Origin of the sequence: Bacillus sp. J14TS2 (assembly GCF_018333015.1) — a bacterium.
In the GTDB taxonomy this organism is placed as follows: Bacteria; Bacillota; Bacilli; order Bacillales; family Bacillaceae_C; genus Lederbergia.
Map to the genome: position 1 here is coordinate 1 of NZ_BORE01000006.1, position 57,229 is coordinate 57,229.

The 57,229-nt window shown below is 36.4% G+C and carries 63 protein-coding genes and 7 pseudogenes (1 of these 70 cut by a window edge); 24 read left to right on the forward strand and 46 right to left on the reverse strand.

All coding sequences use genetic code 11. The features are described 5' to 3' along the window. Positions 1-574: 574 nt before the first annotated feature. Positions 575-760, reverse strand: coding sequence for a hypothetical protein (locus KI375_RS10265; protein ID WP_212973428.1), 186 nt, complete (start codon positions 758-760; stop codon positions 575-577). Positions 761-944: 184 nt separating this feature from the next. After that, positions 945-1,583 (reverse strand): type 1 glutamine amidotransferase family protein, encoded by a 639-nt coding sequence (locus KI375_RS10270; RefSeq protein WP_212973429.1) that lies wholly within the window; start codon positions 1,581-1,583, stop codon positions 945-947. A gap of 120 nt (positions 1,584-1,703) precedes the next feature. On the opposite strand from KI375_RS10270, the gene KI375_RS10275 reads away from it, so the two are divergent. From KI375_RS10275 to KI375_RS10290, 4 genes are all read left to right on the forward strand, one after another. Continuing rightward, positions 1,704-2,636: a helix-turn-helix transcriptional regulator gene (locus tag KI375_RS10275; RefSeq protein ID WP_212973430.1), complete on the forward strand. Its 933-nt coding sequence runs from the start codon at positions 1,704-1,706 to the stop codon at positions 2,634-2,636. Between the two features lie 134 nt (positions 2,637-2,770). Beyond that, positions 2,771-3,085: an ArsR/SmtB family transcription factor gene (locus KI375_RS10280; protein ID WP_212973660.1), complete on the forward strand. Its 315-nt coding sequence runs from the start codon at positions 2,771-2,773 to the stop codon at positions 3,083-3,085. Positions 3,086-3,171: 86 nt separating this feature from the next. Then, entirely contained in the window at positions 3,172-3,600 is a 429-nt protein-coding gene (locus KI375_RS10285; protein WP_212973431.1) for a DMT family transporter, read from the forward strand. 11 nt (positions 3,601-3,611) lie between these two features. Next, complete coding sequence (locus KI375_RS10290; RefSeq protein WP_212973432.1) at positions 3,612-4,076, forward strand: DMT family transporter; 465 nt, start codon at positions 3,612-3,614, stop codon at positions 4,074-4,076. A 269-nt stretch (positions 4,077-4,345) separates the two neighbouring features. Here KI375_RS10290 and KI375_RS10295 read toward each other — a convergent pair whose 3' ends face one another. The 3 genes from KI375_RS10295 to KI375_RS10305 form a co-directional block, all read right to left on the reverse strand. Next, a complete protein-coding gene (locus tag KI375_RS10295; protein ID WP_212973433.1) occupies positions 4,346-4,648 on the reverse strand; it encodes a hypothetical protein in 303 nt (100 codons plus the stop codon). Positions 4,649-4,698: 50 nt separating this feature from the next. Beyond that, positions 4,699-5,055: a hypothetical protein gene (locus KI375_RS10300; RefSeq protein ID WP_212973434.1), complete on the reverse strand. Its 357-nt coding sequence runs from the start codon at positions 5,053-5,055 to the stop codon at positions 4,699-4,701. Between the two features lie 130 nt (positions 5,056-5,185). Further along, positions 5,186-5,749 (reverse strand): TetR/AcrR family transcriptional regulator, encoded by a 564-nt coding sequence (locus KI375_RS10305; RefSeq protein WP_212973435.1) that lies wholly within the window; start codon positions 5,747-5,749, stop codon positions 5,186-5,188. Between the two features lie 139 nt (positions 5,750-5,888). On the opposite strand from KI375_RS10305, the gene KI375_RS10310 reads away from it, so the two are divergent. From KI375_RS10310 to KI375_RS10330, 5 genes and pseudogenes are all read left to right on the forward strand, one after another. Continuing rightward, positions 5,889-6,803 (forward strand): ketopantoate reductase family protein, encoded by a 915-nt coding sequence (locus tag KI375_RS10310; RefSeq protein ID WP_212973436.1) that lies wholly within the window; start codon positions 5,889-5,891, stop codon positions 6,801-6,803. 294 nt (positions 6,804-7,097) lie between these two features. Continuing rightward, positions 7,098-7,317 (forward strand): annotated as a pseudogene (locus KI375_RS10315) (ATP-binding protein); the annotation flags it as partial. Between the two features lie 129 nt (positions 7,318-7,446). Next, positions 7,447-7,926, forward strand: a complete 480-nt coding sequence (locus KI375_RS10320) for a DUF4183 domain-containing protein (protein ID WP_212973437.1) — start codon at positions 7,447-7,449, stop codon at positions 7,924-7,926. 146 nt (positions 7,927-8,072) lie between these two features. After that, complete coding sequence (locus tag KI375_RS10325; protein ID WP_212973661.1) at positions 8,073-8,456, forward strand: DUF4183 domain-containing protein; 384 nt, start codon at positions 8,073-8,075, stop codon at positions 8,454-8,456. Positions 8,457-8,818: 362 nt separating this feature from the next. Next, on the forward strand, positions 8,819-9,217 hold the full coding sequence (locus KI375_RS10330; protein WP_212973438.1) for a hypothetical protein: 399 nt from the start codon (positions 8,819-8,821) through the stop codon (positions 9,215-9,217). Here KI375_RS10330 and KI375_RS10335 read toward each other — a convergent pair. From KI375_RS10335 to KI375_RS10345, 3 genes are all read right to left on the reverse strand, one after another. Then, entirely contained in the window at positions 9,207-9,458 is a 252-nt protein-coding gene (locus KI375_RS10335; RefSeq protein WP_212973439.1) for a hypothetical protein, read from the reverse strand. The genes KI375_RS10330 and KI375_RS10335 overlap by 11 nt on opposite strands. Positions 9,459-9,893: 435 nt before the next feature. Next, on the reverse strand, positions 9,894-11,291 hold the full coding sequence (locus KI375_RS10340; protein ID WP_212973440.1) for an MFS transporter: 1,398 nt from the start codon (positions 11,289-11,291) through the stop codon (positions 9,894-9,896). A gap of 154 nt (positions 11,292-11,445) precedes the next feature. Next, a complete protein-coding gene (locus KI375_RS10345; RefSeq protein ID WP_212973441.1) occupies positions 11,446-12,225 on the reverse strand; it encodes a nuclear transport factor 2 family protein in 780 nt (259 codons plus the stop codon). A 287-nt stretch (positions 12,226-12,512) separates the two neighbouring features. On the opposite strand from KI375_RS10345, the gene KI375_RS10350 reads away from it, so the two are divergent. After that, positions 12,513-13,118, forward strand: a complete 606-nt coding sequence (locus tag KI375_RS10350) for a TetR/AcrR family transcriptional regulator (RefSeq protein ID WP_212973442.1) — start codon at positions 12,513-12,515, stop codon at positions 13,116-13,118. A gap of 260 nt (positions 13,119-13,378) precedes the next feature. Here KI375_RS10350 and KI375_RS10355 read toward each other — a convergent pair whose 3' ends face one another. From KI375_RS10355 to KI375_RS10365, 3 genes are all read right to left on the reverse strand, one after another. Further along, positions 13,379-14,353: a GIY-YIG nuclease family protein gene (locus KI375_RS10355; RefSeq protein WP_212973443.1), complete on the reverse strand. Its 975-nt coding sequence runs from the start codon at positions 14,351-14,353 to the stop codon at positions 13,379-13,381. A 473-nt stretch (positions 14,354-14,826) separates the two neighbouring features. Next, entirely contained in the window at positions 14,827-15,339 is a 513-nt protein-coding gene (locus KI375_RS10360) for a GNAT family N-acetyltransferase (RefSeq protein WP_212973444.1), read from the reverse strand. A 454-nt stretch (positions 15,340-15,793) separates the two neighbouring features. Next, positions 15,794-16,102 carry a hypothetical protein gene (locus tag KI375_RS10365; RefSeq protein ID WP_212973445.1) on the reverse strand — a complete coding sequence of 103 codons (309 nt, stop codon included), beginning with the start codon at positions 16,100-16,102 and terminating at the stop codon, positions 15,794-15,796. A 131-nt stretch (positions 16,103-16,233) separates the two neighbouring features. Between KI375_RS10365 and KI375_RS10370 the strand changes: the two genes are divergently transcribed. Next, positions 16,234-16,530 carry a TcpE family conjugal transfer membrane protein gene (locus KI375_RS10370; protein ID WP_212973662.1) on the forward strand — a complete coding sequence of 99 codons (297 nt, stop codon included), beginning with the start codon at positions 16,234-16,236 and terminating at the stop codon, positions 16,528-16,530. Positions 16,531-16,532: 2 nt separating this feature from the next. On the opposite strand, the gene KI375_RS10375 is transcribed toward KI375_RS10370, so the two are convergent. Further along, positions 16,533-17,147 carry a TetR/AcrR family transcriptional regulator gene (locus KI375_RS10375; protein WP_212973446.1) on the reverse strand — a complete coding sequence of 205 codons (615 nt, stop codon included), beginning with the start codon at positions 17,145-17,147 and terminating at the stop codon, positions 16,533-16,535. Positions 17,148-17,291: 144 nt separating this feature from the next. On the opposite strand from KI375_RS10375, the gene KI375_RS10380 reads away from it, so the two are divergent. Further along, positions 17,292-18,656, forward strand: coding sequence for an FAD-dependent oxidoreductase (locus KI375_RS10380; protein ID WP_212973447.1), 1,365 nt, complete (start codon positions 17,292-17,294; stop codon positions 18,654-18,656). A gap of 1,046 nt (positions 18,657-19,702) precedes the next feature. Here the strand turns inward: KI375_RS10380 and KI375_RS10385 are convergent. Beyond that, positions 19,703-20,566 (reverse strand): CPBP family intramembrane glutamic endopeptidase, encoded by an 864-nt coding sequence (locus tag KI375_RS10385; RefSeq protein ID WP_212973448.1) that lies wholly within the window; start codon positions 20,564-20,566, stop codon positions 19,703-19,705. 309 nt (positions 20,567-20,875) lie between these two features. On the opposite strand from KI375_RS10385, the pseudogene istA reads away from it, so the two are divergent. Both istA and KI375_RS10400 read left to right on the forward strand, forming a co-directional pair. Continuing rightward, positions 20,876-21,616: pseudogene (istA, locus tag KI375_RS27360) on the forward strand (IS21 family transposase); the annotation flags it as partial. Between the two features lie 53 nt (positions 21,617-21,669). Further along, a pseudogene (locus KI375_RS10400) lies at positions 21,670-22,065 on the forward strand (ATP-binding protein); the annotation flags it as partial. A 925-nt stretch (positions 22,066-22,990) separates the two neighbouring features. On the opposite strand, the gene KI375_RS10405 reads toward KI375_RS10400, so the two are convergent. The 7 genes from KI375_RS10405 to KI375_RS10435 all read right to left on the reverse strand — a co-directional run bounded on the left by KI375_RS10405 (position 22,991) and on the right by KI375_RS10435 (position 28,109). Next, positions 22,991-23,434, reverse strand: a complete 444-nt coding sequence (locus KI375_RS10405) for a GNAT family N-acetyltransferase (protein ID WP_212973451.1) — start codon at positions 23,432-23,434, stop codon at positions 22,991-22,993. Positions 23,435-23,662: 228 nt separating this feature from the next. Then, entirely contained in the window at positions 23,663-23,881 is a 219-nt protein-coding gene (locus KI375_RS10410) for a tyrosine-type recombinase/integrase (protein ID WP_244852523.1), read from the reverse strand. Positions 23,882-24,644: 763 nt separating this feature from the next. Next, positions 24,645-25,853, reverse strand: coding sequence for a tyrosine-type recombinase/integrase (locus tag KI375_RS10415; protein ID WP_212973452.1), 1,209 nt, complete (start codon positions 25,851-25,853; stop codon positions 24,645-24,647). Continuing rightward, positions 25,846-26,052 carry a DUF3173 domain-containing protein gene (locus KI375_RS10420; RefSeq protein ID WP_212973453.1) on the reverse strand — a complete coding sequence of 69 codons (207 nt, stop codon included), beginning with the start codon at positions 26,050-26,052 and terminating at the stop codon, positions 25,846-25,848. The genes KI375_RS10415 and KI375_RS10420 overlap by 8 nt, the downstream gene beginning before the upstream one ends. A gap of 418 nt (positions 26,053-26,470) precedes the next feature. Continuing rightward, positions 26,471-26,677, reverse strand: coding sequence for a helix-turn-helix domain-containing protein (locus KI375_RS10425; RefSeq protein ID WP_212973454.1), 207 nt, complete (start codon positions 26,675-26,677; stop codon positions 26,471-26,473). A 30-nt stretch (positions 26,678-26,707) separates the two neighbouring features. Then, positions 26,708-27,073, reverse strand: coding sequence for an RNA polymerase sigma factor (locus KI375_RS10430; RefSeq protein ID WP_483861598.1), 366 nt, complete (start codon positions 27,071-27,073; stop codon positions 26,708-26,710). A 460-nt stretch (positions 27,074-27,533) separates the two neighbouring features. Continuing rightward, the gene (locus KI375_RS10435; RefSeq protein WP_212973455.1) at positions 27,534-28,109 is read right to left on the reverse strand and encodes a sensor domain-containing protein; all 576 of its coding nucleotides are present in this window, start codon (positions 28,107-28,109) and stop codon (positions 27,534-27,536) included. A 188-nt stretch (positions 28,110-28,297) separates the two neighbouring features. On the opposite strand from KI375_RS10435, the gene KI375_RS10440 reads away from it, so the two are divergent. Beyond that, complete coding sequence (locus KI375_RS10440; protein WP_212973456.1) at positions 28,298-30,106, forward strand: hybrid sensor histidine kinase/response regulator transcription factor; 1,809 nt, start codon at positions 28,298-28,300, stop codon at positions 30,104-30,106. 71 nt (positions 30,107-30,177) lie between these two features. Here the strand turns inward: KI375_RS10440 and KI375_RS10445 are convergent, their stop codons facing one another. The 16 genes and pseudogenes from KI375_RS10445 to KI375_RS10515 all read right to left on the reverse strand — a co-directional run bounded on the left by KI375_RS10445 (position 30,178) and on the right by KI375_RS10515 (position 41,226). After that, the gene (locus KI375_RS10445) at positions 30,178-30,663 is read right to left on the reverse strand and encodes an anthrone oxygenase family protein (protein WP_212973457.1); all 486 of its coding nucleotides are present in this window, start codon (positions 30,661-30,663) and stop codon (positions 30,178-30,180) included. Then, on the reverse strand, positions 30,660-31,052 hold the full coding sequence (locus KI375_RS10450; protein ID WP_212973458.1) for a hypothetical protein: 393 nt from the start codon (positions 31,050-31,052) through the stop codon (positions 30,660-30,662). Before KI375_RS10450 ends, KI375_RS10445 begins: the two co-directional genes overlap by 4 nt. Positions 31,053-31,121: 69 nt before the next feature. Then, the gene (locus KI375_RS10455) at positions 31,122-31,907 is read right to left on the reverse strand and encodes an ABC transporter permease (protein ID WP_212973459.1); all 786 of its coding nucleotides are present in this window, start codon (positions 31,905-31,907) and stop codon (positions 31,122-31,124) included. Then, a complete protein-coding gene (locus KI375_RS10460) occupies positions 31,904-32,809 on the reverse strand; it encodes an ABC transporter ATP-binding protein (protein ID WP_212973460.1) in 906 nt (301 codons plus the stop codon). Before KI375_RS10460 ends, KI375_RS10455 begins: the two co-directional genes overlap by 4 nt. Further along, positions 32,760-33,032 carry a PLD nuclease N-terminal domain-containing protein gene (locus KI375_RS10465; RefSeq protein ID WP_244707341.1) on the reverse strand — a complete coding sequence of 91 codons (273 nt, stop codon included), beginning with the start codon at positions 33,030-33,032 and terminating at the stop codon, positions 32,760-32,762. Before KI375_RS10465 ends, KI375_RS10460 begins: the two co-directional genes overlap by 50 nt. Positions 33,033-33,044: 12 nt before the next feature. Further along, positions 33,045-33,587, reverse strand: a complete 543-nt coding sequence (locus KI375_RS10470; RefSeq protein WP_212973461.1) for a helix-turn-helix domain-containing protein — start codon at positions 33,585-33,587, stop codon at positions 33,045-33,047. Positions 33,588-33,662: 75 nt separating this feature from the next. Next, a complete protein-coding gene (locus tag KI375_RS10475; protein ID WP_280528639.1) occupies positions 33,663-34,196 on the reverse strand; it encodes a P-loop nucleotide/nucleoside kinase family protein in 534 nt (177 codons plus the stop codon). Positions 34,197-34,357: 161 nt separating this feature from the next. Next, positions 34,358-35,557, reverse strand: a complete 1,200-nt coding sequence (locus KI375_RS10480) for an MFS transporter (protein WP_244852526.1) — start codon at positions 35,555-35,557, stop codon at positions 34,358-34,360. A 127-nt stretch (positions 35,558-35,684) separates the two neighbouring features. Beyond that, positions 35,685-36,188, reverse strand: a complete 504-nt coding sequence (locus KI375_RS10485) for a GNAT family N-acetyltransferase (protein ID WP_095260036.1) — start codon at positions 36,186-36,188, stop codon at positions 35,685-35,687. 429 nt (positions 36,189-36,617) lie between these two features. Beyond that, positions 36,618-36,878, reverse strand: a pseudogene (locus KI375_RS10490) (transposase); the annotation flags it as partial. Between the two features lie 4 nt (positions 36,879-36,882). Beyond that, entirely contained in the window at positions 36,883-38,094 is a 1,212-nt protein-coding gene (locus KI375_RS10495) for an ABC transporter permease (RefSeq protein ID WP_212973463.1), read from the reverse strand. A gap of 1 nt (position 38,095) precedes the next feature. Further along, entirely contained in the window at positions 38,096-38,980 is an 885-nt protein-coding gene (locus KI375_RS10500) for an ABC transporter ATP-binding protein (protein ID WP_212973464.1), read from the reverse strand. 79 nt (positions 38,981-39,059) lie between these two features. Next, positions 39,060-39,272, reverse strand: a pseudogene (locus tag KI375_RS10505) (VOC family protein); the annotation flags it as partial. Continuing rightward, positions 39,173-39,685, reverse strand: coding sequence for an ATP-binding cassette domain-containing protein (locus tag KI375_RS27365; protein ID WP_280528640.1), 513 nt, complete (start codon positions 39,683-39,685; stop codon positions 39,173-39,175). The pseudogene KI375_RS10505 and the gene KI375_RS27365, both read right to left, overlap by 100 nt. Before the next feature lie 181 nt (positions 39,686-39,866). Further along, positions 39,867-40,469, reverse strand: a complete 603-nt coding sequence (locus KI375_RS10510) for a TetR/AcrR family transcriptional regulator (protein ID WP_212973465.1) — start codon at positions 40,467-40,469, stop codon at positions 39,867-39,869. Between the two features lie 7 nt (positions 40,470-40,476). Further along, the gene (locus tag KI375_RS10515) at positions 40,477-41,226 is read right to left on the reverse strand and encodes an alpha/beta fold hydrolase (RefSeq protein ID WP_212973466.1); all 750 of its coding nucleotides are present in this window, start codon (positions 41,224-41,226) and stop codon (positions 40,477-40,479) included. A gap of 360 nt (positions 41,227-41,586) precedes the next feature. Here KI375_RS10515 and KI375_RS10520 point away from each other — a divergent pair, with 360 nt between their 5' ends. The 6 genes and pseudogenes from KI375_RS10520 to KI375_RS10545 form a co-directional block, all read left to right on the forward strand. Further along, positions 41,587-41,814, forward strand: coding sequence for a hypothetical protein (locus KI375_RS10520; RefSeq protein ID WP_212973467.1), 228 nt, complete (start codon positions 41,587-41,589; stop codon positions 41,812-41,814). Positions 41,815-42,430: 616 nt separating this feature from the next. Next, on the forward strand, positions 42,431-43,054 hold the full coding sequence (locus tag KI375_RS10525; protein ID WP_212973468.1) for a TetR/AcrR family transcriptional regulator: 624 nt from the start codon (positions 42,431-42,433) through the stop codon (positions 43,052-43,054). 12 nt (positions 43,055-43,066) lie between these two features. Then, positions 43,067-43,606, forward strand: a complete 540-nt coding sequence (locus KI375_RS10530) for a GNAT family N-acetyltransferase (RefSeq protein WP_212973469.1) — start codon at positions 43,067-43,069, stop codon at positions 43,604-43,606. A 47-nt stretch (positions 43,607-43,653) separates the two neighbouring features. Further along, a pseudogene (locus tag KI375_RS10535) lies at positions 43,654-45,075 on the forward strand (MDR family MFS transporter). A gap of 130 nt (positions 45,076-45,205) precedes the next feature. Continuing rightward, positions 45,206-45,457 (forward strand): transposase family protein, encoded by a 252-nt coding sequence (locus KI375_RS27940; RefSeq protein ID WP_374706839.1) that lies wholly within the window; start codon positions 45,206-45,208, stop codon positions 45,455-45,457. After that, positions 45,418-45,727 (forward strand): annotated as a pseudogene (locus KI375_RS10545) (site-specific integrase); the annotation flags it as partial. The gene KI375_RS27940 and the pseudogene KI375_RS10545, both read left to right, overlap by 40 nt. Before the next feature lie 85 nt (positions 45,728-45,812). On the opposite strand, the gene KI375_RS10550 reads toward KI375_RS10545, so the two are convergent. The 5 genes from KI375_RS10550 to KI375_RS10570 form a co-directional block, all read right to left on the reverse strand. Further along, the gene (locus KI375_RS10550; RefSeq protein WP_212973471.1) at positions 45,813-46,010 is read right to left on the reverse strand and encodes a DUF3173 domain-containing protein; all 198 of its coding nucleotides are present in this window, start codon (positions 46,008-46,010) and stop codon (positions 45,813-45,815) included. Positions 46,011-46,446: 436 nt separating this feature from the next. After that, positions 46,447-46,701 carry a helix-turn-helix domain-containing protein gene (locus KI375_RS10555; protein ID WP_212973472.1) on the reverse strand — a complete coding sequence of 85 codons (255 nt, stop codon included), beginning with the start codon at positions 46,699-46,701 and terminating at the stop codon, positions 46,447-46,449. Then, positions 46,685-47,116 (reverse strand): RNA polymerase sigma factor, encoded by a 432-nt coding sequence (locus tag KI375_RS10560; RefSeq protein WP_212973473.1) that lies wholly within the window; start codon positions 47,114-47,116, stop codon positions 46,685-46,687. Before KI375_RS10560 ends, KI375_RS10555 begins: the two co-directional genes overlap by 17 nt. A 170-nt stretch (positions 47,117-47,286) precedes the next feature. Beyond that, on the reverse strand, positions 47,287-48,477 hold the full coding sequence (locus tag KI375_RS10565) for an MFS transporter (protein ID WP_212973474.1): 1,191 nt from the start codon (positions 48,475-48,477) through the stop codon (positions 47,287-47,289). A gap of 117 nt (positions 48,478-48,594) precedes the next feature. After that, a complete protein-coding gene (locus KI375_RS10570) occupies positions 48,595-49,179 on the reverse strand; it encodes a TetR/AcrR family transcriptional regulator (RefSeq protein ID WP_212973475.1) in 585 nt (194 codons plus the stop codon). Positions 49,180-49,631: 452 nt separating this feature from the next. Here KI375_RS10570 and KI375_RS10575 point away from each other — a divergent pair, with 452 nt between their 5' ends. From KI375_RS10575 to KI375_RS10585, 3 genes are all read left to right on the forward strand, one after another. Further along, entirely contained in the window at positions 49,632-51,041 is a 1,410-nt protein-coding gene (locus tag KI375_RS10575) for an MDR family MFS transporter (protein ID WP_244852528.1), read from the forward strand. A gap of 668 nt (positions 51,042-51,709) precedes the next feature. Continuing rightward, positions 51,710-52,318: a nucleotidyltransferase domain-containing protein gene (locus tag KI375_RS10580; protein ID WP_306419811.1), complete on the forward strand. Its 609-nt coding sequence runs from the start codon at positions 51,710-51,712 to the stop codon at positions 52,316-52,318. A 150-nt stretch (positions 52,319-52,468) separates the two neighbouring features. Beyond that, complete coding sequence (locus KI375_RS10585; protein ID WP_212973477.1) at positions 52,469-53,104, forward strand: LysE family translocator; 636 nt, start codon at positions 52,469-52,471, stop codon at positions 53,102-53,104. Between the two features lie 406 nt (positions 53,105-53,510). Here KI375_RS10585 and KI375_RS10590 read toward each other — a convergent pair whose 3' ends face one another. From KI375_RS10590 to KI375_RS10610, 5 genes are all read right to left on the reverse strand, one after another. Beyond that, a complete protein-coding gene (locus KI375_RS10590) occupies positions 53,511-54,251 on the reverse strand; it encodes an ABC transporter permease (RefSeq protein ID WP_212973478.1) in 741 nt (246 codons plus the stop codon). Continuing rightward, a complete protein-coding gene (locus tag KI375_RS10595; protein ID WP_212973479.1) occupies positions 54,248-55,162 on the reverse strand; it encodes an ABC transporter ATP-binding protein in 915 nt (304 codons plus the stop codon). The genes KI375_RS10590 and KI375_RS10595 overlap by 4 nt, the downstream gene beginning before the upstream one ends. Before the next feature lie 66 nt (positions 55,163-55,228). Next, positions 55,229-55,846 (reverse strand): response regulator transcription factor, encoded by a 618-nt coding sequence (locus tag KI375_RS10600; RefSeq protein WP_212973480.1) that lies wholly within the window; start codon positions 55,844-55,846, stop codon positions 55,229-55,231. Next, positions 55,843-56,946, reverse strand: a complete 1,104-nt coding sequence (locus tag KI375_RS10605; protein WP_212973481.1) for a sensor histidine kinase — start codon at positions 56,944-56,946, stop codon at positions 55,843-55,845. The genes KI375_RS10600 and KI375_RS10605 overlap by 4 nt, the downstream gene beginning before the upstream one ends. Before the next feature lie 57 nt (positions 56,947-57,003). Continuing rightward, a protein-coding gene (locus tag KI375_RS10610) for a hypothetical protein (RefSeq protein WP_212973482.1) crosses the window boundary here: on the reverse strand, positions 57,004-57,229 show its 3' portion. 185 nt of this gene lie beyond the right edge of the window; 226 of the gene's 411 nt are visible here — the last part of the coding sequence; the start codon falls outside the window, past its right edge — the gene reads right to left on this strand; its stop codon occupies positions 57,004-57,006.

Here is a 57,229-nt window from a genome sequence, read left to right on the forward strand (position 1 = left end):
GTGCGCCAAAAAACGAACAATTTCTTTTTATCACCAACAATAAGATAGTGAATCTCAAAAAGAAATATCCTAACATAGAAAAAAGAGCTGTCATCAAATGCATATCATGCATTTTGCGACAGCTCCTGTATTTACCATTAAATCTGGATTAATGCTGAAATTTTAGTCAAAGTTTATAGTAAAGCTGCGCCTCAAGCATTTTATCAGTGCTGTAGAAAATACGTGCTACATTTGTATGCACAGCTAACGCTTTCTAAGATAGGATTAGCTACTAAGATAGAAGGGTTTTACAGCCAGTTAATACGGGATAAAAAGTACTTTGAATTTATTAGCGCCACTTGATGACGGAATAATTTAAAAATATCCCTGCCAAAATTTTTTATTAGCAGGATTTTAGCAGGGAACCAATTCCATCTTAATATTTTGATTTTTCCATTGAAACCCATATAAATTGCCTGAGAAAATTTAAACTTCATATTCCCTGCCATTTTTTCAGCAAGTGGCTATCATTCCTGCTCTAAAAAACAGAAAGAATGGTAATTTTGCAATCACCATCCTTCATTATTAAACCTCACTAAATTATCTTCTTTCGAAGCACCAGAGCCGAAATAGCGAATATAACGAAAGCTGTTAATGAACCAGCAGTAACTATCTTCAATGCATTTCCTATTGGATTGTTGAAGAATAGAGGAACCGAGATGATTAAGACGGCACCAGTTAGCCCCATCCCTGAAATTAAAAACGCTAAAACTTTATTCATTCAATCACCTCCATCGTTAATTCTTTTTAGATACTTATAGATACGATTTAGATTATATAAAGTTTCATTTTTAAAAATGAACAAGTAAGTTTTGTCAACTTTTAAAAAAACATTGATTAAATAAATGTTTAAACTAATACATTAGCATAATTGATTTACTGGACATAAAAATATCTAAAATAGTTTAATTTTTATTGTTAGATGGTAGAGTTTGCATAAGTTCAAAGAAATATTTAGAATCACCAGTATTAAAATAGTTATACCAAGATTCTAATGTGTTTGGCTTAAAAACATCTAAACACTCAATGATTTGTTTCGTCCATAGCAAAGCTTTAGTGGAACCAGCAGTAATAAGGTTATTAGATGCAATAGATGGTTGGTCTATATAAAAATCTTGTCCTTTATAATCGGAACAAACCATTTCAAGGAATCCCGGACCATTGCTAGTATGCGGACGTTTATCTAGTATCCCTAAATTAGCAAGTGCGGCGGTAGCTCCACAGATTGCACATACTGTTGCACCTGCAGAGAGCAACTCGTTTGCTTTTACGAGAATAGCTTCATGCTTTGGATCATTCCATGTATCCGCACCTGGTAATAACAGCACGCTTGTTTCACTTACAATAATGTCATCAATTAAATAGTCAGGAAGTATTGTCATTCCGCCCATTGTACGGATTGATTGTTTGGAGTAGCTGACTGTTTTAATCGCTATTTGATTCGCGTCTTCCTTGAAAAATCTCCTAGAATTCAACTCTGAAGTAACATATCCTAGTTCCCAGTCAGCTAAAGTATCAAGTACGTAAATATAGATTGTTTTCATCATTTTCCTCCATATGATTGTAGTAAATTGATTGTTTGATTATTATTATACTTATCTATTGTTGACAACAATATGGCAACAATCTAGAATGAGGAAATTTTTTTGAAAGGCGGTTAACAGATGAAAGTTAGCAGGCTTGTTAGCATGATTATGATACTACTCGATAAACAACGGATAGGCGCACAGGAGTTAGCAAATATGTTCGAAGTTTCAACTCGCACAATCTACCGTGATATAGATGCCATCAACATGGCAGGTATTCCAATTCATTCAACACCGGGAGTAGGTGGTGGCTTTGAAATCATGAAAAACTATAAAATGGATAGAAAGGTTTTTTCAACTACTGATATTTCTACTATTTTGACAGGACTTTCTAGTCTCTCCAATATGATACAAAGTGACGATCTGGTAAACGCCCTAGCGAAAGTAAAAAGTTTTATCCCAGTAGATAGAGTTGACGAGATCAAATTAAAAACAGATCAAATACATATCGATTTAAGCCAGTGGATAGGTTATAGGAACGTACAACCATATTTAGAAACCATAAAAAAAGCTTTACAAGAAAACAAAATACTTTCGTTTGAATATGCCGACCGTCATGGAAATAAAACGGAACGAGAAGCTGAACCACATCAAATTGTATTGAAGGGTAATCATTGGTATTTTCAAGGATACTGTTATAAAAGAAATGATTTTCGTCTGTTCAAATTAGCTCGAATAACAAATCTAAAATTAGAAAAGATCTTCTTTACGCCACGAGATTATCAAAAACCAGTATTGGATTTTACTGATATTTTGGCAACTATACAAACAAAGATCAAACTTCGTATTCATAAATCTATCATGGATAGAGTACTTGATCATTGTATGTATGAACATTTTTCACCAGACGGTGATGAGCACTACATTGTTACTTTCCCTTTTATAGAAAATGACTATTATTACAATATCCTTTTAAGTTTTGGTGATAAATGTGAATGTTTAGAGCCTTTACATATCCGAAAAGAATTGAAACGGAAAATAGATGATATAGCTAACTTATATGAAAGTTAAATCAAGAATCTACATTTTATTCTAATACTGTTCTATTTAGTTATTGAAGATCTACATTAGTATAAAGTATATTTCTTAACATAATTTAAAACAGTATGATTGACATATCGCAAAATCCCGATATAATGAAACACATGGAACTGATTGATGTATTTAAGGCATTATCAAATGAAACACGACTTAGCATTTTGAAATGGTTGAAGGAACCAGAGAAGCATTTCCCTAAACAAGGCGCTCACTTGCCAAAGGGAGTAAGCGTTAAAGGAGGAGTATGTGTAGGAGATATTCAAGAAAAAGCTAAAGCTTCTCAATCTACGGTTTCCCAATATCTAAATATGATGCAAAATGCGGGTCTCTTAGAATCTGTTCGTTATGGTCAATGGACTTATTATCGGCGAAATGAAGAAACCCTTTCTCGATTAGCTGAATATTTTAAAACGGAAATCTAAGTTGATTATAGGTTTCTGTTTTTTTCGCTTCGTTATATCGGTTATTCTAGATATTCAAATATATTGATTTAGGAGGATATTATTTCATGCGTTACTTAGCATATATTTTAGCAGTTTTAGCTGGAACAGCGCTCAGCTTTGAAAGTGCAATATACGGTCAACTTGGAGAAACCTTAGGAGAGCTGGAAACCAGTTTTTATAACTTCTTTATGGGTACTCTCATACTAGGATTATTAATGTTGTTCTTTGGAAAAGGTAAACTTTCCTATACGTTTGAAGCACCAAAATGGACTCTCCTTGGAGGTGTCTTAGGAGTCATATATTTAACAGCTATTGTTATTAGTGTACCTTTTGTTGGTGTTGGTATAACGATGGTTACAGTAATTATTGGCCAATTAATTATGAGTATGGTTATTGAGCATTTTGGCTGGCTAGGTATTAAACAAACCAAAATTAATAAAGAAAAAGTATTTGCAGTTATTTCAATGGTAATTGCACTTATATTAATTAAGTAGGGGGTCTAAAAATGAGTATATTAATGATTCTATTTACCTTATTAGGTGGTATCACATTAAGCGCACAATCATCCGTCAACGGAACATTTAGTCGCAAAGCCGGATCAATTGAAACAACGTTTTTAACCATGTTGACTGGTTTAGTATTTCTCACAATTATTATTATTTTTTTCGGTCAAGGTGATGTACTTGGGATACTATCAGCACCAAAATGGCAGTTAACCGCCGCATTCTTAGGTACAGCGTTCTTACTTCTCTCTGTTATAGCTGTCCCAAGAATTGGTGTAATAGCAACGAATGTTGCCGTTATTAGCGGACAACTTGCAATTAGTGTGATCATTGATAATTTTGGTTGGTTCGATAGTTTAGTAATACCTTTCGGCTCGAAACGGCTTGTTGCTATGGTATTTATGATTATTGCTATTTATTTCATTTACAAAGGAAATAAACGCTCTAATGAAGAAGCCATTTCTTAAAATTTTAATATAGTTATCCACAAAAAATCTTCCCCTGCCAAAATTTTTTCTTGGTAGGGTTTTTGGTAGGGAACTATCTTATTTTGTCCATTTTAACTTAGGACAAATGCTGTTAAATCAGCATCCCCCTTCAAATTAAGTTGTAGGGGCATTCCTACTCTATAATAATTGATACTCTTATAAAGCTCGGTATAATCGACTTTCAGTAGTACAAACACTATATTGATTGGAAAAATGATGGGCATTCATTTATTATTTAGCACTCACAACTAATGAATATAAGATATTCTTTTCACTATATTTGTTCTTCTGATAGTACAATCTCCAAATATCCCTAGTGGTTCCAACCTAAATATGGCGGGTTTTCCGACTTCTATAGAAAATTCCCCAAGAATTATGAGTTCATGATTATCTTTACGCAGTTTAGCCTCATTATTGTTCATTTCTGGGTATCTAGTCAGCGTTCTTTTATCCTTGCTGACTATTACTTCATAAAAGCTATTCGATTCTGTCATAAAACTATATCTTCCTTCTGTTGCGGAAAGGGAATCTAGTCGATAAATAAACGCCATTTACATCCAATCCTTTCTTCACACACTACTTGATTTTGTTCATTTTCAAATTAGCAACATTCTATGTTATTTTTCAAAAGAATATATTCTGGAAAGGTTAGAGAATCAGCGTAAATTACGCCTTTAATTAAATTAAAATGAAAGAAAACTACAAAACTACCAGTACATTCTATTTCCAAGTCATTTATGATAATACTTTTATGCTGATTAGACGTAGATACTGGTATTGGATCGGGTATTATTAGAATATCTTTGTAATAATAGTAATCAAATCCATTTACGTTATCAATTTGCTCAAATATAATATGGCTTTTATCCATTTTAGGTATCCACGTAAATTCCATAGTCTCAATGGATAAATTAGCAACAGACGGTTTATGTGCGAATCCTATTACAGGTGAATTCATAAATCACTCTCCTTTTCTTCATTACCTTCTTTCATCAAGATAACATAGAATTGGAACTTTTTTACCATCTGTTCCTGTTCAATTATTTATACCAAGAAACCAAAATAACACAATTTAAAATATAAATATTCTAAGGAGCATCATTTTCAAAATAAAGGGATGCTCCAGTTCTATACAACGTATCGACTAATTGAGAAAACTCTTCGGAAGATAAGTCCTTATTTCGTTGAATCCAAAGACGGAACAAAGAAAACGAGGTTGTTATTTGAAATTCAATTAAGTATGGTGTCAGTAAATCATTTTTTGAGTAATCTAATTTTAATCTATCTTGAAAAACCTCTTTTTTTAAACGGTCTAAAAAACGGACACTTCCATAATCCCCTAAAAGAGCTTGAAAACTTAACATATATTTTTCCTCATCTAAACAAGAAAGCGCATTATTAACAGCTTCCTTTGCAGATGATTGTTCGTTTTCTAACCCCTTTTTTATATAACTCAGTAATTCATCTTCAACATATGTTAATAATTCGTAAATATCAGGAAAGTATTGATAAAAAGTGCTGCGGTTATACCCCGCTTTATTCGTTATTTCCTGAATTGATATTTTTTCTATTGGCTTTTCAATGTACAATTCACAAAAATTATCTATAATATTTCTTTTCGTTTTTTTGGTGATTTCTGGTTTCTTATTCATAATTCGCCCCCTTTTTGATAAATATACTATCCAACAATAATTAAAAAATTGATGGTTGATGAATTTAGTTTATAGTCATATACTTCTTATCATACAACACGTTGTTGCATAATCAAAGGGAAATAAATGGAGGAAAAATATGATAGATAAAAGTAGAATTTTAATTTTTGGGGCAGGCGTTATAGGAAGTGCGTATGCAATCAAATTCATAGAGGCTGGATTTGATGTCACTTTATTTGCACGTTCTAATAGATTTATTGCATTGAAGGAAAAAGGAATACAATATAACGAAAAAGGCGAGGCTAAATCTATAAAAGTAAATGTTATTAATACACTTGAAAATGACGATGTGTATGATTTCATTTTTGTTACAGTCCGTTATGAACAATCTGAAGCAGCTTTACTAACTTTAAAGGATAACAAGAGCAAAAATATTGTTACAATGATGAATAACTCCTTTGGATTTTCTTTGTGGCAAGGTATTATAGGCGATAAACTTTTACCTGCTTTTCCTGGAATTGGCGGACAAATCAAAGATGACGTATTGTATGCCCGATTTCCGCCTAAAATTCTGGCAGGAGCTGTATTTGGAGAAGTAAACGGTTTGGTCACAGAACGAATAAGAAGTCTTGCTCAATTATTTAAAGCAGCAAATCTCCCTTACAAAATTAAGAATAATATGAATGATTATTTAATAACACATTCCGTATCAGATATTGCAATGGTTGGTGCTTTACATCTTGATAATAAGATAGTCGATGAAAAAGCAATTAGATCCAGAAAAACTGCGCATGGAATCACAGTCACTTTAAAAAAATATTTAAATGCAATACAAAAAGCTGGTATTACACTTGAACCATCACTCTATAAAATCATACTTAAATGTCCAAGTTTGATTCTCGATTTTTTCTTTATGATTTGGCTGCGCACTAGAATGGTAAAAGATATGTTAGTTCCAGAATTTGCCAATAGTGCAAACAATGAAGTATTAAAATTAAATAAAGATTTATTACATTTTTTAAAACTGAATAATGTTCATACAGATCAATTGTAGAACTGACTCTCTTAGCAGTCCTAATTTACTAATCCACGTTTTATATTAATTAGTTGAATCCGCTTATTATAATATTTCAAAATTATCCACAGAAAATGCTCCCTACCAAAATTTTTATTGGTAGGTTTTTTGGTAGGGAACCAATTCCATTTTAATGTATTGATTTCCATTGAAATCCATATAAGTTTCCTTAAAAAAATGAACCTTCATATTCCCTGCCATTTTTTCAGCAAGTGGCTCATCATTTCTACTCCATAAGTGCGTATAATTGTTTAAAGTTATTTCTGGTAAGATCTCCATAAAGAAGGTGCAAAGTTATTGTTTCAGGTAATCTCTATGTGTTATGAATAAAAGCTTGGTGATTACTACTAACCTTCAATTTGGGCAATGGAATCATGTTTTCGGAGATCCAATATTAACAGAAGCGGTGATTGACCGACTGATTCATCATTCACCTTTACTCCTTTTTAACGGTGAAAGTTTCCGTTATAAGGAATCATTCATACAGCAATAATTCGGGACAGCAAGTGACATACATTTTTTACTTGCCAAATACAGCCAGTTGCACAGTCAAATCACCTTCTTTTTAAATAAGATGTAGAAAAGTACATCAAAATTACATTTAGGAGGGGGTGAAATACCGTTGAATGAAAAACAACATTGCTATTATAGTAGTAGAGAGCTACGTGGTAGGGATCCCTATCCAAATTGCCACTGCCATCATTGCAATAAAGAGCGCAAAAGGATTCATGAGGGAAATGAAAATAGCACATCCAATACAAATACATTTAATCCCACATTTAATCCTATATTTAATCCATCCATTACAATCAATATATCCCCTGGATACACACCAACCCCCATAGGAGTGGAGACTGTCCAATACATTACCCTTGCAGAAGAAGGGAAAAATGTTTACACGAACAAGGATGCATTAAAGCAATATGGAAGTAGTGATATACTTGACCCGGACAATGTTTCAACGCTTAATTTATTTGTCAATGGAGTGTTGCAGCCCCCATCCATTTACAATGTCAAGGAAGGTATTCTTCACTTAGAATCCAGTGACCTTCCTCCAAAGGATGCCCCAATTACTCTTCTGTTCGTCACGGTTAAAAGATAATATTACCTTTCTATTTAGTAAATATGCCTTTTTTAATGGGATATTTTGTTAACTTCCAACACTAACTAGTTAGTCTGACCAAGCATTTCCAACTCCTCTTCATAGAATAAACTGTGGTTGATAGGAAAATGGAGGTGAAAATGAACATGGCACTTCAGTTAATGAAAATCGCTATTAGTGGCACAATTGACACAGATGTTAATCCTGATTCCGCGAAATTCTTTTACATCACAACAGAAGATACTGCAGCAGGAAGTACATTATCTATTGATGCTGCAAGTTTCCTAGGGGATGATGGTGTAGAGGTAACAACACTTCCAGAACTTGCAGAAGATAATAGTTATTTCACTGTGGAAATTAACGGTGTTGAGCAAATGCAAGGCATATCAACATATACACCAGGTGCTACAGGGACTGGTTCCTTAGACATTGCTGTTCCTGCTGGTGGAGGGTCAATTCCAGCAAACCAAACCGTTATCTTGCAAGTCGTTAATTTCGCAGCAACATCCTCAGGGACATTTGACACCTAGTATAAAAGAACTCCCTTTGTGCCCGCTAGATACTGGCAGGGCACAAAGAAATTTATCTATTTTCACCATAAATACCTCATATAAGAAAAAGTCTGTTCATATTACCGCACTTTTTTGGAAGTTTGAATAAAATTATAATGCGTGTTCAAAAAAGAGGATGGAAAGGACCAAGAAGTTCGAGGCAGCGCAGCCTTGAGCAGCGGACTTGCACAGGATGTGCTGACTTCGACGTTCGACACAGGACGTGTCGGTGCTTAGTCGAAGAACATTTATCCCGAAGTGTCATCTATCGGACTTTTTGAACAACCTCTTATACTGTCATACTTTTCATTTCTTTTAAAGAATAACAGAGGAGGATAGTTGTGAGTATTGAATTCTTTACATTGGGTCCGACAGCTATTCAAATATTTAAGGCAGGAGAGCAAAACCCACAAAAAGCAAAACGAATTGTTTATGGACAGGCTACCTCAAATGCAAATGGTATAGCTACACTTTATTTCACAGACAATGGATTAGCAGATGGAAATCCATTATTAGATACGATTGATTATGCGGTGTCAAGCGTATATTCAACAAATTCTACGATAAATGCAAGACCAAGAGTACAAATGCGTGAGAAGAACATTACTGGAAAATATGTTTCGGCCAATGTTACAAATATTAGTGGTGTAACAGTTCTAGGCATAAGTGTATTGGGTTCGGAAAATCCAATGAGTGGGGTTGTTGTGGATTTTATGATTTTGGGTAGTTTTAATAATTAAGATAGACCTTAAGCATCAATAAATGTACTTGTTCGAGTATAATATCATAGGGTGTTTTATTTTGTTCCATTAATTTTGGATAGTATAAAACACAGATAGTGAACAAATTGAAATCATAAAGTAATTCAGTAATGATCCTACCCATAATACGAATTGTGACGGAATTATTGGAAATATAATGCCAGCAAAAACTAGTAATAAAGAGCATAATAATGATTGTCCAAACCACAATATATAACATATTCTCTCCAAACAAAATAGCATATACATGATGATGCGCTTGTATTAATATATTAGTGTTAAGGAAAATAAAGTAAAGAGCCGAAACCCCTTTGATGACAAGGGTTGCGGCTCACCTACAATTATTCCAACTCCAAGATTGCAGGTGACACCAAAACATTGCTATATCAACGTTTATCGCACCTTTAAGTTGTTTTGGCGAGGATTCTGGCGGAACTCATTAATTCTAAAGAGATAACCATTTTACTTGTGGGTTGGTGAGAAAAAATATATTGTATACTCAAAATCCTCGTGATTATTGAGAATTGAATTAACCTACTTGTGGTGCGATACACCTCTCCAGTATCAAAACACAAAACATGATCGAACCACAAAAAGATATTTATCAACATAGTTGAATGGGCCACTCCTACTTTGGAGTGGCTCTTACTTTTGTTTATTCAACTTTCTCTCTTAAGAATTTTTTTGCCTTAGCCTTTTTCCGCCCGAATTGTACATAATAAAATGTGACCACCACAACAACTAGAATGGCTAGTGCTAGAAAAATGTTGCTATATATAAAAGAAGCGCTATTTTGATTTAGCGGATTTAAGCGAATGGTCGATGTGCCAAAATCAAGTACCTTGCCGATCGCAGCTGTTGATACAGCTGCTGAAATAAAAGTGATCATGGTAAACAACCCCATTCCTACTCCCGTATGCTCTTTTGGTAGCGTTTGTGAAACAGTGTTCGACATAGCGATTAGCATGAACGACTGACCTAAGACAGCAAAAATAAGAAAGATTGCAATAAGGACTGGCGACATGCCGACGACTGAAGACAAACAGATAAAACCGATAATAAGAAGTGTTGCTGCAGTATACACAAGAGACGGATTTCTCTTTTCATCAGCCAACTGTCCTCCCCTCCGTCCCAATAATGCGGCCACAAGGGCTGCAGGCGACATAACAATTCCAATGAAAGCCGCTGACAATTGGTTTATAGAAGAGAGTAACTGAGGTGTAATAAATGGAATAGCAAAGCTAACTCCAATCATTACGAAAGCAATGATAAGACTGAATGAAAACGATTTGTTTCGAAATATAGCCGGATCTATAAATGGCGCTGAAGCGTAGAACATGCGTAATAAGAACAAAATAAAGAAAATGGTCCCGGCCGTAACAAACCATATATTCCCATTTGTTAAAGCCAGTAACAGGGTGGCTACTGTACCTGCCAAAAGTGATCCGCCGATAAAATCCATTTTGCCGGCACTCCGCTTTTCATCATTTAAACGTTTACGATACATTGGCAATGTCAGCAACGATAGAAGGGAAATCACAAATAAAACTTTCCAGTTCCACATACTGCTTGTCACCCCGGCCACAATCGGCCCTAAAGCCGAACCTAGTGCGAACCCGATTGCAACGGTGCCCAAAGCACGTCCACGTTTTTGGGCTGAAAAGTAACGAACCGGAACGAGCATTGAAATCGCAGGAATGACAGATGCACCAGCCGCCTGTACAATTCGTCCCACAATAAGCATCCAAAATTCAATAGCCACCAAACCAACAACTGACCCAATTGCAAAAAGTAATAGACCAAAGGTCAACAAATTCTTTAAGCTATATGTGTCTGACAATTTTCCATAAGTTAACGAGCCAATTGCATAGACAATCATATAACTCGTGACGATCCAGCCTGCTTGTGATAGTGAAAGCTGAAACTGTTTACTGATATCTGGAAGTACAACATTAAACATGGTTAAATTCATGACGGCGATAATGAGTGTAAAGACAAGAACGCCTAATAATAACTCTTCATTATTCCTTTGAGTTCTATGATTGGTTTGCATTAAGAGACACCTCATTTCTTTAGTTAAGCATTGTTGAAGCAACACTGTTTTATTTCTTTGATGATTAATTTATCGCTCAGATATGTCTGTGATACGAAAAACATCGCCGTAATTTAATGTGGCGATGTTTTTCTGCGATTCAGCTAGACAAACTTCAAAATCTACTGTTCGAATTTTTTCGCTTCTCTTCCGGCAATATGGTTTCGATTACGTCCCAATGCTCGGCGATTTTTCCATCCTCTACGCGGAACAAATCATAGAAAGCAGTATGTTGACCATTAAATAGACCTTCACTCACCGCAAGAACAAAATCACCTTGTCCGATAATCTGATGAACTTGAGTGTATTGAAATTTAATACCTTTCTCCTCGAGTGCCTTCGTTGCAGCGTGAAGACCGGAAAGGCCATCTGCAATATGTGGACTATGCTGAATGTAGTTATCCCCATCAAAGTATGAGGTAAGCAGATCTGGGCTCTTTCCAACTAAGATATTCTCTACAAAACTTTTAACATATTCTTTGTTTGCAACGGTCTTGTCTATATCCTTAATTGTGGTCGGTCCGTCAATCATCGTATGATTGCTTGGTGTCTTTTCTACATTTTCTTGCAAATTATCCCAATGTTCAACGATCAGTCCATTCTCAAAACGAAATATATCAAAAACAATTTTTGGGCCAAAAAAATCATATTCAGAATGAAGTGCAACATAATTTCCGTCCACTAACGCACGCTTAACACTTACCTTTGTACCTATTTCCTTTAAATGATCAAGTGCGCTAAGCATGGCATCACGACCATCGAGTAAGGACTGATTGTGCTGAATATATTGATCTGGATGAACGTAAGCCGTAATCGCTTCGGGGTTGCCGCTCTCAAAACTTTCCAGCACGGCGACCGCCTTACGAACAAGCTCATTTTTAGTATTTATTGTCATTTAAAAAACCTCCATATTTATTAAATCTCACATTATTCAAGTTGGATAAGTATAATCCCTAATTGACCAATTCCTAACAATTCATTTTCACTTTATTTCTCCTCCTTCAAATTTATAGGCAAAAGATAAATAATGAACGATATGTTGTTTATTTATCTATCGCCCATTATAATAAGAGGAAATACCATAAACAATATCCAATATTTTTGTTTTTGATGGATAATATACAATTCGTAGAAATTTGTCGCTTAACGATCTAAATTTCTTTTTTGAGAGAGGAAGAAAAAATGAATAAGAAAACCGATCTAAGGGTATTGCGGACGAACCAATCGATTCGAAAGGCATTTTATGAACTTATTCAGGAAAAAGGCTATGAAGCCATAACGATCCAGGATATTGCCGATCGCGCAATGATCAATCGAAACACTTTCTATCTTCATTACCAAGATAAGCCTGATTTATTAGATATATGTGTGGATGAGTTATTGGAGGAAATAAAAAACACCATCGTTCAATGTCCTATCAGCATGAGACCTTTTAGTATTTCTACACTCGAGACCGTCATGCAGACTATATTGGAACACATTTCGCATAATACCTCTTATTATCAAGCGATGTTAGTTGGAGAAAATAAAATTTATTTGTTTCAGTCAAAAATGGAGAAGATTATTAAGGATAAGTTAAATGAAGGCTGGACTTCTTCTCAGGGAAAATCTACTTTAAAAATATCGAAAGAATTGCTACTCGAATATCTCGTATCAGCTTTTATGGGGGTCATCATTTGGTGGATCAAAAACGATTTGTCCCTTCCTGTAGAAGAAGTTTCATCACAATTTAGTAAAATCGTTGCCTATGGACACTTCAAGGCTGCCGGAATCGCCGTCGAAGAATAAAATTAGTAAGAAAGAAATAGCCTAAGCACTGAGTATAAATATTTTGCAGTATAGTAATAAGCAAATAAACAGTTCTTATAAGGAGAACTGTTCTTTTTTGAACTTCCTACACGATTTTAAGTCTTTGTGAAGTAAAAATATTCTCAAAAATTGCTTTTAAATACATATATCTCTGCAAAAATTAGACTCAATTTTATTCCTTTACTCCAAGCAATGTACGAGTCACAATCAGTCAGCAACATGAAAAAATCTTTTTAAATCTACGTTTTCAATACAAAGTACGGTAAGAGCTTTTGTATTATTTCATTTGTGGGGCGTACTTCTTTAAATTTATATTTTCTTTCTTTATTAGTTCGAGTGAACTCTGCTACTAAATAAGTTGTCGTATTAAGAAGTACAGATATATCTGCATTAGTAATAGATATTGTACCTTCATCTCTTAATCTAACAACAAATGCAATTGTCCCTTTTAATTTTTCTTCTTCTGATAAATAAAACGGGTTGAATTTTACTAGAATTTCACCTATATCAGTTGGAATTATTGGCGGAATATCATTATGGGTTTTCCCTTTTTTTATACTACTAAGATTTGCTGGGGTCATACCACAGTGTTCCGCAATTTTAGCTTGACTACATTTTATTACACCTTTTTCAAGAAGTGATAAGACATATTTTGCATTTCCTGCACGTATACGATCTTCATTGTAAGCATTTGCATGATATTGCTCAATAATTTCATTTATATTTTTAGATATTGTAGGTTCAATATTTCTATAATGTCCATCATTAGCAATATGCCATACAGTAGAACTACTCATCAAAAAGAGACTAGCAAGTTCATTTAAGCTTATATTTATCACCTTTTTTTCTAAAAGAAATAATAAATATTTTAAATTGGCTACTTTTTCAGAGTCTGTAGATTTTATTCCACCAGGTAATATATTAGTTAGTAAATCTCCTTTTTCCCTATGTTCTATTATAAGATTTTTTTCTAATCTTAATGCAGCCTCTTCAGTTAGTTGTTCTTGTACTATTCTAATATCCCAATCATACTCTTTTTTTATTTGTTCACATGCAGGATTTCTAGCATCTTTCCAAGCACGTTCGGCAGTTCCTTTACCAATATAAAAGACTTCATCAGTACTCTTAATAAAATACTCATATACATAAAAACCTTCCAAAAGTTCCGGATGTTCTTTCTTCTCTTTTTGTTTGGTATATCCATTATATTTCATCTAATATTCTCCTATAACATAATTTATATATACACTCCTGGCGATATTCTGAGCTTCGAAAAAACTCTATCATCCAATGGTTTTTTTCTTTGTTCAAGAGTGTTGATGTTAGAGTTAGCTTGTCCAAAATATTCTAAATCTCTACTATTTTTCACGGATGGTTTCTACCTTCCATTTGTGATAAAAGGAGCTGAATTTGTCTTGTATGATTAAAAGAACGATTATAAAACTTGTTACTTTATTCTATTTTCTTAAAATAAAGATGATAAATATATCGAGAAAAAGCCATTATGAATGTGGAAATATATTATTATAGAGTTTACTGCAACTTCCTTTTCAATAGCGGGGTACCAAACTTTTCTTAAAGTTTAATCCTAAAAATTGATATCTATTATAAAAGGCGTTTCATTATGAAACATCTTTTTTGTAGTCTACTTTTTCATTGTGTATAATTCATTAGATTTATCAAATATCTATAATATTTTCCTCATAATGATTCCAGTCTGAAGATCATTACCAAAAGGAAATTCAATCGTATCAATTTTTTTAAATTGATTCTTTTTATAGAAAGAAATCGCACCTTTATTTTCTTCCCATACCGCTAACCAGATGGAAGATTTATTTCGCTTTTTAGCCGTTTCAACAATACGATTTAAAATATCTTGTCCAAAACCCTTACTTTGCATTTCTTTCAGTAAGTAAATCCTTTCAATTTCAATACTGTTTTCTATACTCACCTTACTCTGTGCAGTTTTCGTGTTCAGTTTAATATATCCGATTAACTCTTGGTTATTGTAAGCAAAATAAAATGTGGAATGTGGATCATTCAGTTGGTTCCTTAAAGATTCAATCGATAAGGATTGGTTTATGTACAAAGTAGTATTTTCTTCTGTGTTATAAGGTCCAAACGTATCTACAAATGTATCAATCGATATTTGACGTAATAACTCAAGGTCATCCATACTACATTCTTTTAATTCAACCATTCTTATCTCTCCTTTTTTATTAATAAGAGATATTATAACAAACTAAAATTATTTTGACATAAGAAATCTAGGAGTGATAACAGTGGTATCATTATTTCATCGGATTTATAAACAAAAAAAGAGCCACTGCTTTTATACAGTAGCTCAATTTCCCTGCCTATTCCTCTGGCGGAATCTTGGCGGAGAACCTATTCATTTTTAATCATTTCACCCATTTTATGTGTCCCCAAAATGCTGTTAAATCAGCATTCCCACTTCAAATTTAATTGTAGGGTCATTCCCACTCAAGGTGAAAGGGGATTTATTGCATTTCTGATAAAAAAACTTGTAAAATATCTTTCTATGTAAAAAAACACATAAGCAGATTGTTTCATCTGTTCACGTGTTTTACTCGTTCTATGATACTTTTAATCTTAATATAACTTTCTCTAAAATTGATTCATATAATAATACATCAAAGCCCGGACATCCCTGCAATTATTATAAAAGTTGTCCAAAGAAAGCCACAAATCAATATAATCGAAGTCACTATCCCAAACATTAACAAACCAAACCGTGATTCTCTATTTCCTCTTGCTTTCCTCTTAATTGCAAAGACTAAAAAAACGATACCCATCAATCCCAGAAAGTAAGTAAAAATAACTCCTGCCCAATACCAAGTAAAATCATTTCCCCAGTATGCCATACTTTGAAATACATTACTCATTAAAAATACACCTATGGCACATAACAACGATAAACATTCATTTTTTATTGAATTCATATCATAACCTCCCTTATTTAATGCAACTTTTCTATAGTATTTTTCATCCAAAACGCATTGATAATATGATGAGTTGCCTTTTTTATGAGAAAGGTAGATAACAAGTAAAAAAATTAAAAAGCTATACTTGCATTTGGTCAGTGGAGAAAGTCATTTATGCCATTAATGATTTTCGACTTCCTTTTCCCGTTACATCTAACCAGATGACATGGTTTGTGCTTTCTCTTTTCGTAGTGACATTACTCGGAAACCTCCCTCCACCCTCTTTGATTGACGGAGCGTTACTAAAATATAAGGATGTTCCGCTACTCCTAACACAGTTTATGAGTAAAAAAGAGCTTTGGTGGAAAAAACCGTATAAGGATTCTATTTTCAAAAATCGTTCAATTTCGGCATGGAGTATAGAAACAAAATCAGCCATCACGTAATATCAAGTTTTTCTTCTTTGTGAAAAACTTAATATTGCTGGTAAAACCACATAATCAATAATCGATTCCAATTTTTGCTTCGATACTATTTCGTTTTCAACAATAAAAGCATAACGTATTAATTGGAATAAGGATAATTTCGTTTCGACAGGTGGCCATTTAGTAATTTCCTTTTGGTCAATTGCCAACTGAAGCACATAGTCAATTAATTTGTTATGAAAAGTAGTTGCCTCTAATAATATTTTCTTACTTCGTTCCTGATGTTGAATCATTTCTGAGAGCATGATTCGATAAAATTCTTTTGGGAAGCTTTCTAGTGTTAAAATAAAGTCTTCTCCTATAAACATAAGATTTGATCTAAGGTTGCCATAATCGAAATCCAGCTTATCCATAATAATTTTGTTAGGTTTCCTTTTATTGTGTACAGTGTCAAATACCAGATCAAATGTTGTGTCCCAGTACCTGTAAAGAACAGAGCGGCTTGTTTTTGCTTCGCGTGCGATACGAGTGAAGTTAATTTCTTTATATCCTTCTGTTTCCAGTATTTGATAAGTTACTTCATAAATAGCTTCAAGTAGCTCATCTCCACGACGACGTCCTTGTTTATTTTTATTCATATTATTACCTCCACCTCTACATTCATTATACAATAAGATGCAACAAAATTAAGATACAAAGTGTATTTTATTGACACATCAAAGTACACAGTGTATTCTATTCAATAATAAGATACACTATGTATTTAAAAAGGAGAGCTATATATGAAAGTAATTGTTTTGGGTAGTTCACATGGTGGCTATGAAACTGTTCAAACATTATTATCAACTTATTCTCAGATAGAGATTCAATGGTATGAAAAAGAGGTAATTGATTCTCTTGTAATTGGGAAATCGACCAAAAGTTCTAAAGAAAAGATGAATGATAATCACTCTATTTATGGATTAACCGTCGAAGAGCTGAAACAGCGTGGTGTGGATATTTTTGAGAATACAGAAATAATTAAGATACTGCCGGAAAATCATATGGTTGAAATAAAAGATCATATAACGGGGAAGGTATGGAAAGAAAGTTATGATAAGTTAATATTAAGTCCTGGTTCATATCCATCTATTCAATCAGTTCCAGGAAGTGACTTGAAGAATATTGGAACAATGAGCAACCGTAAAGATATTGTCAGAATGAAGAAAAAAGCTGAAAAATCAACTGTCAAAGATATTGTTATTGTTGGAGCAGGACATATCGGAATTGGGACAGCACAGTTTTTTTCGGAATCAGGAAAAAGTGTGACCGTAATAGACATCAATAACCGCCCATTAAGTAGTTATCTCGATAAAGAGTTAACAGATGTCGTCGAAAAGGAATTGACTAAACGACAGGTAGTTCTGGCTATGGCAGATAAAGTTATAAAGTTTGCAGGCGATGATCAGGGAAATGTAAAAAAGGTGATTACAGAAAAAGGCGTATACCCCGCTGATCTTGTTATTATGTCTATTGGCAATAGTCCAAACACAGCATGGCTGGAAGGTGCAGTAGAATTATTACCTAATGGCAGAATTAAAACAGATGAATATATGCGTACAAGTGCAATAGACATATTCGCTATTGGTGATGCAACAACTGTACCATATGGTCCAAATAAAATTCCCATGAATTTGTCCTTAGCAACTAATGCACGCCGTCAAGCTCATTATGCAGTGAAAAATTTAAAAGAAGCAAAGCATTCATTTCCTAGTATGCAGGGTTCTTCAGCCATGCAAGCTTTCGACTATAAATTTGCCACAGTAGGTTTAACTGAAAAAATGGCAGGACGGATGGGAATTGATAATAAATCAGTATATTGGGAACAAAATAAATTAATGGATTCTACATTTTCAACAAGAAATCAGACACGTGTAATGTTCAAATTAATTTATGATCCCCGAACTTTTGAAATCTTAGGAGGCCAAATCATGTCGAAAGATGACTTGACAGCTAATATTAATACGATTTCATTAGCTATTCAAATGCATAGTACAATAGAACAATTAGCATATGCCGATTTCTTTTTTCAACCAGGATTTAATACACCATGGAATGTTATGAACATGGCGGCGTTAAAAGCGTTACAACAAGAAAGTAGATTTTAATTTTTTTAGAGAATTCATCAACAAACTTCCTTAAAAGCTTAAAATAATAATGATAGAAAATCTAAAAAAAGAGATTCATGAAAAATTTTCCCTACCAAAATTCAACGAAAAACCAAATTCCCTACCAAAAATTTTTTTGGTAGGGAATTTGGCAGGGAACTATCTTATTTTTAGCTTATTTTATCCATTTTAGCTTCGGACAAATATTGTTAAATCAGCATTCCCGCTTCAAATTGAGTTGTTGTTTTATTCCCACTCTGTACTTCGCCAATACAATATCGTGCAATATTGTTGATATGAAGGGATTTAAGGAAATATCAAAAACAATAAAAACATATAAATTGATATAAAGTGTGCCACGACTGTGCCACAGATTTTAATAAAAAGGAAAGCTGGAATGAAAGATCATTTCAGCTTTTTCATTCATTTTAAGGCATGATATTTGGATGTACTCAAAATCTACCTTTCATATAATTATAACAATTATATAAGAAGATGTAACTTTTGAATTTTACAAATCAAATTGCCTTCAAGGACATGGTTTGTAAACAAAATTGCCAAAACAGGCACAATAAAGGCTGTCCAGTGCGGCGGCGTGCGAAGCGAAAGCCGATGTGCTGGGCTAAGCCTGCGTGGCGATAGCCACGCCTTAACCCCCCGTTTCTAACAGGGGGGTAGAAAAACAATAAGAAACTGTTCCAAAATCCAATAACACCTGATGGCACAACGGTTCAGGGCCTATGACAGTGTGTCAAATTATTAAGGCTAGTTGACAACTTTTTAATTAAGAAAAATGTTATACATGAATCAAAGATTTCAGTGTTAAAAATTTCAAGGACAGCACCCTAGCATACGGGTGCTGATAATCTTATATCGTTACTTAATAAAGCTGGTGATGAGTTTTTCTTACCTGACATGAACACAATTAAAAATGCAAGACACGGATGGAAATACCGTAAAAGAGGAATTAAGGTTAATAGAATCTGGCTAAAATAGTTAAATGGCTCGATTGTATATTTGTAATTCTAGAGCTTATGAAACGATAATCACAAAGAACGATTAAATCTCATTTTTCTTCTATCATTTAATATTAAAAACGATAACACCATAATACTAAATATTACAATAAACAAAAATGATAAATATAGCGACATGAAGCCTTCAAACGTCTCATCAAACTCTAATAGCGCAACATCTGATTCATATGTACCTCCTAGAGAAATATATCGAGCAACTTCAAGATAAACGATATGAAATATTATATTCATCCATAGTGAACCGGTATATGCTCTATAAAGCTGTAGAGCAATTCCAAAGGCAAAGAGCAAGATAAAATAATCTATAGTTAATGCAAATGGTTTATCAAAGAATATTGACTCCATCATCATCACTGTTATCGGTACACAAATAAAGATAAGCGGTTGCAAAAATAGCGAAGTAAAAAAGCGAAACTTTTTTCGTAATTCTTCAAATATTAAACCACGTAAAAAGACTTCTTCTGGAAAGGCTTCATACATAAATGCTGTTATTGTATTAATTAAAACAGAAATAACAACACTTGTTGTCAAGTTCATACGAAGATTTTCAATCCCGCCGAATAAATAAGCCGTTAAAATACCAAGTCCAAGTAAGATAAAAGGCAAGGCAATTCCAATCGCCATCTTTGTTGATGAATTTACACCTTTTAAGCCGATACTTTTAAGGGATCCGGAATTTTTCCTTTTCAGAATATATAGTACAATGAGTGTTAATCCAATAAATATTGCCCCTTGTAGAAGCATGGCTACTTTTCGGTCCATATCTTGGACTTCTATTAAATATCGCCCGACATTACCAGATACAAAGAGAAATACCGATATTAATGTAAAATACAAAAACAATCGACTCATTCTAAACTTGATTGGTTCCAATTGGATGCTCCTTTATATTAAGACTTTGAGGTTATACCCGATAACCTCTTTACGTTCCTATTCATCAAACAGTATATTTTCAATAAATTCGGATTCACTCTTATAAATTTTATACATAAAGTACATCAAAATAATAACAGCAAAAAGTAAAGATGATTCGTATGTTTATGGCAAACTAAAAATGTAGGTAATGGCATACCTTTTATGCATGGCCCGCAGGGCCGTGCATAAAAAAGCCACTTGCTAACAACTCAATAATTAACTACACTTCCTGTTGGACCCAATATTCTGGCAGGAGGTAGATTAGGAGTGTTAGAAGTGACTGAAATCAATTATATCAGACAACAAGTTAATGGAAAAGGGCATACATATGCAGAGGTTGCGAGGAGAACAAATAGAGATCCAAGAACTGTACAGAAATATGCAGATTTAGATGAATTCCAACCTGAATTGAAAGGGAAGAAACATCAACCCTCTCCCGTAATGGATCCGGTGAAAGAAATCGTAGATCAGTGGATGAAAGAGGATCTGAAGAAGAAAAAGAAATATTGAAGAACCGCTAAGCGAATCTGGGAGTTATTGAAAGTAGAATATGCTTTTAAAGGTTCCGACCGAACAGTAAGGGCATACGTCTCTAAGCGAAAAAAAGAATTAATTGAAGAAATGGAAGCAAATGATGAGGCAGCTCTCCTGTTAGAAGCAAATCCAGGGGATGCCCAGGTGGACTTTGGAGAAGCACCGTTTAAACTAGAGGGAGAAGTCGTAGAACTTCCGTATCTGGTTATGTCATTCCCGTACAGTAATGTATTTCTGGTTTAAGTTTTCGAATCCCAGAATCAAGATTGCTTTTTAGAAGGGATGAAACGATTCTTTCATTACATTGGGGGTGTACCTAGAAGAATTCGCTTTGATAACTTATCCCCTGCGGTGAAAAGGATTTTTCCACATGGTAGGCGTGAATTAACGGATGGTTTCGAAAGATTTGTTTTACACTATGGCTTCGAATATGAATTTTGTAATCCAGGTTTAGGTAAGGAAAAGGGTCATGTGGTGCAATCATTCAAATAGCTTTGCCAACGTTTCGGCAATTGACTATAAAATGACTCATTGGAATCAATGCCATACAGAAGTTTGGCAGGCGAGTGAAATTTTACACTGTTGCCTCCTTGGCAAATGAACTGTTGGAAGCAAATGAGAAAGGTACATTGAATAGACTGTTTAACAGAATAGACAAGCTTGATCTATTGATTTTGGACGAGCTTGGTTACATTCCATTACATAAGCAAGGGGCAGAATTACTGTTTCAGGTGATATCCATGTGTTATGAGAAACGGAGTATCATCATAACTACCAATCTACAATTCGGGCAATGGAACCATGTTTTTGGTGATCCGATTCTCACGGAAGCTGTCGTGGATCGCCTGATTCATCACTCCCACCTCATTCTCTTTGGTGGAGAAAGTAAACGAATGAAAGAGTCTATGATGATGAAAAATTAGATGTTGGCAAGTGGTTCACAAAAAGGCCTGCCGTTTTATACATTTTATACTTGCCAAATACACCGAAGAACAGTGGGAAGATTTTGCACATGAACTTTGTCATGTTTTATTTCAATATGGAAATCAAATTCTAAATATAAATAGCCTTTTTCTTGAATATCAAGAATGGAAGCAAATAACTTTGCACTTCATTTCTGTGTGCCTACTTTCATGTTACAAAAATCATTACTTAAACATAAGATTGAAAGTATACCAGAAGCTATACCTTATATAATAAACAACTATAACGTTACAGATAAAATTGCATTAAAAAAATTGATTCATTTTAGAAACCAGCTACAAATGGCAAAATTACAACAACTCAATTAATAATTCCAATTTTGGATACTTTTAAAAAAGGTTATCGGAAAATAGTGTGAAAAAAAGTTTAGAGTTCAATCCCTAAACTCTTTTAAAAAACAAAAAAGAGGATAGCACATAACTAGTATGTGTATCCTTTTTGTCCCACAATCGCGCCCGATTGCGGAAAAACTAATGTTTTTTCCTGCTATCATCAAGCTTTCTTGATAAATAAAAACATAATAAACCAGAAATCAAAGAAATTAGAAAAGGTACGATAGCAAGTATTGGCATTATAATTGTCCAATAAAGCAAATAGGCACTCACTGCAAATATAAACCAACTAACTATAAGCAAACAACTCGATAAAAATTCTTTCATTGCCACCAAATATATCGCATCCCTTATAGTCCACTGACTTATACTATACCGGTAATTATTATTCTAAATGAGTGTGAGTACCTTATTCAACAATGTGGCCCTATTCACAAAGAAAGAACGCAATTCTTATTCCTGAAATGCGCCCGATTGGAGAAAAGTGGGTTCAGCAATAATTCTTGTTTTTGACCATCAGATAATTGTTGAATTATAAAGACTTTGACATATATACACGGTTAAAGCCATCTTCTATCCGGCGATCTACTTCAATAAACCCGAACTTAGGGTAATACTTAAGATTTTCAGTCATTAACTCGTTAGTATATAAGCAAACCTCTTTTAAATTCGCTTTCCTAGCGGACTCAATACCGAATTCAATTAATTCACGTCCAATTCCTTGCCCTTGGAAACTCGGATGGACAGCCACATTCTTTATTAACAAGTAATTTGTCTTCGGTATTAGCATAATAAGGCCTTTTAATTCCTCCCTGTCTACAGCTACATGGACAAGACCTTTCAAAATAGGTTCAGTATAATCAGTTACCATAGGAGCAGGTTTTTTTCCCATTCTCTCAATGTACATGCCATAAGCCGCATCCACACATTCAGAAATAGCTTGCTTATGGCTAATTTTAGCGACTTGAATATTCACAAATAATCTACCTCCATGATTAAATATAGGTTAAGCACCATCAGCCCATCTGTTTATTCTAACTTTTGTATTGAAACGCCCTATTTCCTTTTCTTATTCCGTAAAATGGCCCGATTCATAAATAGTTACTATTTATAGATTAACCTTATATTTCTCAACTAATTGTTCACCTAATTTTAACACAAAAGATAATATTGAAGATATATTACATACAAAAAGGCATAACTTCTAAAAATATTTGCTGTAAAAATCATGTCTTAATTTTCCACTAAGATGAGCATAAATTCTTGTAGTCTCACTCTTTTCATGCCCTAGAAGACTTTGAATCACTTCTAAAGGAGCGCCGTTGTCAATCATATGTGTAGCATAACTGTGACGCAATTGGTGGGGATGAATCGTTTTTTTAATTCCAGCACGATTTGATATACGTTTAACAATGTATCTCAAAGTATCAATACTAAATTAATTATAATCCCTCACGATAATTCAAATACAAAAAAATAATCCCTACCCAAAATAAGATGGTAGGGTTTTTGATAGGGAACTATATAATTATAAATCAATTTTTTGTGCGTTTAAGGCTAAGATAAACACTGTCAAATAAGTCGTTCTACATGAAACAAATTCATATTCACTGGATTATTCCAGTATACGGTTAATTTCGAGCATTATAGCCCGCTGTTCTAGCTCAAGTAAATCAATAATTTTGATTAAATCAGGAATTGCTTGCTCTATTGTGTATACATTATCTTCCATCAAACCATAAGTGACTTTAACTAGTTTTTCCTCTATCTCAAAAAAAACAATTTTCGATTCAATTCATTAATTAATAAACATTCCTTCTTGCTATTTTTAACCACACTACCCCTCCTCTTTTACTAAACCTAATTCCTTACATGTACATATCTGTCGAGAAAAATGCCTAATAATCACCCTATTTTTCCTATTAAAAATGTTCCCTGCCAAAATTCAGTGTAAAAACAAAATTCCCTGCCAAAATTTTTTATTGGCAGGGTTTTTGGCAGGGAACTATATTATTTTTAATCAATTTGTCCGTTTTAGATTAGGTCAAATGCTGTTAAATCAGCGTCCTCTCACCAAATCAAGTTAGCCTCTTATTCCCACTCTAAGATTGCAGGTGACGCTAAAAGTCTGTCATACCAACGATTTTCGTACCTCCAAGTTACTTTGGCGGGGATTCTGGCGGAACTTATTTTTTTATTGCTTGATTGCCGTTAAATGAGATGCCTGTTTTGGCTGCGGTCTTTATTTTAATATTGCCTGTCATTTCTTCGGCGACGAGTTCATCTACTCCTGACCACATATGTGAGTAGTGTTTTAAAGTAATTTCCGGGCTGGAATGACCCATACGCTTTGATAGAATCAAAACAGAGATGTTAAATTCATTAATAAGATAAGATGCATGCGAGTGACGCAATCCTTTCGCCTGAATACGATGAACCTTCGCAAGTTTCGCAAAGCGTTGAATGATTCTAGCAATCGTCGATTTAATCATTGGTGTCCCATCATAACTGAAAATGAAATCGTCAATTCCCATTTTTGATTGCCGCTCTTTCCATTCCCTCAGCACTTGTATCGTATCTTCATCTAAAGAAATGATTCGCTTTCCATCATCTGTTTTTGTATAAGCCTTTCGTTTCCAATCACTTTTATTTTTTAAATACAAGGAATGATGGACCCGGAGACGTTTATTTTGAAAATCAACATCTTCCCACCATAAAGCTGTTCCTTCATTCACACGTATCCCAGTCATGAAATACGTCCATAACATCACAAAACATAAATGCTCATAAAAGTCATCTAGACAAATTACGGAAATAACCTTTTCAAACTCCGTTTTTGTCCAATATGGCACAACCGCTTTTCCTTTTGGGATTGCTTTCACTTTTTTAGAAATATTAATCTCTAGATATTGCATATCAACTGCCATATCCAAACTTTTACGAAACATACCAAATACTAAACTTGCATATGCTTGGGAATATTCAGCACCTTTATCGGAAAGTAACCAAGTTCGATAGCGTTGTACATCTTCTACAGTTAAGGAACGAAGTTCAATCATTGAAAAACGATCGCTCATGGTTTCTAAGATTCGTTTGCGAACATAAAAAGTACTTTCTTCTACCTCCGTTTCATAAGCGGGAATGTAGACAGTGTCCATAAATTGACCATATGTCATATGATAATTTCCATAACCGTTTGCTTTATGGTATTCATTTTTCACCCGTACCAATTCTTTATAAGCTTGTAAAGCGGAAGTGAACTTTCTTCCTTGTTGATTTGTACGCCCTTTTTTCCTAAGTCGCTTACCAGTAATGCGATCTGTTCCAAGCTCCGTTTCATAGAAGTATTGTCCCAAGCTATCAATATAAACACCAGCATATTTTGTTTTAGCCATGACTGCCTTCCTCCAATTCTAGTTCACACCCTAGAATCGATTCGACTGTCATTTTTGGTACACGCCCTAAGCGTTTATTATTATAAAATGGATACCCTTTTTGTACCATGATTTGTTTGGCTTGTCTAATAATTCGTATCGAAGTATATTTAGGATAACCAAGTTGAATTAAATCATCTTTTGTGATTAGTTCCTTCATTATAATATATACCTCCCTTTTCATTTACAGAGGGGAATACATACTAGAAACAACGATTATCTAATTCACTTAAAAAATCAGACGGCTGTTGGTACAGCTCCACGGGAATTTCACCCCTGCAAGTATTTCTTCCAGCCCTATTCATAGCTTGCGACGCTTTGAACGCTCGAACCATGACGATAGGGGAGTATCATTATCCGTACTGATGAGTTATCGACAACAATCCACCACGATTGCACTAGATTCGTAGATGATCGCTCGTTCCTTTTGGAAGTCATGGCGTATAAATCAGGTGGCTCATCATCAGTAGAACGTATCTGATTTTTTGTTATATACTGCACGGCGTTATCTTCCATGCTTTCTTTGTCAAAGAACACAGTATATGATTAATGAAAGGGAAAACCTAACCATTATTTCATCAAATCTTGAAAGCTAAAACAGATTGCATAAGCTTTGAACGTAAACGATCACGTGTATCTTCATCGATGCCCCAATAACTATTTCCGTGCTCATCTCGGAGCTTACGCATGGACAGACTTGTCATGTAGCTTCCATAATGCAGAACAACTACTTTCATTGCTTCTGGATCACCCTTATTTGCAGCTAAAATAGTTGGGTACGGCAATAAACCACGCTCGTTGTTTTCATATTAGAATTAATCATCCCATTCATCTGCATGTTCCTCCAAAAACCGTTTTAACCTTTTGAAAGAGCTTGTCCTCCTATACTGAACCGTACTACGTGGAATATCGAGTAGTTCAGCTATTTCTACATCCGATTTGTTAAAAAAGTAGTATAGTAGGACGGTCTTACGCTTTTCCTTTGGCAAAGTACGCAATGCTTCAGCAAGTAATTTTGGAGTAATTTTCTTTCCAGCCACTTGAAAACTTTGTCCTTCTTCTCCTTCATATTGCTTATCTAAGGTATAGAGTTGATTTCCTTCCTGTTGGTGTGAGATCAGAAAATGTCTTCTCCTTTGCTTGTTGTTGTCGTCTCTCGTTGTAAATATTGATTGCTTCATTCTTCAACACACGTTTACAAAAAGCATTAAATGCACAGCGAACTTGCCATTCGGTACGATCTGGCTCTATCATGCATATCCTCTCCCTTCGCAACCGCAAAGGTGGGTGATGATTTCCCCTTTCATAACCTTCAACAAGATTTTTTATAAAATGCCAAAAATATCAGTGATCTTATTTTTTAAAAAAATATAAGGCCCAACTGATAATCAACCAGTTGGGCCTAAAAATTGATATTTTTACTAGATGCTGTTTGTTGTGACATTACTGCTATAATGATTTCATAATTATCCAAGATGTTTTTGATATATCGTAGCTTAAAAAAAGCAAAATTAGTGTCCCCTTATGAAATCCTTTTTTAAAGGGAGAAACGGAGGTTTAGATTTTTTTAATCTCCATTTGATAAATTCACTACATTTAGTAAAGCCTTGTCCTCCTATATTACATACGATCATCAAACGCTTATCGCCAGCTTCGAATCGTTTCCAATATATTCTCTGTATAACTCCCTGCCCACTTTACAATTCTTTCCGCCAAACAGGATAACAATAACAATAAAATGATTCCTGCTATGCAAGCTACTATAGCACGTGGGAATGTATCAATCGCAATCATCAGAACTGTCATATCAAATAATCTATACAAATAAGGAGATAGAATCATCGCTATTGGCAGTAAATAACAGACAAAAGCAGCAATAAAAGTTAAGAAACCTAGAAGAAATCGTGGAAAAATCATAATTCCCACAGTAAACCAATTTCTTTTGTCTGAAACTTCCTTTGTCACTTTATCTTGTGGGCCCCACTTTAAGCTAGGAATATTGATGTGCGCATATTTTTCTGCTGCCTTTCGATCCAAATCCAGCAAAAAAGGAATCGTTCGAAAAACTCCTGCTAAAATCGGGATACCAACAACAGTAAAACCTACTCCAACGGAAAATATTACGCTTATTAAATAAAAAGCAAAGTATAAGAAACCAATAAAAAACCAGAGGAACAAATACACAAAATTTTTAACATTTGAGATAAGTAATTCCATATAAAAAACCACCTTGTCTTTTAATAACGGGATATCGTCAGATCCCTAACATCCCATGCGTATTTCATTATCCATACTTCACGTCATAAGGCATAGTGACATTTTGTCATTTGTTTTCATGACTGATATTCATAATGCCTTGTAGTAAAATAGTGATAATCACAACACTAAATAAGCGGGGTTCTATTATGTATGACATCATCAAAAAGTGGTACTGGTATGACTGGATGGTATTTGCTGTTCGCTCCATTTGGTTACTCTCTGTCCTAATCGGCTTATGGGAATTTCATAACGTTTTATCATTCCCGCTTTGGATTCTGTTTGGATTGCCCTTCATTGTCTTTTCAGTTCCATTTTTAATTCAGCAATTTTACAGGAGGTATTTCATCCTTACGGAAATTATCATTTCGGGTGGTTATTGCATTATTTTAGCTTTCCTTCTTCCTGATTCAATATGGCAGTTTATTCCGATTGCTTTTGTGATAGGTTTTTACAGTATCCAAAAGGTCTATATTTGGTCTGGGCCCTTAGCTATTGTAGTCATTCCCTTTACCATCGGGATCGTCACCGATCAATCTTTGACTGACACCGTTCTTCGTTTAATATCAAATTATGGTGTGGCATTTGGACTTGGATATGCTTTTCAGCTACTTGTGACCAATCATAAGCAAGGCTTACTCATACGTAAGCAAAACAGTGTGCTTGAACAATATGTGCACCAGGTGGAGCAACTCACATTACTGGAGGAACGGAATCGTTTATCACGGGAATTACATGATACAGTCGGTCATACCTTTACAACGATGATCATGGGGATGGAGTCGATCCGTTCTTCATTGACAGATGAAAAGGTTATACGCAAACTAAATGTTTTACTGAATGCGGCACATGACGGTTTAAAAGACATGCGAAAACTTGTACACCAGTTGGAACCGTCGACAGTGGAGCTACCCCTTATTCAAAATATAAAACAGTTAGTGGACAAATTTATGGAAAGTACGGATATCTCTGTAAAGTTTCGATGTTTTGGAGATGAATATAGCTTATCAAAGGAAGTTAAATTAACAATCATTCGTTGCATTCAGGAAGCATTAACAAACGCTGTTAGACATGGACGCGCAAGTGAAATCAGAGTATCTCTATATTTCGACAACTTAGAGTTACGCTTACAAGTTGAAGATAATGGCGTATTGAAACGAGAGAAAAAAATTGAGCTCGGTTTTGGCTTAGGTGCGATGAAAGAAAGACTGCAGGCTTTGCAAGGAAATTTATCCATACATACAGACAATATGGAAGAAACGGTGTTGATCTGTACCATTCCAAGAAACAGCGAAGCTAATACCGAGACGCTCAAGGTAATCTTAGTAGATGATCAACCTGCCATTTTGGATGGGTTGAAAACAACTTTAGAGAGTCACAATCAACTTGAAATTGTAGGTATAGCTGAATCTGGAGAGGATGCCTTATCATTATGTAGCCTAAACCAGCCCGATATCGTACTTATGGATGTAAATATGGCTAATATGAACGGAATAGAAGCGATGGAAGCGATAAAGGAAAAGAATTCCATGATCAAGGTAGTTATTCTCTCATCTTTTGAGAATATCGATCAAGCGGTAGAGGCACTGCAAAAAGGAGCAAATGGCTATTTACTTAAGTCTATTCAAGCAAAAGAGCTCATTGATACCCTTCATTTCATTCACCGTGGAGATACCATTATCTACCATGAAATTGCTAATCAGGTGTTTGAAAAATTGAAGGAGCAAAATGTTACAGGTGGTAAACATGCAAAAAATGATTATGGCCTGACATCTCGAGAAATTGAAATTATTCGCTATTTAGCTAAAGGTATGCGCTATAAAGCCATTGCTGCCAGACTTTTTCTATCGGAAGGTACAGTTAGGAACTATGCGTCTGAAATGTACGCGAAACTTGGTGTAAGCAACCGTGACCAAGCGATAGAAAAATGTTTGAGGGAAGGATTAATATCGAAATGAAGATAGACATAGGAAATTAGGAATATCCTTGGATAACCTTGGGTATTCCTATTTGATGATTAAAAAGTGGCTTACATTCGCCAAAGAACAAAGACAAATAATGCCAGTGCAATAAAACTTGAAATAGTCCGTACATGGTTCCAAGCTGTCCATTTTGAATAGTAATCTTTCCATTGCCCCAAACTTTCTGGGTCTGTGGCTATTACATTGGCTAATGCATCATTTAATGGAACATTGCATACCGCCGTGACCAGTAAGCTTCCCAGAAGATATAACAAACTGCCAGTAAATATATAAATGGCATTCGGATCTTGCCAATTTAATAATGAAAGAATCACAAGTATGATACAAACAAGAGATGTTCCCATGAATACAGTAAGGAATAGTCGATTTAGCACAGTGCTATTTATGGACTGCATGGCCGAAATTCCTTGCTCTGGAGGGAGCCGGTAGAGAGCCTTCATGACAAATGCCGAAAATGCAAAGAACAATCCTGCAATCAGCCCAGATCCCAGTGATGCACCAAAAATTAGAAAGGGAGTGAGTTTTTCGATCATATTTCATCCTCCTCTTCCTCATTTTGGCTAATGTTGATTGAAGGGCAATTCTTCCTCATTTCATGAACCAATTGTTTGTAATTACTACTTTCAAATACAACGTGATCAAATTCACATCCCTTCAATTGAAGCATAACGACTTCATTTTGGTTATGATAGGCTAAAAAGTATTTCTCATTTTCAATCATGAATATTCCAGCTTTATAGCCAGATGTTGTGATACCAGTTCTCTTAATAGCCGCAGTCCATGGAAAATGAAATTTCCCCACCCGAATTTCTTCAATCGAGGTGTAAGGGATTTTGATCTCCTTCCTCAAAGTTAAAACCGCTGTCCATCCCGAAATATTCAGTCGTAATTCACGATCACCCGCCACAACTTGAAAACTCATCTTGTATCCCCTCCAATTTATACAGCCAATCATCCATGGTTTATTTAACCAGTGACCCGATAAAGGAAATCACATTGAAGGCAATTCCTTTCGGGATAAATACGATGTTGCAAATATTAAGCAGAAAACAATAAGTAATACGGATACCGTCATTGTGATGAAAAAGTGAGGTAACACATTGCCTGAGGTTATAATGCTAACAGCTTGATTGGATAAATGCGCCGGATTTAGGATTTGAAATCCTCCCCCCAACAATGTAACAGTCTTCAAAAAGATGAGAATAAAAATAGACAGCAATGCAATGGCCGGTGTTCTAGACAATAAAGCGCCTATTACGATTACAAAGGTCAACATAAACAGGCACCAAATGTAATAAACCCCTATCCCTGCTATAATCCTAACCACGGAAACAGCTTGATATAAATAAAAAGTATAAAATACTGTTGTCAGAAATCCTAGGAAGATGGATCCTGCAATTATGACTGCATGCCCCACTAACTTACTTAGCAAATATTCAACAATTGTCGTATTGCGCGTTAGAATAAACGCTAACATGCCATTATTTTTATCTGATGCGATGATGCCCATCGTCGCCATTACAATCACGATTAAGCCCATTTGGTCAAATTGATCGGTTAAGGCACTTGCTAATACTTCACTAGCCGTTAACTCTGGTAATGAGATCGTCATTCCATCAGGCAGTCCACCAGCCATTTTTAAAATTTCTGGCAAATAAAAAGATGATAAAGGTTGCAGGATGCCCAAAAACATAAAAACAATGGGCAACCATAATAGTTTGTAACTTCTCCTTGCATCCAACCACTCTCTCTTTAACAGAACAGTGAAGTGTTTCATGATGACTTCACCATTCTTAAAAAGATTTCTTCCAAGCCTTCCTGTACCAATTCAAACTTTTGAATCGGAAGATGTAAATTTAAAATATTGCTCAACAGCCAGTCTCTTCCTTGCTCGATATTTTTCACTCGCACTTTGGCAGCATTTCCTGTTAGCTCAATGGATTCAACAATGTCCTCATTCACAAGCTGGTGTGTCCACTCGCTTAATCGAGGCGCCTGAATGATAAAGATTGGTTTTTGAGTCTGTTCCATTATTTGATGAATGGATCCGTTAACAAGTAATTGCCCTTTATTTATGATCAGCATCTTATCGCAAAGTTCTTCAGCATCATGCAAAATATGCGTTGAAAAAAGAATGGTCGATTTCTGTTTAATCACTTTAAGCAATTCCAATATATCCCTGCGTCCCAATGGATCCAATGCAGAAACCGGTTCATCCATAATCAGTAATTTTGGTTGATGGATAAGCGCTTGTGCAATCCCTAACCTCTGTTTCATTCCTCCCGAATAGGTGCCAATAAGCTGATTTTCTACCTCACCCAGTCCTACCAGCTCCAGCAATTCGTTGATTCTTCGTTCCAAAATCTCCCTCTCTATATTTGAAAGGCCCCCCATAAATGTGAGTAATTCTCTTCCCGTCATCCATGGATAAAAAGTAGGGTGTTGCGGTAAATACCCAATAAATTTACGCATTTGATCATGGCGTTTTCCGTTAAGCAAAATTTTTCCACCTGTAAGTTTGTTTATATCTAATATCATTTTAATAATCGTTGTTTTACCTGCTCCGTTAGGACCGAGAAGAGCCACACATTCTCCTTGATTAATATGAAAATCAACATTTTGAACGACTTCATGATTTCCGTACTTTTTTTGGAGTTGACTGACTTGAAGTAGGTGCATCTGAGCGTTGCCTCCTTCCTAAAACAAAATATAAAATGGGGCCGATGATGTTAACCAATATAATCACCGCACCCCAAAACCATTTATAATCCGCACTTTGATCTCTTTTTAATAAATCCCATAATGCCACAGAAAATAAGATCAGATGTAAGATTAAGATCGGCAAAAGTAATGGTAACCAAGCTCCAATTTCATCCATTCCAATGTGATAACCATAATGCATGTCAAAACCTCCCTACAATTCTTGTGAGTCTTGCGGAATAAACATGCTTGCAAAAATCCGAGTGGTTCGTTCAGGTGTTATCTCGTTGTGGACCACTTTCTCAATGGCTTGATGAATGGACTGGGTAAGCTCCTTAAATTCCTCATCTGACAGATGCAAAGGTACATACGCATAGCTAAATCCTTCTTGTTCATACTGTTCAGGGGATGTATTCTCCAAATAAGACGTTGCTAATTGAAGTAAATTACCGTGAAATACGGAAAAATGACGGATATGATCCTCCTGTGAGATCGTTTCAATTTCGTCTTCAGGAATTTGCAAGTTATCTATTTTGACTGAGAATTTGCGTTCTTCTGTTCCTTTCACCTTTTTTGTTTCAATCACTTCAATTAAATTTGCTTCGAGTAAAAGATTGATATGACGATATAACGTAGCTTGAGGAACATCACCAAGTATCTCGACAAGTTGAGCAATCGTCAGCGGTTTGTTTAGCAACAATTGCTGTACAATTCGCATCCGCACGGGATGAAGAAGTAAATCGGCATTTCCTTTCATTGGTTTATTACCTCCAAATTATTATCATTTTATAAAATGATAATAAAATATCAAAACTAGATTGTCAACTACCTTTTATATTGACTCTATAACTACTTCCCCTTCGCATAAAGGTACTTCGAATCCGTTTAGGTAAGATGTTAAAGTATCTTCGGTGATTGGAAAAGCTGCATTTGCATCAAATCTTTTACTCCGTACATCCAACCGTTTGCGAATAATTTCAGGACTAACTTTCAAATAAATAAGTTTCCACTCACCACCAGCTTCTTCAATTAGCTGTTTGTATCCATCTCGTTTGGCTTTTTGCCAAAAGCTAAAATCAATAACAACCTTTCGTTTATCCTGAATTAAACGTATCAATTGATTACGAAGCCTTCTTTCAGCTTCGACTTGATAATCGCCATATTTCTCAACAGGATAGTCTATTCCATATCGTCCATTAACCTTCCAAATCTCTTCATCAATCGAAAGACGTACAAACCCTTCTGTTTCCAAGCGTTGTGCGAATGTCGTCTTCCCTGAACCTGATACACCACACATCATAATAATTAATGGATTTGAAGTTATTTGTCTTAATATGCCCTTTACATTTTCTTCAAAATTCGACAATACGATCACTCCTTAATAAATTCACCTTTTTTCTCTATATAATCGGGTTACTTGAATTTTCTGCCATAAGTTTTGCAACAATGGATTTCCACTTGTCATTCGTTCAGTAATTAAATCGATTACTGAAATCCTCCCATTAGTTATTATTAAATAGTTTGTTCTCACGATTTAGATCTTGTTGATACAAGGGATCTATGTTTCCATGTTAAAAGCACTGTACCAGATAAAAAGGCTAATACTCCTACTATATAAGGGAAATAAGTGTTAATATCAAATAAAATCCCCCCTAATATAGGACCGACTACACTCCCTAGGCTTACATATGCATTATTCATACCCGCAATAAATCCTTGCTCATTTACAGCTAACTTGGATAGCACTGTATTGATAACTGGACGCAGGATGGAAGTCGCTGTGTAAAGCAAACATGTCAGCAATAAGATACTCCAAAAGCGTGTGGTGAACAAGAGAAATAAAAAACTTATGCCACCTGCGATCATTGTTCCGTTCATAACCTTCGATTCACCAAAAAGGGAAACAAATTTATTCGTTAATGTCAGTTGAACAATGACACTTACTAATGCTGATATTGTGATTACCATTGCAATATCTTTTGCCGTGTATCCGAATTGTTTGTCAACAAATAAGCCAAAAATTGCTTCAAATATATATAAAGATACACTATAAAGAAAGACCAATATCAACGGCACAACATAAGGTACCTGAACTGAGCGTAATAATTGCTGTATCATAGATTTGGTTGAAACAGTCTCTGCTTCCGCCATCTGTGTCTTTTTTTCTAAGGATTCAGGTAGTAAAAAAAATGACAGTAAAAAGGCAACAAAGGAGAGAACAGCCGCAAAATAAAAAGGAACAGATAAACCATACGCTGTCAAAAAACCGCCAATTCCAGGTCCAATGACAAAACCAAATGAGATGGACGCATTAAGGAAACTCAGGCCCTTAGTCCGTTCTTCTTCTGTCGTTATATCAATAATGCACGCCATCGCACCGGGAATTAAAAGTGAGACTGCGATACCCGTGAGAAACCTTCCCAAAAACAGCACCCAAAAATGAACAGAAAAAGCAAAAAACAATTGAGATAAAGTAAGACAAATTAAACCCATCACAATGATTCTTTTTCGACCATAGCGATCAGCAAAACGTCCAGCAACTGGAGATAAAAACAGTTGAATGATGCCGTATGTCGCAACTAGTAACCCCATCATTTGTCCGTTTGTATTGAATTTATCCATAAAGGCCGGTAATATCGGGATAATCAATCCAAATGCAGCCGTGGCGATAAACACACAAACCATTAAAATAAAGAGTGTATTTATCTTACTCGGTTTAGATATCAAATCATCACTCACCTTTTTTTAGATTTTGTTAAACTTTAATGTTAATAAAGTGTAAAATTCAAAGGAAACCTTCAAAATATGAGCTTCCATTATTTTTGTCAAAATAACACCCTCCGCTAGATTAAAATTAAATTTTTAAAACCATTAAATCTTCGTCAAAATACTTCCCGTTATCTTTTAAAGCATTCTTTTCTACTCCGTAATTTTGGAATCCTATGGATCTGTATAGATTCTTTGCAGGCTCATTATTGGATATCACTGTTAAATTAATTTGTTCCAAGCCGATGCAATCTTTTGCCTTTTTTAACAGTTCAAGCAGGAGCAACTTCCCTAATCCTTGTCCTCGCATTTCTGGCTTCACAAACATTCCGAAAACATTCCCTTTGTGAGCAGTTTTAAGACTACTTTCACGCACAAAAGTCACAATTCCCACTAATAAATTTCTATCCTCAAAAGCACCCAAGACAAATTTGTTATCGTTTGGTTTTAATCGTTCTGCTACAGTTTCAAGAGTGAATTTAGCCTCTCTCTCATAAGTTGAGCCAAATGCTTCAGGGTTGATTTTTAATGCACTTAAACGTAATTCTTGGTATAACTGAGCATCAGACTCATTTAAAATTCGTATAGTCAATAGCTTCTCCCCATTTCCTTTTCTCCACTTAATAATCATATTACTTCTTAAACTTGCATAGATGCTATTTCAAATACTAAAGTCGACCCCAATGTCAAGACAATACTTTTTTAAAAATAAGGTAGGTTAATAGATTGTGTCTTTGCCCTTTCACGGTTAAAGCGAGTACTTGCCTCACTGAAAATGGGAACCACTTTTTCGATGTTAGAGCCAGCCTTAGCGACAGCTACTTGCCATTGACCGCCGCGCCCGATTCTTAGCAGGCGATGGAAGTGGGCGGGGCCACATCAGCGAATACTTAGAATCAATTTGTCCGTGTTACCATCAAATGCAGGGTGAGCCTCTAGGCTTTATTTTTAGCCATCCTGCTTTACGTTTCACAACACGGACAAAAGCAAGGTCAATGGTGGTGGACAACCGGCGATCCACCTACCCGAAATAAATAGATACTGGTGTTTTATAGTTTAATGACTGATGGGGACGTTTGTGATTGTAAAAATCTATATAGTCCCTTATATTTTTCCTTGTTTCCCTTGGAGTCTCGTATTCTTTTAAGTACACCTCGTACTTTATGTTTCGCCAAAAACGTTCGATAATGATATTATCCAGTGCACGACCCTTTCCATCCATGCTGATTTGAATATTCTTTTCATTTAACAGATTAATATATTTTAGACTAGTAAAATGGCTTATTTTAATGTTTTTGTGCCATTTGAATAACATCTTTAAATTTCACTTTTCCGTTGTAATTCATGACGCCGTTCACGTAAATTCTACTTGCTAAGTGGTTAATGATTGCAATGCTAGCTAGAAGAATGACGATGGTAATGCCCATCTCCGCATAGCCCGCTTCGCCGGATACGATTCTTGAAAATGTCACAATCGGTGATGTAATTGGGATATAGGAGCTAACAACAACAAGTGTTGATGCAGGGTTAAAGATGGAGCTTATTCCGATAAAAAAAGCCACCATGATGCACATAATAATCGGGAAAGAAACTGAACCTAAGTCTTCCGTTCGGCTAACAACAGCACCGACTGCTGCATACCCAATCGCATATAATAGATAGCCGAGAATAAAATAAATGATAAAGGAAGCAACCACGATTCCAGTTAAGTTGCTTAGATCAATATCAAAGCCGAAAAATGAAAATTGTTTCCCACCAATCCAACCTAAGGAGTAACTTGCAAGAAAGCCTAGAAGCATGATAACAATTTGCACTAATCCCGTGACTAACTGTACAAGAATTTTTCCATACATCATATAGATCGGCTTTACTTTCGGTATCATGATTTCCATAACACGCGATGCCTTTTCGGCAGTAATGGTATTTGCAATCATTTGACCTTGACCGAGGATTAACATATACATTAGGATAACGAAAATATAAACGATCCCCACTGTTCCAGTCGTATCTTTTAATGCTTTGTTTTCTACTGGAACTGGTGTTACCAGTTTAGCCGCAACCTCCGGGTTAACGTTCGAATCCGCAATTGTTTTATTGATCCCTACTTGTTGGATTTTTTGAGTTAGGATGGCCACTAGCTCTTGATCAGCAAAAGATTTATACGTGTACGTCAATGCGGGTAAACCGTTCTTTTCTTTCATTTTGATAATGCCATCGATCTCCCCGTCTCTAACTTGTTTCTTTAATTGCGCCAGATCGCCTTCTTCTTGTAAAAACAGTTTTACCGAATTCAGGCCTTTATTTAGTTGATCGATATTTGTTTTGTAGGACGTTGGATTAATGAATGCGACTTCATCCTTTGACCCGTTCGACGAAAAATGACTAAAGCCAAAAATCCCAAGTACAATTACAATTGTAATTAGATTACCGAAGATAAATGACTTCGAAGTCAATCCTTCTTTCAAATGAAACTTAAAAACGGTCATAAATTTCCCCATATTATCCCACCTTTTCAATAAAGATTTCATTTAATGTCGGCTCTAACATCCTGAAATTGCGAATGGGGATCGAGCGTTCGTCGAATCGGTTGAGAAGTTGAATCGCTTCTTTATCATCCGTCACTTTCACGACGATGTCCGCTTGTCCTTTTTCAAAAGGTATTTTCCAATCATGAAGTGCAGCTTCAACAGCTTCACTGTTCGAAATCGTTAAATTACGGAAGCCGTAATCTTGTTTAATTTGATCCAATCTCCCTTTAACGATCGCTTCTCCTTTTCTCATTAAACAAATATGCTCGCAAAAGCTTTCAATTTGCTCCATTCGATGACTCGACAGAATGACGGTTTTTCCTGCTTTTATTTGCTCTTCAATGATCAAGGATAACAGATTGGCATTTACTGGGTCTAAACCACTGAATGGTTCGTCTAAAATAATCAATTCCGGATCGTGTAACAATGTTGCGATTAATTGAATTTTTTGCTGGTTTCCTTTTGATAATTCATTTGCTTTTTTTGTTTTATATTCGGTTATTTCAAGTTTTTCAAGCCAATGATCAATTGCCTCATCAACTTGTTTGCGGCTCATACCTTCAAGCTCACCAAAATAACGAAGTTGTGTGACAATCTTCGTTTTCGGATAAAGTCCCCTTTCTTCAGGAAGATAGCCGATTGAGACATTTGCCTGATCAAGCCTTTTTCCCTCCCACGTCATTTCCCCTTGATCTGGTGATAATAAGCATAGCAACATTTTAATTGTAGTTGTCTTGCCCGCTCCGTTTCTTCCAAGAAGTCCGAGTACCTCCCCCTTTTTCAAAGAGAAGCTAAGATTTTTAACAGCTTTCGTTTCCCCAAATGACTTACTTAATTGATAAATTTCTACCCCCATACATTGCACCTCTATTCTATAAATATTTTTTCTGATAATAAAAAGCTGCTTTCACAACTTCTCATGCATCACATTTTCGTCATGAGTTCTGCTGAGCGATCTGAATAAGATTGCCGCATGTATCGTCGAAGACAGCCATTATGACTTCCCCCATTTCTGTCGGTTCCATGGTAAACTTCACTTCAAGTTTCACTAATCGTTCGTACTCTTTTTGAACATCTTGAACCCCAAACATCGTTGTTGGAATGCCTTCGGCATATATCTTCTTTTGATACTCTTTCGCAGCTGAATAATAAATTGCAATGCGGATTTCAAACCTTTGGAGAGTTTGGTTACATGTTTGTTTTCATGTAAATTAAAATCAGTTAACAGTTCTTTTGCAAAATTCATATCGAAATTTGGATTGTAATAATCGCTAAAGCGTAACGCATCTTTTACCTTCCAAATCACACTGAATGGATGTTCCTCTTGCATATAACATAAATGATCAGATGTTTGATTACGATTATATGGATTAAATCCAAATAGAGTTATTTCACCTTGATCAGGTTTTAAATGGCCAGCTAACAGCTTCATTAAGGTTGTTTTCCCCGTGCCATTTCGCCCCCAAAGTCCAAGAATGATTGGATCACTCTCCAACAAATTCAAGCCATTTAGTATTTTGGTTGAATCATAACTGTAATGAACCTTATTGACTTTTATCATGATTGTTCCTCCATTTACATCTGAAAGTTTCCTGCCGATGAATTCCTTTATAGTACGTTGAATTCATTTCTCCTCCACAGTTTTCACATTGAAACAGACTGACATTCACCGAAATGGTGTGTACACATTTCATTTGACTCAGGAACATCAATTGGACCATTAATCGAACTGTTAAGGTTCCTTATCTAAATACATTAGATGATCTGCAAAATTCATGAATAATTTGTGCTTTTATCTCTTCAATGGGAAACTTCTGCGGATAGGTAGATATCATCAGCATGCTGCCTTGAAGCACGGACGAAAAATATAGCGACCGTTTCCTCGGCTCATTTATTCCCATTCTTTCAAATATTTCACATTGAAACTCAAATTGCCTGGCATTTTCTTCAATAATGAGATAACTGTATTTTATCAACTCTTCATCAGCTTCTGGCTGAGTTTGCAAATGAAGATAGAACCGATGAACTTTCGGATTTTGATAAATGTTATCAATGGCGCCATTGACTATATATTCAAGCTGTTCACTAGCAGTCTCTAAAGTGGTTGCTTCTTCCATGACTTCAACCACTTCTCTGATTCTTGTCTCTACCATTTCAGCAAGCAGCTCTTCTTTTCCTTTGTAATAGTTATAGAGCAAACCTTTCGAAATCCCCCCTTGTTTAGCTATATCGCTTATAGAAGTAGCGTAATATCCCTGCTTCATAAATAACTCCATAGCCGCAGCTCTAATTTTTTCTTTGGATGCTTGGCGAATACGATTATTCTCTTCTGGTGTACGTGGCATTTTAACTTCATTCCTCCATAAAAGCAGTGATTGCCTGATCTAACGCTTCAGAATGTGTCAGGGTCAAGATATGATCAGCATTTGGTATTTCAATAAAATTGATATTTGGAATTTTTCTAAAGTGTTCAAGAGCAAGAAAATTTTCAGGTAAATCCTTTTCGCCAATAATAAATAATGTTTTGGCTGTCAACTCTTCTAATCGGTCGATGGCAGGAGGATTGGGCCATATCATTTCAAAAGCAGGTCCACCCAACACTCGTTGAAACTGATCTTGAAGCATTTGCGTGGCAAGATTTCTTTGCGGACTATGAATAACGACTTGATACATTGGAGAATGCAGCATCAAATCTACCATCTTCTCCACATCCGGGGCAGCCCCCATCACCTTTTGCATTATTTGCTCATATTCTGTGTAACCTTGAAATCCTGATAAAGCAGGAGCAATTAAAACAAGGTTTGTGACTTTTTTCGGATAAGTTAAAGCGAATTCAGTTGCAATTTGCCCACCAATGGAATGACCGATGATGGTTGGCTTATCAAGCTCAAGCTCATCTATAAAAAACCGCATATCTTCCACATAGTTAACTTGGTCTTTCGGAGTTGGTGATTGACCAACACCTCGACCATCAACAGAAATTACTTGATAATGCTTAGCCAGTAGAGGTGCCAAGTAATTCCATTCCCGCAAATCAGTACCTCCACCATGGATCATAACAACTGGATGTCCAGCACCATTAATCTCATAGTACAAATCCATTAAAATCCCCCCATAAAATTCAAGTTTATCAACATTTTATCTTTGAATGAACATTTAGTCAATAAAAAAATAACCATTTACTTTCAAGATAATTGGTTATCTACACTTAGGAATTAGAAGATTTCAAATTGCACTTCATTAATTTACAAATGGATTCGATTGAACCCCTTACATAAAATCGCCGAACACCCTATGGTTCCTTAGCTGATCCATAATGAATTGGAAATCCTGTTTCTTTTATACGAGCTAGTGCATTTTTCAAGATCATCAACTTCAATTGAAAAATCAGGTACTGGTGTCCCGAACCCACCTTATGGAAAGAAACAGATTTAAACGTCTATTTTCTCATGCGAGCATAGGTTGGGAGTAGAATTTGGAGCAGTGCTTATTCCTGTTGTAGATGCCGCTTATAAAGGTATGCCGGAAGAACAGGTTTCTCATGGCATCAGTATTACGCGGATTGCTCAACAAGTAGGTGGAGCATTTGGAACTGCAGTGCTTGCCGCCAACTTACAGAGTCAATTGATTCATGGACCAATACTCGATGTTGCATCACGGGCCAATGCGTTCAATTATACTTTCTGGTGAACAATCGGATTTACCGCGTGTGCCATTATTCCGGGGGTTTTTCTTCCAGGGAACAGACGGAAATCGTTGTCTTTTTTTGGGATGAAAAGATTGTTAAAAGGAACTAGTAGTGTTTAATCACATGAACCCAAAAATAGTTGGTATGACCGACCATAAATGGTTGACCATAAAATATGGAGATAGAAAACCTGTAAAGTATATTTTTTGGGCTTACCAACTAAAGTGTGTAAATTATTCGGGTAATCGGATTTTAGTCTGGAAACTTATTTTTATTTAATTAATGATCATAAAGCACTAATTCGGATTATCATGTAGAAAAATATATTTACTGAAACATAATATTTTTGGGAGTAGAAATTATTTGCGGGGTTTTCTGGTGAAATTATTACATTAACCCTAATGAATTGCTAACTTAACCACATTCTTTCTCATTAGAATGTGGATTTTTTATGACTGGTCGTCCCATATTTACAAGATAATTTACATAACTAAAAAACAAAAATATTAATATAAAGGGTTTAAACTATACACTTGTGTCGGTATAATCTATAATATAAAACGACATAAGTGTATAGTTTATTGCATACCCTTTGTCAATCATTATGAAGGTGGCTTTATGGCACCAAAAGTTAGCGAAGAATATAAAAAAGAGAGAAAAAGAGAATTGATAGAAGCAGCCAAGAAGGTGTTTATCGAGAAAGGATTTGTTCGCACATCTATGCAAGATATTATGGACAAAGCTGGAATATCCAGAGGTGCATTTTATAGTTACTTCGATAATATTGATCACGTTTTTATCGAAGTCTTAAAATATGATGACCAAAAAGACATTCAATATTTTGTACCATTTGATGAAGGTCCACTATGGCCACAATTAAAAAAATGGGTTGAAGCACAGCAATTTTATATTGAGGCAATTGAGCAAACACTGCTCTATGCAAAGGCGGAATTCTTTTTATCATCTAATTACGCAAACAATAAAGATAATTTTCCTTACGTTTCTGAACGCTACAATCGAACTACTAAAGCTATAGAAGAAGTATTAAACGAAGGTATGCGTAAAGGAGAATTTAGACCTCAACAACCTATTCGTTCTATTGCGAGGTATCTCATATCATTTATAAACGGTTTAATGTTGGACACGTATCAATTGGGACATGAACAAACAAAAGTAAAGAGTCAATTATCCGTCTTACTTTTCTCTTTAGAAAAATTAATTAATCCAATATCCGCAAAATAAGGAGTGATCGTTATGTTGTTTGAATCATCAAGAGTGAGATTAAGAAAGATGACAAAGGAAGATACAGAACTTTATCACAAGTGGAGAAATGATATGGAAGTTATGCATTCCACCAACCCATCTTTAGATGTTTATCCGATGGAAGCAACTGAAGAATTTGTAGATAATGTTATTTTGGGGTCTCATACAGCCAAAAGCTACATTATGATTGAAAAAGGAAATGAATTTCCAATTGGCATTGTATCATTAATCAACATTGATTATAAAAATAGAAATGCTGAATGTATTATTGATATCGGGGAAAAGGAATATTGGGGAAAAGGCTATGGTTCAGAGGGTTTGAAATTACTGTTGGATTATGTTTTTTATGAAATGAACCTCCATCGAGTTTCCCTTAAAGTATTTTCATTTAATGATAGAGCTATTCGTTTGTACACTAAAATCGGTTTTCAGGAGGAAGGAAATAGTAGACAAAGTCTATTTAGAAATGGTGAATGGCATGACATCATTCATATGGGGCTTTTACAAATGAATACCTTGAAAAGCAAGTAAGAAATGTATAAATATGATTATTTTTATCCTTTGTAAGGTGGGGTTATATGGAAGTACAAAGAAATGACAAGCAATTTAGTGTGATTCCTATTATGATATCTTTGTTGCTGGCGGGATTTATAGGTTTATTTTTCGAAACAGCCTTAAATATGGCTTTTAGTGATTTACAGCAGGTGTTTCAAATAAATGCATCTACCGTTCAGTGGTTAACAACTGGCTACCTTTTAACCATTGGCGTTTTAGTACCTATTTCGGCACTTTTAATCCAATGGTTTTCAACAAGAAAGCTATTTATAACTTCAGTAGTATTTTCTATTTTAGGTTCAATAAGTGCTGCACTTGCTCCAAATTTTAGTTTGTTATTAATAGGGAGAATGCTTCAAGCTATTGGTACAGGAATACTCCTTCCATTAATGTATAATGTTGTTTTAGTAATTATTCCTCCCAAAAAGAGGGGGACGGCTATGGGGTTAATAGGATTAGTAATGATGACATCCCTTGCACTTGGTCCTGCAATTTCTGGGCTGGTGGTTGAAACCCTAAGTTAACATTGGTTATTTTGGTTAGCAATTCCCTTCTATGTAAGTGCCCTGTTGTGTAGTGTGTTCTATATGCAAAATGTTTCTACAATAACCAAGCCAAAAATCGATTTATTGTCTATTCTTCTATCTACAGTTGGGTTTGGGGGAATAGTATATGGTTTTAGTGGTGTAGGGCAAACAGAAGGTACATCAATTGCCATAGTGACTATAATCATTGGTATTTTATCATTATTACTATTCTCTATTAGACAGTTCTCCATTAAATCCCCTATTGTCAATTTGAAGGCTTTCAAACAGCCGATGTTTGCATTAGGTACTCTGACTGTGGTAGTTAATACGATTATTATTTTAACAGCTAATCTTCTTCTACCTATTTATCTTCAAGACGGTATGGGCTACACCGCTTTGGTGGCAGGGCTAATTTTACTTCCTGGTGGAATCTTGAATGGGATTATGTCACCTATCACTGGTCGATTATTTGATCGATTTGGTCCAAGATGGTTAGTGATTTCTGGTTTTTTCATAGCCTTTGTTGTACTTTGGATTTTCTCCAATGTTGAATCGAGCACATCTGTTGAAGTAATAATCACACAGTATATGTGTTTGATGCTTGGAACCTCAATGGTTATGATGCCAGTGCAAACTAATGGATTAAATCAATTGGATACAGAGCTATATCCACATGGTTCTGCAATAATAAATACAATGCAGCAAGTGGCAGGTGCCATTGGAACGGCTACAGCTGCAACAATGATGACAATGGGACAACAAAATTATTTATCTGGCATCACCGACCCGACAAAACCTGAAAATATAGTGGTTTCTCTCACATCAGGAGTACAAAATGCTTTTATTTTTGCAATGGTGGTGTCGATTATTGGATTAGTTTTAGCATTCTTTATCAAACGTGTAAAAGTTGAGGACTGAACACAAAAACAGCATTACTCTAATCAAGAAGTAATGCTGTTTTTGTTTATTGTCTTAAAATATGTTGCAAAAGGAAAATGAAATAATGACATCTAATATGCTTAACCTACCAAATTTTAAAATTATTGATATGGATGAGAGTGAATTTGATTATAGATTCTTAGTTGAGACCATTTTACCGCCTCCCTCCTACTGCCCAAAATGTGGTACTGTTGCAAACTTATATAAGCACGGTAAAAAGAAGCAGTTATTTTTCGACCTACCAATGCACGCTAAACGTGTTGGAATTTATATAAAACCCAGCGTTATAAATGTCGAGAGTGCGACTTATAGATTGGATTCAAGAAGCCGTTTGAGAAGGTCATTTCTAAGATTTATGTAGATAATTTTTATGAACATTTATGTTTTGTAATGTTGTGGACGTATTTCATGACAGGAGTATGCGTGAATGAATGAGGGAACCGCATTATGGTGGGAAGATGTCGATTTTAAAAATAAACGACTACGCATCCATCATTCCTTGTATATTAAGAATAAAACCACTTGGACACGTAAAAATTATACAAAAACAGAAGATGGTAAACGCATTATCTCTTTAGACGATGATACCATCCAAATTTTAAAAGAGTGGAAAGCACGACGTTTACCAGTAATGCGGTCTGTACCGAGTTCAGTCTCATAATAAAATTGTCCCGCTTTGTCTACATGTACACCTTTATATTTTGTCCTAGCCATGACTAGTTTTCCTCCAATTCTAGTTCACAACCTAGAATCGACTCGACTGTCATTTTTGGTACACGCCCTAAGCGTTTATTATTATAAAATGGATACCCTTGTTGTACCATCATTTGCTTTGCTTGTCTAATAATTCGTATGGAAGTATATTTGGGATATCCAAGCTGAATTAAATCATCCTTTGTAATCAGTTCCTTCATTAATATATGCCCCTCCTTCATCGGCAATAGAGGAATACATATCTATGAGACAACGATTCACAAATCTAGCTAGCTATTTCAAAAACTCTTTAAAAAATCAGACGGCTGTTGGTACAGCTCCACGGGAATTTCACCCCTGCAAGTATTTCTTCCAGCCCTACTCATAGCTTGTGACGCTTTGAACGCTCGAACCACGACGATAGGGGAGTATCATTATCCTAACTGATGGGTTATCGCCAGCAATCCACCACGATTGCATTAGACTCATAGATTATCGCTCGTTTCTTACAAAAGTCATGGCGCAAGAATCAGGTGGCTCATCATCAGTAGAACGTATCTGATTTTTTGTTATATACTGCACGGCGTTATCTTCCGTGCTTTCTTTGTCAAAGAACAACATATGATTAATGAAAGGGAAAACCCAACTATTCTTAATTTAAATCTTGAAAGCTAAAACAGACTGCATAAGCTTTGTCCGCAAGCGATCACGTGTATCTTCGTTGATGCCCCAATAGGTGTTTCCATGCTCATCCCGGATCTTACACATGGACAAGCTTGTCATATAGTTTTCATAATGCAGAACAACTACCTTCATTGCTTCGGCTTCACCCTTGTTTGCAGCTAAAATGATTGGATACGGCAACAAGCCACGCTCGCTATTTTCCGTATTTGTATTAATCATCCCATTCATCTGCACGCCCCTCCAAAAACCGTTTTAATAGTTCAAAAGAGCTTGTCCTTCTATACTGTACGGTGCTGCGTGGAATATCGAGTAGTTGACCTATTTCCACGTCAGACATATTAAAGAAATAGTATAGTAGGACGGCGATACGCTTTTCGTCTGGCAAAGTATGCATGGCTTCAGCAAGGAGTTTTGGTGTAATTCTCTTTCCTCTCACTTGAAAATCTTGTGTTTCACCCTCATAATAATTATCTATGGTATAGAGTTGATTTTCCTCTTGTAGTGTGAGGTCAGAAAACGTCATTTCCTTTGATTGTCGTTGCCGCATTTCATTATAAATATTGATTGTTTCATTCTTCAATACTCGTTTGCAAAAGCCGTTAAAAGCACAGCGTATTTGCCATTGGGTACGATTAGGTTCCATGCATTCATCTCCCTTCGCAACTGCAAAGGCGGGTGACGATTTCCCCTTTCATAACCATCAACAAGCGTTTTTACAAAATGCCAAAAATATCAGCAATTTAAAAAAAACCTAGTAAGCTATAAAAAAATCCCAACTAAACATAGCTAGTTGGGCATAAAAATTTAAACATCCTATTGGATATTACCTTGCCTATTTGAAAGGGAAATGGAGAGAAAAAAAGAAAATAAACCAACCAAGGTAATAAACCCTGCAAACCAACTTAGTGAGGTATAGGAATAATGATTGCTAATGATTAATCCTCCCATTGCTGATCCTAAGGCAATACCTAATTGCATGAAAGATGTATTAACCGCAATAATCATATCCGCTAATTTTGGAGCCAAAGATCTAAGATATGTTTGATTCGCGGGAGTCGTCGCCCAGCCAGAAGCACTCCATGCCATCATGATCAGAAATAAAAAAATAGGATGTTCCCCAACCAGCGGAAGTAAAAACAATGTAAGTGTCCTACTACCTATCGTTACAAATAACGTCTTCTTGACACCCCACTTATCTACGCTATAACCACCTATATAACTTCCTAGAATACCAAATATGCCTAAAACAAAGAATGCGATTGTAATTTCTTCCATATTAAAACCAGCCAGATGATGCAAGAAGGGTGTGAAATACGTATACAGAGAAAATTGGCCAATAAATACGAACGCACTTACCAATTGACCCGTAACCATTATGGGTTTTCGTAAGATAGAAAACTGTGTTTTTAGCGGTACTGGATCCTCTCCTTTTACTTTCTGAGTAAATAGCCAAATTCCTAACACAGGAAGAAGAGTAACAAGCGCCACAAAAGTGAACGTCATTCTCCATCCAAATGCTTCTCCTACAACTGTTCCTAAAGGTACCCCTAAAACCAATGAAGAGCTAAATCCCATAACCGTTGTCCCGATTGCTTTCCCTGCTTTTGCGGGAGGGACTAGTTTGGCAGCAAATGCAATAGAAGACACGCTAAATATCCCGGCACTAATTGCAGCAATAATTCTTGAGATCATAAGAAAGATATAATTTGGACTAATGGCTGCAATGACGTTACTGAGGATAAAAACGAATAACGAGAGTAATAACAGCTTTTTCCTCTCTATGTGGGAGGTTAACAAGATAAGAACAGGTGTACCTATTGCGTAAATAACAGCATAAATCGTCACGAGTTGTCCTGTAGCTGTGACCGAAACTCCGAGGTCAACTGATATCAGTTTCAAAACTCCAGCAAAAACTAACTCAACTGTCCCAACAACAAACATTCCTATAGCAAGCATCCAAATGCCCAGATTTGTTTTGGAATCAATCCTTTTGTTGTTCTCCACAATATCTCTCCTTTTTTGACCTTTCGGTCTAATATAATCGTAAATAATTCAGTAAAAACAGCTATTATAGACTGATCGGTCCAAAAAAATCATAAAAAGAAAAGGGTCGGCAATAGGTTAGTCTAAGATCGAGAGTGTAATTTTAACAATATCATTTAAAACAACGGGATTGGAAGTAGATTTAGAGGCAATAAACAAACTATATCGAGCTTGGTTCAGGAATCGGGCAAGTGCCATAATATCATCGTGCCGCTCACTTAATTCACCTTCTTTTTGTGCGCGGATTAATGCTTGATAAAATGCGGACACTTCATGTTCCATATTCGTTTCAATCAATCTTGAAATTTCCTGATCATGCGGCGCCAATTCTACTGCCGTATTTATCATAAAGCATCCTTTTTTTCGTTCTTCATCAATGAGAAATTTTACTAAATCGTAAAAAACAGCCTTTATGGATTTCTTTGGTGAGTCATATCTTTCAAGTGCATCATTTAGAAAAGTTATCTTCTGATCGGCATAATGTTTTAAAGAGGCTAGAAATAAGTCGTGTTTATTTCCATAGGTATCATACATACTTTGCTTAGCGATTCCCAAATGTTTCAGTAGTTCTTGAAGGGAAGTACCCTCATAGCCCCGATACCAAAAGAATTCCATTGCTTTACTAAGAACCTTTGCTTTATCAAATTCTTTATGTCGTGCCATGTGCCTTTTCCCCCTTTCTTTTAAAAGAATAACATTTTCAGAATGAATGGTCAAAAATTATAAGGACCTCTTCCTTCCTTTTAAACGACTACCTGCTAGCAGAGGTGGTCGTTTAATTTGGATCCCGCACTCGAATGTCCATGAGTAGATTCCGCTTGTAAGGCCTCGTTTCATAATGGAAAATCATTCATTTAGCGTACATAAATATGGGCAGTTTTATTTATTGACAAATTCTAGTTATTAAAGATATCATTTAAACATAAATATTAAAAAAATTGAAATTAATCACTCTGGAAGGAAAACTTTTCTGTGAGCAACTCGCCCAGTTCATATCGTAATGTCGATGTTAGGTAGTGATGAACGTTATGTTGATATTCTTATGTATAAACAAGTGCCCCCCTTTATTTGCAAGCTATACATGCTAAACCAAATAAAGGAGGATTCTTATTATTATGAACATGAATCGATCGATGGTTATGATTTCCATCTTTGTCGCTACTTTTTTAGCGGCTGCAGAGTCATCGATTGTTACAACGGCCATGCCTAAAATTGTAGGTTCCCTTCAAGGGATTGAGCTTATGAATGGGGTATTTACGGTTTATTTGCTGGCCTCTACCGTTACTGTATTAATATTCGGCAAGCTGTCCGATTTGTACGGAAGGAAGCTTATTTTCGCCGTTGGCGCTGCTATTTTCTTGATCGGTTCTGCCCTGTGCGGTCTAGCCCAAACGATGGAGCAATTGATTGCATTCCGGCTTATTCAAGGAATCGGTGCTGGTGCTATTTTGCCGGTCACACAGACTATCATTGCGGATATTTATCCCGCAGAAGATAAACGGGCTCAGATGATTGGGCTTACGGCTTTCGTTTGGGGAGGATCGGGTGTGATTGGGCCTCTGCTCGGCGGTTTCTTCGTCGATTATGTCTCCTGGCATTGGATTTTCTTTTTCAATATTCCCTTTGGTCTGGCGGCCATCCTTCTCATGGTGATGTTTCTACAAGAGAAGATTGAGAAAAGCAAAAAAACAATTGATTATTTGGGCATCCTTACCTTCTCCTTAAGCATGCTATCTTTATTATATGCTGTTCAGAAGGGGGGAGAGGGGCATTGGCTATCGGGGCCGGTCCTTTGGTGTATGGCCGCTTTTGTCGTGTTGATGGTGTTATTTTTATGGATAGAAACGAAAGCAAAGGAACCGATCTTACCCTTGTACATGTTTCGGGAGCTTAAAATCTTGTCAGCCAACTTCATTCAATTTCTCGTGAATGCGATCATGATGGGAACGTTAGTGTATATGCCGATGTGGTTCCAAGGAGGATTGGGAACGGGAGCAATGGAAGCGGGACTAATGCTTGCTCCCCTAGCGATTTTCTGGGCATTCGGTTCCTACCTATGCGGGAAAATGCTTGTGCAACAAGGGATAAGAGTAACCTCATTCACAGGAAATATGATCCTGATTCTATGCGGATCGTGGCTGGCAGCGATGCAATTAACGAGCAGTTCGTATGGCTTTTACTTGATTTCCGCATTTCTCGGCATTAGTTTTGGCATCACCGTGACCTTGTATACCGTTGTCGTTCAATCCGCAGTCGATTCTTCCTTAAGCGGAGTGGCAACAGCGACCAATTCGCTTTTTCGCTCGTTAGGACAAATGTTGGGAGCTTCTGTGTTCGGCAGCTACTTTAACTCCCGGATTGTTCATCACATGGCGACCGAAAACTTGGAAAGCGGGGATATCAATCAAATGAACAGATTGATCAACGCATCAGGCACCGATCAGCTTCCCCCTTCGATGCTTTCACAATTGCGGGATATTCTAGTTTCCAGTATCCATGATGTTTTTATCGTGTTTCTGGGTTAGCAATAGTATGTGTGTTAGCGACGCTGTTATTGCCGAAATCCAATCATAGCAAAGCGAATAGTGTTACCAAGTCCCAATAAGCAGTTTCGAATGAGGTCAACCTGGAATGGGATTGCAGGTTGACCTTTTTAAATAAATAATGCTTGTCCATGATTCACCTAATACGGCACCAATTTAAATGAGAATGACATTCCATGCAACGGTGCCGATCATCGTAATTTTTGGCTCTTCGCTATTTAATTTTGAAAAGGCAACTTTCTAGAGGTTGATCATTTACGTGATATGCCAGCGTTACAACACCTTGTTCCTAAAGGACAAAAACCAATAGGGACAAGGGAATGGGTTCAATTACTCGCTCCACATTCACCACCTGTAACATAATCATTGATGGATTCTGGGATATCAGATTAAATACTAAATAGCGAGGAAGCAGGAAAGATTAATTTACTTAATTTCGTATAAGATGGAGGAAAATGTGCTAAATTTAGAGGAATTAACTATTGAACAGTTGCAGAAATAGCCGATGTGTTATACGGGAAGCTAGAAAAGGAAGCTATCTTATAAGTAGGGGTAATACCAACGTAGCTGACACCACACGCAGAGAGGCCATCTAGATGGCCTCTTAAAAAACATGCGATTAGAAAGCACAGTGAACTGTAATGGGAGGGATGGATTTGAGGGCAGATATAAGTAATTGGATGCCACTAACTGTGTCGGAAATAAATGAAATATTTTCTGTCATTCCGGTACGTTGGTGTATTGCCGGGGGCTGGGCAATAGACTTGCATTTAGGTGAACAAACTAGAGAGCATAGTGATATTGATGTTATTATTACTCGTAAAGAGCAATTAACCGCTTATCAGTATTTAAATCGTGATTGGATCTTATACAGGGCTGAGGATGGCAAGCTTAGTCTTTGGGAAGACAGAGAGTATTTGAATTCGACAAATGATGTATGGGTTAGTAAGAGCGACGAGTCGCCTTGGGCTTTTCAACTTATGATCATTGATACAGAAGAAAATTTTTGGATTTATAAGAGAGATAAATCAATTAGAAGATCAATGACTGAAATTATTTTGAAAACAGCTGAAGGTATACCTTATTTGAGACCCGAAATCCAACTTCTCCATAAAGCGGGCGGATCGAAAGTACGGGAGAAGGATTATAATGATTTCAAAACAATACTGCCGTCACTTCTGCAACAAGAAAAAGCATGGCTGAAATCTTCTTTAAAACGGCAATTTCCGGAAGGACATGACTGGGTCGAATATTTGTAAAATATTTAAGCTTGTGTTGCTCTACGGATTACCGGATTTTATGAGCGACATAGCTTCAAGATATTCATTTAGTTTAAATTGGGTAAAAAATTAGCATATCATAATAATGAAAATGTTATGATTTTTATGGAAGAAAGGTGGAGTGACAACATGTTTTCCTTTATTGTCGTTGTGTTTCTTTTATTTTTAGTCCCAGGTCCTGCGGTGATTATTACAATTTCTCAAACGATAAAAAGCGGGAGAAAAAATGGTATTATGACTGCTTGTGGAATCGCCTTAGGGGATAGTATTCACGTGTTGTTCGCTGTTTTAGGGTTATCAGCGATATTATTAAGTTCTGCTCTAGCATTTGAAATCGTAAAATATATCGGAGCTCTTTATTTATTTTACTTAGGGATTCAAATGTTACTTACAAAGACCAAACAAAAAGAAAAAACAAACCTTGAACAAACGTCTGTGAGTATAGATAAAAGCTCGAGTTGGAAATCAATTAAACAAGGCTTTTTAGCGGAAATATTGAATCCTAAAACAGCATTATTCTTTTTAGCATTTTTACCTCAATTTATCCAAAATGACGGAAATAGTGTGACATTACAACTTTTTGTTTTAGGTATTGTATTTGTGCTAATGAGTATTTCCTACACATCTGTTTTGGTCTATTGTGCAAGTTTCATTGGAGCAAAAATTTTCAAAACATCAGGTGTTTTTTCTAATAAAATCGAAAAAATTGTCGGATTGATTTATATTGGATTAGGTATACGTTTAGCCTTTCAAACTCAAGAATAGATGGCGAATACAACTATTCGTTTCCCAATGATTCCTATAAAATTATAGAATGAAAGAAAACGCTGATTTTTAAAAAACCTTAGTAACCATCTATCAGTGTAACAGACAGATGGTTACTTTACTTCCAAATCAACAAACCCCATTTTCGGGGAGTACCAGCGAAGCTGACATCACCCGCAATAAGGAAATGTCAAGGTTATAATACATTATTTAAGTTAAATACTTCCAATAGGGGTACAACCAACATTTTGTTACGTGGTAGGAAAACATGTAAACGGTCCGCATGTGGTGCTTTCAATGTCACTAATCTGATTGTGATTAAGCTATACGGTGTTGTCACCACAGCCCTTGCTATACTTCCCCAATAAAAACGTATTTTTGTAAAGATTACTCAAACATGATCATCTTATTCCCCGCTCCAGCGGAAAAACCGTGAGGACAAAATGATAGATATAATGGCGACTCCAAGGAGGACCCCTACATCCACCCCATTCTCCCAAATCGGTGTGAAGTTCCATGTTTGCCTTATTAAATCAATGACGTAGTAAAGTGGAAGGAAGTGGGCGATAACACGTAATGCATTTGGCATCCATTCAATCGGAAAGGTAGCTCCCGATAGAAAAATCATTAAATTCAAGGCAAGTGAACTGATGGCTGAGGCAGTCCGAACGTTTTTGGCAATGGAATTGATCAACAGTCCGAACGAGAAGAAGGCAACTAGGCTTAATAGGATGGCCAACAAGGTACTTCCCACATATTTCGGTATATGCAAATTAAAGACGAGGTATCCAAAAATAAGAATAATTCCGGCGCTGATGGTAAAAATGACGGTTCCCTGCATGGTTTGCGCCGTTAACACCATCCAGGGCCGCACGGTTGTGACCTGATAGCGTCGCAAAATGCCTTTTTCACGATAGTTGGCCATCACCGTTCCGATTCCGAAAAACGCAGTGGTCAAGATGTTCACGGCAATCCAGGACGGGATGTAAGCATTGCTATAAGTCATCCCACCGATTTTTGCGCTTCCGAACATCTCTCCGAATAGCCAGATCATCAGAACCGGAAACAAAAAGGTCCAGAACACGGCCATTTTTTCTCGAAAAAATAACTTTGTTTCCATTACCGACAGTTTCACAATTTTATTCATGCTGATCGCTCCTTTAACAGGCGGACAAACAAATCATCCAGCGTGCCTCGCTCGAAACGGAATGCGGCCACTTTCCAACCGCGTTCTTCACATTCTTTTAAAACCAGGTAGGCAGAACGCTGGAGATTATCCGTTTGAATTCTCACCCGATCCGCGGATTTCTCCACATGAATCACGCTGGGCAGGGCGATCAATACATCGGGATCCACATCGAAACTCTCAAATGCTAGGTAGTTTGTCGCCAGGTCTTCAAGCAACACATTTGGTTTTCCAAGTGCCCGGATTCGGCCATCGTACACCATGGCGATCCGATCACAAAGTTTTTCGGCTTCTTCCATATAATGCGTTGTGACTAGGATGGTGGTTCCTTGTTCCTTCAGGGTATGGATGACTTCCCACAACTCGCGGCGTGCTTGCGGATCAAGCCCCATGCTCGGTTCATCCAAAAACACGATTTCGGGTTGATGCAAAACAGATAAAGCGAGCGTTACCCGTTGTTTCCAGCCACCGGAAAGATCCTTGAAATACGAATTGAGTTTGTCTTTCAAATGTAACTGTTCAATGATGCCCTTCATTTCTTGATCTGTGTTGTAAAAAGAGGCAAACAAATTCAACGCTTCTTTGACCTTCATTAACTCCTGAATGGATGTGGCCTGAAACTGCACCCCGATTTTTTTATTTAATTGATAGCGGTTGGATTCCTTGCCGGGGTCAAAGCTAAGTACGTGCACGTTTCCGGAATCTCTTTTCCGCAGTCCTTCCAGGATCTCAATGGTTGTGGTCTTACCGGCCCCGTTCGGACCGATGATACCGAATATTTCGCCTTTTTCGACTGTAAAAGAAATCCCCTGTACGGCTCGAGTTTCACCGTATTGTTTAGTTAAGCCTTCAACTTCAATGACATGTGTCACTTTTTTCTCCTTCTCTCATAAATAAATTTTTATTCTTCAGTCTTGCATCATAAAATCAGTTTTGTTTTACAAAAATGGTTCTTCCGGCAGCCACCCTTTTTTTTCGGCAATGGCGACGGCATCCATCCGGTTTCTCGCTTCCAGCTTCTGAATAATTTCGGAGATGTAGTTACGGATCGTAGCTGGAGAGAGATAGAGATTATTACTGATTTCTTTAACCGAATTTCCCTTCTTCAGGTGCAACAATATCTCGGATTCTCGTTTCGTGAGTGGGTTGATTTCTTCCATCATGGAAAAAGTTAGGTGCGGGCTAAAGACGCGCTTGCCCGCGTGAATTTTTCGCAGTGCTTCTGCCAATTCGGACACGGGCGTATCTTTTAGCAAATAACCCATTACTCCGGCCTTCACGGCACGTTGCAGGTACCCGCTTCGGGCGAAGGTGGTTACGATGGCGACCCGGCATTCACTGCCTTCATCCCTCAACTTTTCCGCTGCCTCTAGTCCGCTTAACAATGGCATCTCTATATCAAGCACGGCAATATCGGGGGTTTTTTCCTGAATCAGCCGGAGAGCCTGTTCACCGTTGTTGGCTTCCCCAACAATTTCAATATCTTCTTCCAGGGCAAGCAACTGGCTGACCGCACCCCGTAGCATTCCCTGATCTTCCGCAATGACAATTCTCATTGGATTTCCTCCTTCGTGATCGCCGGTTTCTTGACTTTCGGCACGATGATTGTGATTTTTGTCCCTTTTGTTTCCCCGGTTGTCATTTCAAGTTTTCCCTCGATAAGCAATAACCGTTCTTTCATGCCCAACAGGCCGCTGCCGAACCGGTCGTGATTTTCCTTCGCAATGCCAACTCCGTCATCCTCCACCTGAAGAATGTATTTTCCGGGTCTTTCTTCGAGGCGGATTGTGCATTTGTGCGCGCCGCTGTGTTTCACTACATTGGTGACACATTCACGAAGACACAGGCTCAGGATATTCCGGATAATCGGCGGGGCTCCTGAAAATTCATCAATCTGTTCCAATTTGAATGAAATTCCAGCGGACTCGCAAATTTGAGCCGCCTGCTGGCATTCCTCGACGAGATCGATGGACTGCATATCACTGATCAGTTCCCGAACCTGCAGCAAAACGGATCTTGAAATATTCTGGATCTCACGTGCTTCTTTTGAGGCTTGATCGGGATTCTGGGGAATCAGCCGCTCCACCAATTCACCTTTCAACGTAATCAGAGAAAGGGTATGACCCAACGTATCATGAAGATCACGGGCAATTCGCTGGCGCTCTTCATTTTTTATCAACCGGGAAATTTCATCATTGGCATATTGTAACCCCAATTTCAATTCATGTGATTTCCGGATCATTCTCACCATATAGGGCAACAAGAAAAGAATGAGAAGAATCGAATACCAGCCAAGGTACAATGGATTCGACTCTCGTAAGAAATAGAACCCAACCGACCCGGCAAAGAGCACAGCCATAAGTACGGTCATTCCAGTAATTTTACGGTAGGATGGGTACTTGCCAATCACCAAAGCGGGATAAAAGCCGAAGCTCAATTCCCACGGGTTCAAGAAAGCCCCCCATAAAGCAATCGCGACCAGTTGAACAATGATGAAAAAGGTTCGGTGTTTCGCATTCATAATGCTGATCAAATGAGCCGTTGCGATGATAAAAAACAATAGATAGTTGTACCCCGTCTGTTGTGGAAAAATAATGATAGAAATCAATGGAGGAAGCAACATCATCGTTTCCCACGGCAGTCTGATACGAGCCATTTCTTACCACCTCCGTCATTTTGGTCTATCATACCATATGGTTTTGAGCCATTGACCTTAACCTTTTTCGTTGACTTTCGGTGTCTCGGAAACCTGGGCCTGTTTCCCGCGTTTTAGCCACATCGGAACCAACCAGATCGAAAGTAAGAAGACCACGATATGCACCGGCTGTGCAATAACTCCGAATTTATCTGCAGGAGGATTAGCCAAAACATTGAGCGACGACAACAGAGTGACACCTCCGGTCAGTAGAACATAATAGGCTGAAGGTCTTGCAGTTTTT

What these genes read in the sequence shown, in the direction of transcription:
- KI375_RS10265 (WP_212973428.1), bottom strand. Translation starts at nt 760, where the DNA reads ATGAATAAAGTTTTAGCGTTTTTAATTTCAGGGATGGGGCTAACTGGT.
- KI375_RS10270 (WP_212973429.1), bottom strand. Translation starts at nt 1,583, where the DNA reads ATGAAAACAATCTATATTTACGTACTTGATACTTTAGCTGACTGGGAA.
- KI375_RS10275 (WP_212973430.1), top strand. Translation starts at nt 1,704, where the DNA reads ATGAAAGTTAGCAGGCTTGTTAGCATGATTATGATACTACTCGATAAA.
- KI375_RS10280 (WP_212973660.1), top strand. Translation starts at nt 2,771, where the DNA reads ATGGAACTGATTGATGTATTTAAGGCATTATCAAATGAAACACGACTT.
- KI375_RS10285 (WP_212973431.1), top strand. Translation starts at nt 3,172, where the DNA reads ATGCGTTACTTAGCATATATTTTAGCAGTTTTAGCTGGAACAGCGCTC.
- KI375_RS10290 (WP_212973432.1), top strand. Translation starts at nt 3,612, where the DNA reads ATGAGTATATTAATGATTCTATTTACCTTATTAGGTGGTATCACATTA.
- KI375_RS10295 (WP_212973433.1), bottom strand. Translation starts at nt 4,648, where the DNA reads ATGGCGTTTATTTATCGACTAGATTCCCTTTCCGCAACAGAAGGAAGA.
- KI375_RS10300 (WP_212973434.1), bottom strand. Translation starts at nt 5,055, where the DNA reads ATGAATTCACCTGTAATAGGATTCGCACATAAACCGTCTGTTGCTAAT.
- KI375_RS10305 (WP_212973435.1), bottom strand. Translation starts at nt 5,749, where the DNA reads ATGAATAAGAAACCAGAAATCACCAAAAAAACGAAAAGAAATATTATA.
- KI375_RS10310 (WP_212973436.1), top strand. Translation starts at nt 5,889, where the DNA reads ATGATAGATAAAAGTAGAATTTTAATTTTTGGGGCAGGCGTTATAGGA.
- KI375_RS10325 (WP_212973661.1), top strand. Translation starts at nt 8,073, where the DNA reads ATGGCACTTCAGTTAATGAAAATCGCTATTAGTGGCACAATTGACACA.
- KI375_RS10335 (WP_212973439.1), bottom strand. Translation starts at nt 9,458, where the DNA reads ATGTTATATATTGTGGTTTGGACAATCATTATTATGCTCTTTATTACT.
- KI375_RS10340 (WP_212973440.1), bottom strand. Translation starts at nt 11,291, where the DNA reads ATGCAAACCAATCATAGAACTCAAAGGAATAATGAAGAGTTATTATTA.
- KI375_RS10345 (WP_212973441.1), bottom strand. Translation starts at nt 12,225, where the DNA reads ATGACAATAAATACTAAAAATGAGCTTGTTCGTAAGGCGGTCGCCGTG.
- KI375_RS10350 (WP_212973442.1), top strand. Translation starts at nt 12,513, where the DNA reads ATGAATAAGAAAACCGATCTAAGGGTATTGCGGACGAACCAATCGATT.
- KI375_RS10355 (WP_212973443.1), bottom strand. Translation starts at nt 14,353, where the DNA reads ATGAAATATAATGGATATACCAAACAAAAAGAGAAGAAAGAACATCCG.
- KI375_RS10360 (WP_212973444.1), bottom strand. Translation starts at nt 15,339, where the DNA reads ATGGTTGAATTAAAAGAATGTAGTATGGATGACCTTGAGTTATTACGT.
- KI375_RS10365 (WP_212973445.1), bottom strand. Translation starts at nt 16,102, where the DNA reads ATGAATTCAATAAAAAATGAATGTTTATCGTTGTTATGTGCCATAGGT.
- KI375_RS10375 (WP_212973446.1), bottom strand. Translation starts at nt 17,147, where the DNA reads ATGAATAAAAATAAACAAGGACGTCGTCGTGGAGATGAGCTACTTGAA.
- KI375_RS10380 (WP_212973447.1), top strand. Translation starts at nt 17,292, where the DNA reads ATGAAAGTAATTGTTTTGGGTAGTTCACATGGTGGCTATGAAACTGTT.
- KI375_RS10415 (WP_212973452.1), bottom strand. Translation starts at nt 25,853, where the DNA reads ATGGCTAAAACAAAATATGCTGGTGTTTATATTGATAGCTTGGGACAA.
- KI375_RS10420 (WP_212973453.1), bottom strand. Translation starts at nt 26,052, where the DNA reads ATGAAGGAACTAATCACAAAAGATGATTTAATTCAACTTGGTTATCCT.
- KI375_RS10430 (WP_483861598.1), bottom strand. Translation starts at nt 27,073, where the DNA reads ATGAAGCAATCAATATTTACAACGAGAGACGACAACAACAAGCAAAGG.
- KI375_RS10435 (WP_212973455.1), bottom strand. Translation starts at nt 28,109, where the DNA reads ATGGAATTACTTATCTCAAATGTTAAAAATTTTGTGTATTTGTTCCTC.
- KI375_RS10440 (WP_212973456.1), top strand. Translation starts at nt 28,298, where the DNA reads ATGTATGACATCATCAAAAAGTGGTACTGGTATGACTGGATGGTATTT.
- KI375_RS10445 (WP_212973457.1), bottom strand. Translation starts at nt 30,663, where the DNA reads ATGATCGAAAAACTCACTCCCTTTCTAATTTTTGGTGCATCACTGGGA.
- KI375_RS10450 (WP_212973458.1), bottom strand. Translation starts at nt 31,052, where the DNA reads ATGAGTTTTCAAGTTGTGGCGGGTGATCGTGAATTACGACTGAATATT.
- KI375_RS10455 (WP_212973459.1), bottom strand. Translation starts at nt 31,907, where the DNA reads ATGAAACACTTCACTGTTCTGTTAAAGAGAGAGTGGTTGGATGCAAGG.
- KI375_RS10460 (WP_212973460.1), bottom strand. Translation starts at nt 32,809, where the DNA reads ATGCACCTACTTCAAGTCAGTCAACTCCAAAAAAAGTACGGAAATCAT.
- KI375_RS10465 (WP_244707341.1), bottom strand. Translation starts at nt 33,032, where the DNA reads ATGCATTATGGTTATCACATTGGAATGGATGAAATTGGAGCTTGGTTA.
- KI375_RS10470 (WP_212973461.1), bottom strand. Translation starts at nt 33,587, where the DNA reads ATGAAAGGAAATGCCGATTTACTTCTTCATCCCGTGCGGATGCGAATT.
- KI375_RS10495 (WP_212973463.1), bottom strand. Translation starts at nt 38,094, where the DNA reads ATGGGGAAATTTATGACCGTTTTTAAGTTTCATTTGAAAGAAGGATTG.
- KI375_RS10500 (WP_212973464.1), bottom strand. Translation starts at nt 38,980, where the DNA reads ATGGGGGTAGAAATTTATCAATTAAGTAAGTCATTTGGGGAAACGAAA.
- KI375_RS27365 (WP_280528640.1), bottom strand. Translation starts at nt 39,685, where the DNA reads ATGATAAAAGTCAATAAGGTTCATTACAGTTATGATTCAACCAAAATA.
- KI375_RS10510 (WP_212973465.1), bottom strand. Translation starts at nt 40,469, where the DNA reads ATGCCACGTACACCAGAAGAGAATAATCGTATTCGCCAAGCATCCAAA.
- KI375_RS10515 (WP_212973466.1), bottom strand. Translation starts at nt 41,226, where the DNA reads ATGGATTTGTACTATGAGATTAATGGTGCTGGACATCCAGTTGTTATG.
- KI375_RS10525 (WP_212973468.1), top strand. Translation starts at nt 42,431, where the DNA reads ATGGCACCAAAAGTTAGCGAAGAATATAAAAAAGAGAGAAAAAGAGAA.
- KI375_RS10530 (WP_212973469.1), top strand. Translation starts at nt 43,067, where the DNA reads ATGTTGTTTGAATCATCAAGAGTGAGATTAAGAAAGATGACAAAGGAA.
- KI375_RS27940 (WP_374706839.1), top strand. Translation starts at nt 45,206, where the DNA reads ATGGATGAGAGTGAATTTGATTATAGATTCTTAGTTGAGACCATTTTA.
- KI375_RS10550 (WP_212973471.1), bottom strand. Translation starts at nt 46,010, where the DNA reads ATGAAGGAACTGATTACAAAGGATGATTTAATTCAGCTTGGATATCCC.
- KI375_RS10555 (WP_212973472.1), bottom strand. Translation starts at nt 46,701, where the DNA reads ATGAATGGGATGATTAATACAAATACGGAAAATAGCGAGCGTGGCTTG.
- KI375_RS10560 (WP_212973473.1), bottom strand. Translation starts at nt 47,116, where the DNA reads ATGGAACCTAATCGTACCCAATGGCAAATACGCTGTGCTTTTAACGGC.
- KI375_RS10570 (WP_212973475.1), bottom strand. Translation starts at nt 49,179, where the DNA reads ATGGCACGACATAAAGAATTTGATAAAGCAAAGGTTCTTAGTAAAGCA.
- KI375_RS10575 (WP_244852528.1), top strand. Translation starts at nt 49,632, where the DNA reads ATGAACATGAATCGATCGATGGTTATGATTTCCATCTTTGTCGCTACT.
- KI375_RS10580 (WP_306419811.1), top strand. Translation starts at nt 51,710, where the DNA reads ATGGATTTGAGGGCAGATATAAGTAATTGGATGCCACTAACTGTGTCG.
- KI375_RS10585 (WP_212973477.1), top strand. Translation starts at nt 52,469, where the DNA reads ATGTTTTCCTTTATTGTCGTTGTGTTTCTTTTATTTTTAGTCCCAGGT.
- KI375_RS10590 (WP_212973478.1), bottom strand. Translation starts at nt 54,251, where the DNA reads ATGAATAAAATTGTGAAACTGTCGGTAATGGAAACAAAGTTATTTTTT.
- KI375_RS10600 (WP_212973480.1), bottom strand. Translation starts at nt 55,846, where the DNA reads ATGAGAATTGTCATTGCGGAAGATCAGGGAATGCTACGGGGTGCGGTC.
- KI375_RS10605 (WP_212973481.1), bottom strand. Translation starts at nt 56,946, where the DNA reads ATGGCTCGTATCAGACTGCCGTGGGAAACGATGATGTTGCTTCCTCCA.